Annotated in this window: 43 protein-coding genes (1 of these 43 only partly in view); 27 read left to right on the forward strand and 16 right to left on the reverse strand. The window is 71.2% G+C overall.

All coding sequences use genetic code 11. The annotated features are described in order from the left end of the window. Positions 1-898, reverse strand: partial view of an ROK family protein gene (locus tag ACZ3H8_RS27865; protein ID WP_467406456.1) — the 5' portion only. The gene continues 305 nt to the left of window position 1, outside the view; 898 of the gene's 1,203 nt are visible here — the first part of the coding sequence; its start codon is at positions 896-898; its stop codon lies off the left edge, out of view. Between the two features lie 170 nt (positions 899-1,068). Here ACZ3H8_RS27865 and ACZ3H8_RS27870 point away from each other — a divergent pair, with 170 nt between their 5' ends. Genes ACZ3H8_RS27870 through ACZ3H8_RS27895 form a run of 6 tightly spaced genes read left to right on the forward strand, consistent with a single transcriptional unit; the run spans position 1,069 to position 9,856 of the window. Further along, positions 1,069-2,625, forward strand: coding sequence for a sugar ABC transporter ATP-binding protein (locus ACZ3H8_RS27870; RefSeq protein WP_467406457.1), 1,557 nt, complete (start codon positions 1,069-1,071; stop codon positions 2,623-2,625). After that, on the forward strand, positions 2,622-3,626 hold the full coding sequence (locus ACZ3H8_RS27875) for an ABC transporter permease (RefSeq protein WP_467406460.1): 1,005 nt from the start codon (positions 2,622-2,624) through the stop codon (positions 3,624-3,626). Before ACZ3H8_RS27870 ends, ACZ3H8_RS27875 begins: the two co-directional genes overlap by 4 nt. Beyond that, entirely contained in the window at positions 3,623-4,627 is a 1,005-nt protein-coding gene (locus tag ACZ3H8_RS27880) for an ABC transporter permease (RefSeq protein ID WP_467406461.1), read from the forward strand. Before ACZ3H8_RS27875 ends, ACZ3H8_RS27880 begins: the two co-directional genes overlap by 4 nt. After that, on the forward strand, positions 4,624-5,841 hold the full coding sequence (locus tag ACZ3H8_RS27885; RefSeq protein ID WP_467406463.1) for a substrate-binding domain-containing protein: 1,218 nt from the start codon (positions 4,624-4,626) through the stop codon (positions 5,839-5,841). The genes ACZ3H8_RS27880 and ACZ3H8_RS27885 overlap by 4 nt, the downstream gene beginning before the upstream one ends. Next, positions 5,838-6,731 carry a sugar phosphate isomerase/epimerase family protein gene (locus tag ACZ3H8_RS27890; protein ID WP_467406465.1) on the forward strand — a complete coding sequence of 298 codons (894 nt, stop codon included), beginning with the start codon at positions 5,838-5,840 and terminating at the stop codon, positions 6,729-6,731. Before ACZ3H8_RS27885 ends, ACZ3H8_RS27890 begins: the two co-directional genes overlap by 4 nt. Next, positions 6,728-9,856, forward strand: a complete 3,129-nt coding sequence (locus ACZ3H8_RS27895; protein ID WP_467406466.1) for a ThuA domain-containing protein — start codon at positions 6,728-6,730, stop codon at positions 9,854-9,856. Before ACZ3H8_RS27890 ends, ACZ3H8_RS27895 begins: the two co-directional genes overlap by 4 nt. Before the next feature lie 82 nt (positions 9,857-9,938). On the opposite strand, the gene ACZ3H8_RS27900 is transcribed toward ACZ3H8_RS27895, so the two are convergent. After that, on the reverse strand, positions 9,939-11,060 hold the full coding sequence (locus ACZ3H8_RS27900; protein WP_467406469.1) for an aminoglycoside phosphotransferase family protein: 1,122 nt from the start codon (positions 11,058-11,060) through the stop codon (positions 9,939-9,941). Between the two features lie 233 nt (positions 11,061-11,293). On the opposite strand from ACZ3H8_RS27900, the gene ACZ3H8_RS27905 reads away from it, so the two are divergent. Further along, positions 11,294-12,787, forward strand: coding sequence for a DNA-binding protein NsdB (locus ACZ3H8_RS27905; protein WP_467406470.1), 1,494 nt, complete (start codon positions 11,294-11,296; stop codon positions 12,785-12,787). Positions 12,788-12,837: 50 nt separating this feature from the next. On the opposite strand, the gene ACZ3H8_RS27910 is transcribed toward ACZ3H8_RS27905, so the two are convergent. Further along, a complete protein-coding gene (locus ACZ3H8_RS27910) occupies positions 12,838-14,274 on the reverse strand; it encodes a PP2C family protein-serine/threonine phosphatase (protein WP_467406742.1) in 1,437 nt (478 codons plus the stop codon). A 238-nt stretch (positions 14,275-14,512) separates the two neighbouring features. Beyond that, the gene (locus ACZ3H8_RS27915) at positions 14,513-15,073 is read right to left on the reverse strand and encodes a DM13 domain-containing protein (protein WP_467406473.1); all 561 of its coding nucleotides are present in this window, start codon (positions 15,071-15,073) and stop codon (positions 14,513-14,515) included. Between the two features lie 189 nt (positions 15,074-15,262). Between ACZ3H8_RS27915 and ACZ3H8_RS27920 the strand changes: the two genes are divergently transcribed. Further along, positions 15,263-15,634, forward strand: coding sequence for a nuclear transport factor 2 family protein (locus ACZ3H8_RS27920; RefSeq protein ID WP_398985186.1), 372 nt, complete (start codon positions 15,263-15,265; stop codon positions 15,632-15,634). An 86-nt stretch (positions 15,635-15,720) separates the two neighbouring features. Continuing rightward, the gene (gene ligA / locus ACZ3H8_RS27925) at positions 15,721-17,823 is read left to right on the forward strand and encodes an NAD-dependent DNA ligase LigA (RefSeq protein WP_467406476.1); all 2,103 of its coding nucleotides are present in this window, start codon (positions 15,721-15,723) and stop codon (positions 17,821-17,823) included. Positions 17,824-17,914: 91 nt separating this feature from the next. On the opposite strand, the gene ACZ3H8_RS27930 is transcribed toward ligA, so the two are convergent. Next, complete coding sequence (locus ACZ3H8_RS27930; RefSeq protein WP_467406478.1) at positions 17,915-19,810, reverse strand: Xaa-Pro dipeptidyl-peptidase; 1,896 nt, start codon at positions 19,808-19,810, stop codon at positions 17,915-17,917. A 197-nt stretch (positions 19,811-20,007) separates the two neighbouring features. Between ACZ3H8_RS27930 and ACZ3H8_RS27935 the strand changes: the two genes are divergently transcribed. The 5 genes from ACZ3H8_RS27935 (at position 20,008) to ACZ3H8_RS27955 (ending at position 23,771) form a co-directional block, all read left to right on the forward strand. Next, positions 20,008-20,496: a GNAT family N-acetyltransferase gene (locus tag ACZ3H8_RS27935; protein ID WP_467406479.1), complete on the forward strand. Its 489-nt coding sequence runs from the start codon at positions 20,008-20,010 to the stop codon at positions 20,494-20,496. A 268-nt stretch (positions 20,497-20,764) separates the two neighbouring features. Continuing rightward, positions 20,765-21,532 (forward strand): ABC transporter substrate-binding protein, encoded by a 768-nt coding sequence (locus ACZ3H8_RS27940; protein WP_467406744.1) that lies wholly within the window; start codon positions 20,765-20,767, stop codon positions 21,530-21,532. After that, positions 21,499-22,329: an amino acid ABC transporter permease gene (locus tag ACZ3H8_RS27945; protein WP_467406482.1), complete on the forward strand. Its 831-nt coding sequence runs from the start codon at positions 21,499-21,501 to the stop codon at positions 22,327-22,329. The genes ACZ3H8_RS27940 and ACZ3H8_RS27945 overlap by 34 nt, the downstream gene beginning before the upstream one ends. 7 nt (positions 22,330-22,336) lie before the next feature. Next, positions 22,337-23,182, forward strand: a complete 846-nt coding sequence (locus tag ACZ3H8_RS27950) for an amino acid ABC transporter ATP-binding protein (protein ID WP_467406483.1) — start codon at positions 22,337-22,339, stop codon at positions 23,180-23,182. 82 nt (positions 23,183-23,264) lie between these two features. After that, positions 23,265-23,771 carry a hemerythrin domain-containing protein gene (locus ACZ3H8_RS27955; RefSeq protein WP_467406486.1) on the forward strand — a complete coding sequence of 169 codons (507 nt, stop codon included), beginning with the start codon at positions 23,265-23,267 and terminating at the stop codon, positions 23,769-23,771. A gap of 65 nt (positions 23,772-23,836) precedes the next feature. On the opposite strand, the gene ACZ3H8_RS27960 is transcribed toward ACZ3H8_RS27955, so the two are convergent. The 8 genes from ACZ3H8_RS27960 to ACZ3H8_RS27995 form a co-directional block, all read right to left on the reverse strand. Beyond that, positions 23,837-24,736 carry an NAD(+)/NADH kinase gene (locus ACZ3H8_RS27960; RefSeq protein WP_467406488.1) on the reverse strand — a complete coding sequence of 300 codons (900 nt, stop codon included), beginning with the start codon at positions 24,734-24,736 and terminating at the stop codon, positions 23,837-23,839. Then, on the reverse strand, positions 24,733-25,743 hold the full coding sequence (locus ACZ3H8_RS27965; protein ID WP_467406490.1) for an SPFH domain-containing protein: 1,011 nt from the start codon (positions 25,741-25,743) through the stop codon (positions 24,733-24,735). Before ACZ3H8_RS27965 ends, ACZ3H8_RS27960 begins: the two co-directional genes overlap by 4 nt. A 144-nt stretch (positions 25,744-25,887) precedes the next feature. Further along, a complete protein-coding gene (locus tag ACZ3H8_RS27970; protein WP_467406493.1) occupies positions 25,888-27,588 on the reverse strand; it encodes a PKD domain-containing protein in 1,701 nt (566 codons plus the stop codon). 241 nt (positions 27,589-27,829) lie between these two features. Beyond that, a complete protein-coding gene (locus ACZ3H8_RS27975; protein ID WP_467406494.1) occupies positions 27,830-28,408 on the reverse strand; it encodes a dihydrofolate reductase family protein in 579 nt (192 codons plus the stop codon). A gap of 83 nt (positions 28,409-28,491) precedes the next feature. Continuing rightward, the gene (locus tag ACZ3H8_RS27980; protein ID WP_467406497.1) at positions 28,492-29,196 is read right to left on the reverse strand and encodes a hypothetical protein; all 705 of its coding nucleotides are present in this window, start codon (positions 29,194-29,196) and stop codon (positions 28,492-28,494) included. Beyond that, positions 29,193-30,812, reverse strand: coding sequence for a serine/threonine-protein kinase (locus ACZ3H8_RS27985; protein WP_467406498.1), 1,620 nt, complete (start codon positions 30,810-30,812; stop codon positions 29,193-29,195). The genes ACZ3H8_RS27980 and ACZ3H8_RS27985 overlap by 4 nt, the downstream gene beginning before the upstream one ends. 124 nt (positions 30,813-30,936) lie before the next feature. Further along, positions 30,937-31,677: a carbonic anhydrase gene (locus tag ACZ3H8_RS27990; RefSeq protein WP_467406500.1), complete on the reverse strand. Its 741-nt coding sequence runs from the start codon at positions 31,675-31,677 to the stop codon at positions 30,937-30,939. Positions 31,678-31,767: 90 nt separating this feature from the next. Beyond that, entirely contained in the window at positions 31,768-32,664 is an 897-nt protein-coding gene (locus tag ACZ3H8_RS27995; RefSeq protein ID WP_467406503.1) for a lysylphosphatidylglycerol synthase transmembrane domain-containing protein, read from the reverse strand. Between the two features lie 295 nt (positions 32,665-32,959). Here ACZ3H8_RS27995 and ACZ3H8_RS28000 point away from each other — a divergent pair, with 295 nt between their 5' ends. Beyond that, entirely contained in the window at positions 32,960-33,676 is a 717-nt protein-coding gene (locus tag ACZ3H8_RS28000; protein ID WP_467406506.1) for a flavodoxin family protein, read from the forward strand. A 16-nt stretch (positions 33,677-33,692) separates the two neighbouring features. Here ACZ3H8_RS28000 and ACZ3H8_RS28005 read toward each other — a convergent pair whose 3' ends face one another. Next, on the reverse strand, positions 33,693-34,586 hold the full coding sequence (locus tag ACZ3H8_RS28005; protein ID WP_467406509.1) for a LysR family transcriptional regulator: 894 nt from the start codon (positions 34,584-34,586) through the stop codon (positions 33,693-33,695). 316 nt (positions 34,587-34,902) lie between these two features. Here ACZ3H8_RS28005 and ACZ3H8_RS28010 point away from each other — a divergent pair, with 316 nt between their 5' ends. Genes ACZ3H8_RS28010 through ACZ3H8_RS28055 form a run of 10 tightly spaced genes read left to right on the forward strand, consistent with a single transcriptional unit; the run spans position 34,903 to position 54,869 of the window. Beyond that, positions 34,903-41,634, forward strand: coding sequence for an SDR family NAD(P)-dependent oxidoreductase (locus ACZ3H8_RS28010; RefSeq protein WP_467406510.1), 6,732 nt, complete (start codon positions 34,903-34,905; stop codon positions 41,632-41,634). Beyond that, complete coding sequence (locus ACZ3H8_RS28015; RefSeq protein WP_467406513.1) at positions 41,627-46,195, forward strand: beta-ketoacyl synthase N-terminal-like domain-containing protein; 4,569 nt, start codon at positions 41,627-41,629, stop codon at positions 46,193-46,195. Before ACZ3H8_RS28010 ends, ACZ3H8_RS28015 begins: the two co-directional genes overlap by 8 nt. Further along, entirely contained in the window at positions 46,185-46,529 is a 345-nt protein-coding gene (locus tag ACZ3H8_RS28020; protein ID WP_467406514.1) for an acyl carrier protein, read from the forward strand. The genes ACZ3H8_RS28015 and ACZ3H8_RS28020 overlap by 11 nt, the downstream gene beginning before the upstream one ends. Before the next feature lie 8 nt (positions 46,530-46,537). Continuing rightward, on the forward strand, positions 46,538-47,353 hold the full coding sequence (locus ACZ3H8_RS28025) for an alpha/beta fold hydrolase (RefSeq protein WP_467406516.1): 816 nt from the start codon (positions 46,538-46,540) through the stop codon (positions 47,351-47,353). Next, positions 47,350-48,519, forward strand: coding sequence for a glycosyltransferase (locus ACZ3H8_RS28030; RefSeq protein WP_467406518.1), 1,170 nt, complete (start codon positions 47,350-47,352; stop codon positions 48,517-48,519). Before ACZ3H8_RS28025 ends, ACZ3H8_RS28030 begins: the two co-directional genes overlap by 4 nt. Then, the gene (locus tag ACZ3H8_RS28035) at positions 48,516-50,378 is read left to right on the forward strand and encodes a class I SAM-dependent methyltransferase (RefSeq protein WP_467406519.1); all 1,863 of its coding nucleotides are present in this window, start codon (positions 48,516-48,518) and stop codon (positions 50,376-50,378) included. The genes ACZ3H8_RS28030 and ACZ3H8_RS28035 overlap by 4 nt, the downstream gene beginning before the upstream one ends. Positions 50,379-50,382: 4 nt before the next feature. Further along, the gene (locus ACZ3H8_RS28040; protein WP_467406522.1) at positions 50,383-51,264 is read left to right on the forward strand and encodes a galactokinase; all 882 of its coding nucleotides are present in this window, start codon (positions 50,383-50,385) and stop codon (positions 51,262-51,264) included. A gap of 38 nt (positions 51,265-51,302) precedes the next feature. Next, entirely contained in the window at positions 51,303-52,538 is a 1,236-nt protein-coding gene (locus ACZ3H8_RS28045; RefSeq protein WP_467406523.1) for an alkaline phosphatase family protein, read from the forward strand. 22 nt (positions 52,539-52,560) lie between these two features. Continuing rightward, entirely contained in the window at positions 52,561-53,841 is a 1,281-nt protein-coding gene (locus tag ACZ3H8_RS28050; protein WP_467406526.1) for an MFS transporter, read from the forward strand. Beyond that, positions 53,838-54,869, forward strand: coding sequence for a TolB-like translocation protein (locus ACZ3H8_RS28055; protein ID WP_467406527.1), 1,032 nt, complete (start codon positions 53,838-53,840; stop codon positions 54,867-54,869). Before ACZ3H8_RS28050 ends, ACZ3H8_RS28055 begins: the two co-directional genes overlap by 4 nt. A 93-nt stretch (positions 54,870-54,962) precedes the next feature. Here ACZ3H8_RS28055 and ACZ3H8_RS28060 read toward each other — a convergent pair whose 3' ends face one another. Next, positions 54,963-55,343: a cupin domain-containing protein gene (locus ACZ3H8_RS28060; protein WP_467406530.1), complete on the reverse strand. Its 381-nt coding sequence runs from the start codon at positions 55,341-55,343 to the stop codon at positions 54,963-54,965. Between the two features lie 189 nt (positions 55,344-55,532). On the opposite strand from ACZ3H8_RS28060, the gene ACZ3H8_RS28065 reads away from it, so the two are divergent. Both ACZ3H8_RS28065 and ACZ3H8_RS28070 read left to right on the forward strand, forming a co-directional pair. Further along, positions 55,533-56,486, forward strand: a complete 954-nt coding sequence (locus tag ACZ3H8_RS28065) for a lysylphosphatidylglycerol synthase transmembrane domain-containing protein (protein ID WP_467406746.1) — start codon at positions 55,533-55,535, stop codon at positions 56,484-56,486. 117 nt (positions 56,487-56,603) lie between these two features. After that, on the forward strand, positions 56,604-56,930 hold the full coding sequence (locus ACZ3H8_RS28070; RefSeq protein ID WP_467406531.1) for a hypothetical protein: 327 nt from the start codon (positions 56,604-56,606) through the stop codon (positions 56,928-56,930). Between the two features lie 178 nt (positions 56,931-57,108). On the opposite strand, the gene ACZ3H8_RS28075 is transcribed toward ACZ3H8_RS28070, so the two are convergent. Continuing rightward, positions 57,109-57,378, reverse strand: coding sequence for a transposase family protein (locus ACZ3H8_RS28075; protein ID WP_467406532.1), 270 nt, complete (start codon positions 57,376-57,378; stop codon positions 57,109-57,111). Between the last annotated feature and the right edge of the window lie 293 nt (positions 57,379-57,671).

Raw genomic sequence — 57,671 nt, forward strand, 5'->3', positions numbered from 1 at the left:
CCCGGTTGCCCGACTTCACCAGGCGTACGACATCGCTGCCCGATGCCGCTTCCAGACCCAGCCCGGCAAGGCGTGCCGCGAGCGCCGCGCCGCCCGCGACCGCCTCCAGACAGCCGGAGTTGCCGCAGCGGCACGGCTCCTCCTGGTCCCCGACCCGGATATGGCCGATGTCGCCGGCGCAGCCCTGCGCGCCCCGGTGCAGCCGGCCGTCCGCGACGATGCCGCAGCCGATGCCCGTACCGACCTTGATGTACAGCAGATAGCGGGTGTCGGGGAAGGCGCGGCGCTGCTCGGCCAGCGCCATCACATTCACATCGTTGTCGACCAGGGCACGCACCGAGAAGCGCGAGGCGAAGAACTCCGGGATCGGGTACTGGTGCCAGCCCGGCATGATCGGGGGATCGACCGGGCGGCCGGTGGAGAACTCCACGGGGCCCGGCACGCCCACACCGATGGAGCGCAGTGTCCCCGGCTCCCGGCCGGTCTCCTCGAGCAGCGTGTGCAGCGTGCGCTCCACATGGCGCAGTACGGACTCCGGGCCGTCCGCGATCGACAGCGGGTCCTCTTTCGTCGCCAGCGTTGTACCGCCGATGTCCATCAGCGCCACCCGGCAGTGCGACGCGCCGAGGTCCACACCGGCGACGGCGTGCTCACGGGTGCGCAGTTGGAGCCGGCGCGGCGGACGGCCGCCGGTCGAAGCGCCGGTCTCGGCCGCCGTCTCGTCGACGAAGCCGTGCGCGATGAGGGCGTCCACTCGCTGGGAGGCGGTGGAGCGGGCGAGCCCGGTGATCCGCGCGACATCCGCACGCGTCGCCGCGGCCCCCGAACTGATCAGCGCGAGCACCTCGCCGGGGGAGTGGACGGCGGTGGAAACGCTGGGAGCCGACGGCGAAGACATGCCAGCAACCATAGGGACGACTTCCGCTGCCAACAAGGTCAATGTTGTTCGGCAATCGACATAAGTCCCCGTCAATTCGCTTGTGACGAACGCTGCTTGGACTCTTGACAGGCGAAAGAGGGGTCAGGACATTGCTCTGCAGACCGCTGCCCTGCCCAAGGAGCCTGGCGATGCTGACGATGCACGGCGTGTCCAAGAGCTTTCTCGGGGTGCGTGTGCTCCACGATGTGGGGCTCGACCTCGAAGCCGGTGAAGTGCACGCCCTCGTGGGCGAGAACGGCGCCGGGAAGTCCACTCTGATGAAGATCCTGGCCGGCGAGCACGTACCCGACGCCGGGACGATCACCATCGACGGCGCAGACCACGCCTTCACCCACCCCTCGCAGGCGCAGGCCGCCGGAATCGGCATCATCCACCAGGAGTTCGCGCTCCTCGCCCACCGTACCGTCGCCGAGAACGTCTTCCTCGGCCGCGAGCCCACCCGGCGCGGACTCGTCGAACGCAAGGCGATGGAAGCCCGCACCGCCGAACTCCTTGCCGAACTCGACGAGACCGGCATCACCCCGCGCACCCTCGTCCGCGACCTGTCCGTCGCCCGCCAGCAGACCGTCGAGATCGTCAAGGCCCTCGCTCCCCCGGCTACCGCTGGGGATGCCCGCACCTCCGTGCGCGTCCTTGTCATGGACGAGCCCACCGCGCCACTGGCCGACCACGAGGTCGGGCTGCTGTCCGCTCTCGTACGCCGACTCACCCGCCGCGGCCTCGGCATCCTCTACATCTCGCACCGGCTGCGCGAGGTCTTCGACCTGTCGCAGCGCATCACCGTCCTCAAGGACGGCTGCCGCGTCACCACACTCCGTACCAAGGACACCGACGCGGACAGCGTCGTACGCGCCATGGTCGGCCGGGAGCTGACCGCGTACTATCCGCCGCGCGCCCGCCCCGAGGAGATCGGCCCCGAGCGGCTCACCGTCACCGGCGGCTCGAACGCGCGCATCAGCGGCATCGACCTGACTCTGCGGGCGGGCGAAGTCGTCGGCGTCGCAGGCCTCCAAGGCTCAGGACGTACCTCGCTCGCCCGCGCCCTCTTCGGCGCGGCCCCCTTCACCGCGGGCACCATGACCGCCGGCGGCAGGCAGCTGCGGCCCGCCCGCCCACGCGAGGCGATCCGCGCCGGCATCGCCCTGGTCACCGAGGACCGCAAGACCGAGGGCCTCGCGCTGCGCCAGTCGGTACGCGACAACGCGCTGCTCGTCACTCGCGCCGTCCCCATCCGCGGCAGACCCCACGCCGGACGCGAAGTCACCGCGCTCCTGGAGCGCGTACGCCTCCAGGCCCGCGGTGAGGACCAGCAGGCCCAGTACCTGTCCGGCGGCAACCAGCAGAAGGTCGTCATCGCCAAATGGCTCGCCGCCCGCCCCCAGGTGCTGCTCTTCGACGAACCCACCCGCGGGGTCGACGTCGGCGCCAAGGCCGCCATCCACACGCTCGTACGCGAACTCGCCCGCGAAGGCCTCGCGGTACTGATCATCTCCTCCGAGCTGCCGGAGCTGATCGGCATGAGCGACCGCATCCTCGTCATGTCCGAAGGCCGCCTCGCGGGCGAACTCCCCGCGGGCGCGGCCGAGGAGGAGATCATGCGCCTGGCCACGGGCGGCCCGCCCCCCGACTCCGCCGGCGCTCCGCCCATGTCCGGTCACTCCCACACCGCGAGGGAGACCGGGTGAACTCGCTCAGTACGGCCGTCGCCGCGCCGAAGTCGGCCCCGCGTGTCCCCGCGCGGGCCCGGCTCACCGACCCCGTCGTGGGTGTGTGGCTCGCCGCGCTCGCCGTCACTCTCCTCGGCTGGATCGTCGTCGCCGCCCGCGGCGGGGACTTCCTCACCCTCACCAACATCGTCGCGATCCTGCAGAACTGCGTCGCACTCGGCCTGGTGGCTGCCGGTCAGTCCGCCGTCATTCTCACCGGCTCCCTCGACCTGTCCGTCGCCTACCTGATCAGCCTCGGCACGCTCGTCGCCGCCGAGACGATGCAGAGCGCCGGCGTCGTCACCGCCGTGCTCGCCGTCCTCGCGCTCAGCGCGGGCGTCGGGCTCGCCAACGGCCTCATCGTCACCGGACTGAAGGTCAACGCCTTCATCGCCACCCTCGGCGTCGCCTTCATCCTGCGCGGCTGGATCGAGGACAACTACACAGGACCGGCCGGCAAGGTCCCCGCCTCCTTCCAGCACCTCGGCTACGACCGCATCGGCCCCGTCCCCGTCTCACTCTTCCTGCTCGCCGCCGTGGCCGTCGCCATGTGGCTGATCACCCGCCGCACCCGGCTCGGCCACCATATGTACGCCACAGGCGGCGACGAGCACGCCGCGCGCCTCTCCGGCGTACGCACCCGCCGCACCGTTGTCGTCGCGCACATCCTGTGTTCGCTGTGCGTCGGCGCAGCCGCCCTCTTCCTCGCCGCAAGGCTCGGCGCCGGAGCGCCCTGGGCGGGCACCGAAGCGCGCTACGACCTCGAGTCGATCGCCGCCGTCGTCCTCGGCGGGACCGCGCTCGCGGGCGGCCGCGGGGGAGTGGCCGGCACCCTCGGCGGCGTCCTCGTCCTCGCCGTGCTCGACAGCGTCTTCAACCAGCTCTCCGTCGACCCGTTCTTCAAGAACGTCGTACGCGGCGTCGTCATCATCGCGGCCGTCGCACTGTACGCGCGGCGTTCGGCAAGGAGGCCCGCATGACGACGGCAACGGCCCCGCAGGCCAAGCGAGTTCTGCGCACGCTGGGCACCGGCGCGCCCGTGTACGTACTCCTCGCCGTGCTGCTCGCGGCGCTCGCCCTGACCGATCCGGGTTTCTACGAGCCCGACCGCTTCCTCGCCTTCGTCAAACGCGCCGCGCCCCTGGTCATCCTCGCCGCCGGCCAGTATCTGGTCATCGTCTGCGGCGAGTTCGACCTCTCCGTCGGTGCGATCGTCACCGCAGGCGTAGTGGTCGCGGCCGAGCTCTACGGGGCCTTCCCCGCCGCGCCCTGGCTGCTGGTCACCGCAGTGCTGCTGACAGCCGGAGCGCTCACCGGACTGCTCAACGGGCTGATCACAACCGTGCTGCGCGTGCCGTCCTTCATCACCACCCTGGGCATGATGCTCATCCTCGAAGGGGCCGTCTTCTTCTGGACCGGCGGCTCCCCGCACGGCGCGCTGCCCACCGCCTTCCGCCAGCTCGGCCGCGGCACCGCGTTCGGCTGGCTGCCCTGGGCGGTCCTCGCCTGCCTGGCCGCCGGAGCCGCTGCCGTGTATCTGATGCGCTCCGACTTCGGCCGCACCCTCGTCGCCACCGGCGACAGCGAACGCGCGGCGGCTCTGGCGGGCGTCCGCGTCGCCCGCGCCCGCACTGTCGCCTTCATCCTCTCCGGCGCCGCCGCCGCACTCGCCGCGGTCCTGGTCGGAGGGTTCTCCGGGGTCTCCGCACAGGCCGGCCGCGGCTACGAATTCGAGGCCATCACCGCCGTCGTACTCGGCGGAGTGGTCCTCGGCGGCGGCCGCGGCTCCGTCGTCGCCGCCATGGCAGGGGCCTTCTCCCTCCAGGCCCTGTTCACCCTGCTCAACCTCCAGGGCGTGTCCGGCGCCCTCGAATCCACCGTCCAAGGGCTCATCGTCATCGCCGCCGTGGGCCTCGGAGCCGCCGACTGGTCCCGGCTGCGCCGCCGCCGTACGCACCCCTCGGGAGGGGAACCCTCATGACCGCCATCCGTACGATCCACCGGCGCGCCATCGCATCGGCCGCCGCCCTGCTCACCACGGCGCTCATCGCCTCCTGCACCAGCGACGCGCCACCGGACAAACCCGCAGGGCAGGCGGGTGCCACCGCGACCGACCCAGGCACCGGCGCGCAGTCGAAGTTCTTCCAACAGGCCGAGTACGAACGTCAGTTGGCGCTCACCGAGCAGACCCCCGAGGGCCCGGCCGACAGGCCCTGGGAGCAGATGCTGAGCCCGCAGCTGACCGGCACGGCGAAGTACAAGAAGCAGGGCCGGGGCATTCACCTCTGCTTCTCCAACGCCGGTGTCTTCAACCCCTGGCGCCAGGTCGGCCTGAAGAACATGGAGGCCGAAGTGGGCCTGCACAAGGAGATCAGCAAGTTCACGGTCCTGGACGCCCAGGGCAAGGACGACAAGCAGATCTCCGACATCCAGGAGCTCACGGGCCGGGACTGCGACGCCCTGATCGTCTCCCCGAACACCACCGCCACCCTCACCCCCGCGGTCAAGCAGGCCTGCGCCAAGCTTCCCGTCATCGTCTTCGACCGCGGTGTGGAGACCGACTGCGCCGTCACCTTCATCAACCCCATCGGCGGATACGGATACGGAGCGGTCGCCGCCGACTTCCTGGTCGGGAAGGTCAAGCCCCAGGGCAAGATCCTCGCCCTGCGCATCTCGCCCGGCGTCGACGTGCTGGAAACCCGCTGGTCGGCCGCGAAGGTCGCCTTCGACAAGAGCGAACTCGACGTCGTGGACGTGAAGTTCACCGACGGCGACCCCGCCAAGACCAAGTCGATCGTCACCGACGCCCTCACCCGTCACGGGAACATCGACGGCGTGTGGATGGACTCCGGCGCCACCGCAGTGGCCGCCGTCGAGGCCTTCGAGGACGCGGGCAAGGACGTGCCGCCCATCACCGGCGAGGACCAGCAGGACTTCCTGCAGGCGTGGAAAGAGAAGAAGCTCACCGCGATCGCCCCGACATATCCGACCTTCCAGTGGCGTACGCCCGTGATCGCCGCGCTGAAGATCCTCAGCGGACAGCAGGTTCCCAAGGAGTGGAAGCTCCCGCAGCCCACCGTCACCCAGGACACCCTCGAGAGGTATGTCAAGCCCGGCATGCCGCCACTGCACTACGCGATGTGCGGCTGCGAGAAGCTGCCCGGATTCCCCGAAACCTGGGGCGGCAAGAAGTGACGCCCCGCGCGATCGGCGCGAACCCCTGGATCTGGCACTCGCCCGTGTCCCACGCGGCGCTCGCCGACGTCCTTCCCCGGTTGGCCACCTGGGGCTTCGACTGTGTCGAACTCCCGCTGGAGCAGACCGGGGACTGGGAACCGGCGGCCGTGGCCAAGCTGCTCGGCGCGACCGGTCTGACCCCCGCCGCCGTCATCGCCGTCATGCCCCCGGACCGCGATCTCGTACGCACCGACCCGGCCACGGTCCGCGTCACCCAGGACTATCTGCGGCGCTGCGTCGACGCGGCGAGCGCGGTCGGCGCGCCTGTCGTGGCGGGCCCGGTCTACACGGCCGTCGGGCGCACCTGGCGGATGGACCCCTGCGAACGGACCGCCGCCTATGAGGAGTTGCGGCAGAACCTCGCCCCCGTCGTCGACCATGCCCGAGCCGCCGGCGTACGCATCGGGGTCGAGCCCCTCAACCGCTATGAGACCAGCTTGCTCAACACCGTCGCCCAGTGCCTCGAAGCGCTCGACGGCCTCGATCCGCAGACCGTCGGCCTTGCCCTCGACACGTACCACCAGAACATCGAAGAACGCTCCCTGCCGGGCGCCGTGGAGCAGGCCGCGGGCCGCATCGTCCATGTCCAGGTGTGCGCGAACGACCGCGGCACCCCCGGCGCAGACCACCTCGACTGGCCCGGCTTCCTCACCGCGCTCACCGCACACGGCTACCGGGGCCCGCTCTGCATCGAGTCGTTCACCGCCCACAACGACGCCATCGCCGTCGCGGCCTCCGTGTGGCGTCCCCTCGCCGCGACGCAGGACGCCATCGCCACGGACGGCCTCGCGTTCCTCAAAGCCGCGCTCAACCCACCCGCAGAATCCGTAGAGAGGAACAGCTCATGAGCTGTCATGCTCGCGACATTGGCGTCCATGACATTTACAGAGCCGTCGTCGCCGTCCTCGGAGCCCTACTCCTCGCGGTGACCGCCCTGCCCGCCACCGCCGCAGCCGAACAGGCCCCCGCCTTCCGCGCCCTGCTCTTCACCCGGGCCGTCGGCTATGTCCACGCCTCCATCCCCGCGGGCATCCAGATGTTCAAGGAGGAGGCCGCCGAGAACAACTTCGAAGTCGTCCAGAGTGCCGACCCCACCGTCTTCGACGACGCGAAGCTGAAGGAATTCGACGTCATCGTCATGCTGCAGAACTCCGGCATGGTCTGGGACACCGACGCCCAGCGCGAGGCGATGCAGAAGTACGTACGCGGCGGAGGCGGCGTCGTCGCCATCCACAACACCCTCGACATGGGCGTCGAGGAACAGTTCCCCTGGTGGGACGACGCCATCAACGGCGGCGCCCACATGCCCGCCCACTCACCCGGCGTGCTCCAGGGCACTGCCAAGGTCGCCGACCGTGTCCACCCCTCCACCAGCGGACTTCCCGAGCGCTGGGAGCGCCCCGAGGAGTGGTACAACTTCGACAAGAACCCCCGCGGCGACGTCCATGTGCTGGTCACCGCCGACGAGACGACGTACAACCCCGGCGGCTCCGCCATGGGCGCCGACCACCCCATCTCCTGGTGCCGCAACACCGAAGGCGGCCGCATCTGGGCCACCGCCATGGGGCACGACATCCCCGCGTACAGCGAACCCGCCTTCCGCGACCATGTCATCGGCGGCGTCCAGTGGGCCGCGGGCAACAAGACCGGCGACTGCGGCGGCACCGTCTGGAGCGGCTACGAAAAGGTCACCCTCGACGACAACACCGCCGACCCGATGGAGCTCGACGTCGCCCACGACGGCCGCGTCTTCTACGCGCAGCGGGGCGGCGAAGTGAAGATCTTCGACCCCGCCTCGCACTCCACCGTCAGCGCCGGCAAGCTCGATGTCTACACCGGCGGCGAGGACGGCCTGGTCGGCATGGAACTCGACCCCGCCTTCAAGCAGAACGGCTGGATCTACCTCTACTACGCGCCCGCCGCCGCGAAGGACGACGTCAACCGCCTTTCCCGGTTCACCGTCAAGGGCAACACCCTGGACCTGAAGAGCGAGAAGAAGCTCATCGACGTCCCCGCCTACCGCGACCGCACCTTCCCCGAACCCGGACACACCGGCGGCGCCGTCGAGTTCGGACCCGACCGCACCCTCTACCTCGGCGTCGGCGACGACGTGCCTCCCAACCTCGACCCCAACTGGCAGGGCTACGCCCCTCTCGACTGGCGCCCGGGCAAGCAGATGCTGGACGCCGCACGCACCGCGGGCAGCACCAACGACCTGCGCGGCAAGATTCTGCGCGTCAAGCCGAGCGACCGCGGCGGCTACACCATCCCCAAGGGCAACCTCTTCCGCCCCGGCACCGACAAGACCCGCCCCGAGATCTACGCGATGGGCTTCCGCAACCCCTTCCGCTTCACCGTCGACCAGAAGACCGGCTACGTCCATGTCGCCGACTACGGGCCCGACCGCGGCCTGCCCACCACCGACCGCGGACCCGAGGGCCTGGTCGAGTACAACGTCATCAAGAAGCCCGGCAACTTCGGCTGGCCGTTCTGCCACGGCAACAACCAGGCGTACGCGCCCTACGACCCCGACACCAAGGTCGTCGGCCCGAAGTTCGACTGCGCGCGGCCCGTCAATCCCTCGCCCAACAACACCGGGCTGAAGGACCTCCCGCCGCTCCAGCAGCCCGAGGTCTGGTACGGCTACGGCGCCTCCAAGGAATTCCCCGAGATGCGCACCGGCGGCGCGGCCCCGATGAGCGGCCCGGTCTACCACTACGACGCCAAGAACCCCTCCACCACGAAGTTCCCGGCCTACTTCGAAGGCGCGAGCTTCTTCTACGAGTGGTCGCGCAACTACGTCAAGGAGATGCGCTTCGACAAGGAGAACAAGCTCCTCAAGATCAATGACTTCCTCTCGTCGCAGAAGTTCAACAAGCCGATGGACATGACCTTCGGGCCCGACGGATCGCTGTACGTACTCGAATGGGGCAGCTCCTTCGGCGGCGGCAACAACGACTCCGGCCTCTACCGGATCGACTACGCGCAGGGCAAGCGCATCCCCGTCGCCAAGGCCGCCGCGTCCGCCACCAACGGACCCACCCCGCTCAAGGTCGACTTCTCCAGCGCAGGGAGCAACGACCCCGACGGCGACCCGCTCACCTTCGCCTGGGACTTCGACGGCAACGGCACCTACGACTCGACCGAGGCCAACCCCACCCACACCTACACGGCAAAGGGAGACTTCACCGCCCAGCTGAAGGTCACCGACACCACCGGAAAGTCCGGCTACGCCAACATCCCCATCACCGCGGGCAACACCGCCCCCAAGGTGACCATCGACTTCCCCGTCAACGGCAAGCTCATCACCTTCGGCGACAAGATCCCGTACAAGGTCACCGTCACCGACCCGGAGGACGGCCCCGTCGACTGCACCAAGGTCACCGTCAACCCTGCCCTCGGCCACGACGACCACGAGCACCCGACCACCGATATCCCCGGCTGTGAAGGCACCGTGGACACCGGTGATCTGGGCGGGCACCCGGAGGGCGCCGACCTGACCTACGTACTCAACGCGAAGTACACCGACAAGGGCGGCGAAAGCGCCGGCGCCCTCACCGGCTTCGGACGCGCCGTCCTCCACCCCAGGCACAAGCAGGCCGAGTACTACGACGCCCAGTCGGGAACCCGCGTCGTCGCCCAGGAAGGCGCCGAGAACGGCAAGCGCATCGGCGACGTCAGCAACGACGACTGGGTGGCCTTCGAGCCGATGAGCGTCGAAGGCATCGCCAATGTCAGCTACAAGCTGTCGTCTCCGTACGGCGTCGGCGCGATCGAACTGCGCGCAGATGCCCCCGACGGCAAACTGCTGGCCACCACACCCGTCCCCAATACCGGAGGCTGGGACAACTACCAGGCCACGCCGCCCGTCCCGGTCGAAGTACTCGCCGGTACCCACAAGCTCTATCTCGTCTTCATGTCCCCGCAGAACAACTCCTTCGACGTGGACTCGGTGGAGTTCCACAGCCCATAACCCGCCGGAGCACAACAGTGCGCTGCGCGCCCAGTGTGTCGGCACTGGGCGCGCAGCGCGCTTCCCCCTCTGTCGCGGACGGTCAGCGAGTGCCGACCGCCGCACGCACTGCCCGCCGGGCCAGTGCGCAGTCGTCGTGCAGCCGCCTCAGCAGTAGCCGCTGTTCCTCACCGGCCGACAGACCGCCGGACGCAGCCTGGCTGCTGCCCGCAGGGGGCGCCTCCCGGATCGTCCGCTGCACAGCCGTCTCGTAGGTACGGATTTCCCTGGTCAGCACCAGCATCAGATTCACCAGGAACGCGTCCCGCGCCGCCGTTCCCGCCTGCTGCGCCAGCTGGCTGATCTGCCGGCGCGCCACCGGCGCATCCCCCAGCACCGCCCACAGCGTCGCCAGGTCATAGCCCGGCAGATACCAGCCCGCGTGCTCCCAGTCGACCAGCACAGGACCGGTCGGCGACAACAGGATGTTGGAGAGCAGTGCATCGCCGTGACAGAACTGCCCCATGCCCTGCCTGCCGCCCGCGTGCGCCAGACCGTGCAGCAGCTTCTGCAGATCCCCGAGGTCACGGTCGGTGAACAGACCCAGCTCGTGATAGCGGGAGATCCGCGAGGCATAGTCCAGTGGCGCGTCGAACATCCCGGCCGGCGGCCGCCAGGAGTTGAGCCGGGCGATCGCGCCGAGGGCGGCCCGGACATCGGCACGGGGCGGAGCCTCGACCGGGTGCCGTGCAAGGGCCGCCGCCCGGCCCGGCATCCGCTCGATCACCAGCGTGCAGTTTTCGGGATCCGCGGCGATCAGCCGCGGGACCCGCACTGGTGGGCGGTGCCGGACGAAGGCGCGATAGGCAGCTATTTCGTGGCGGAGCCGCTCGGCCCAGGCGGGCGAGTGGTCCAGTAAGCACTTGGCGACCGCTGTCGTACGTCCTGTTGTGCCGACGAGCAGTACGGAGCGTCCGCTGCGGCGCAGCACCTGTACCGGATTGAACTCCGGACAGATGCGGTGTACCGAAGCGACGGCCATCCGCAGCTGCGCGCCCTGAGGGCCGGACAAGTCGATTCTCCCGCTGAGGGGTTGGCCGACCGTCCCCGCCGGCCGTCGAGCCCGACCGGCGTGAGTGGGGTCGAGATACGGTCCGGCGCCGGCCGGGGCGGCGGAGCGCTGCGACCGGTGCGGGGCGGACACGGAGGACGATGCTGTGTACATGGGGGCGACAGATCCCTTCGTGTGCCGACAAGTTGCATACGCGGCCCCGCCCCGGCAGCCGGTCAACACCCTGGGGAATGCGTCCGGCTGCCGGGCCGAGGTGGCGCGTTCCTACGTCACACCCGGCCGCGGGTGGCACACCATCTGGCGCACCCTGGCGAACCCTGGCGAATAGTCGCCACGCATCTGACAGGGGGTTACTGTCAACTCAGCCGAGAACCTGGGGGCTTGACGTGACCGGAGAACCCAACACCCGCCTCTGCGACCTGTTCGGCCTGGCCGGCTGGTCCAAGGGAGAACTCGCGAGACTCGTGAACCGGCAGGCGGCGGCCATGGGCCACCCACAGCTGGCGACCGACACCTCGCGGGTGCGGCGTTGGATCGACATGGGGGAGACCCCGCGCGATCCCGTGCCCCGAGTGCTGGCAGCTCTGTTCACCGAGCGACTCGGTCGTGTCGTGACCATCGAGGACCTCGGGTTCGTACGGATCGGGCGAGCGGGGAAGCGGCGGGACGTCCAGGGAGCAGACAATCCTGACGGCCTTCCGTGGGCGCCCGAACGGACGGCAGCGGTCCTCACCGAATTCACGGGAATGGACCTCATGCTCAACCGACGCGGCTTGGTGGGCGCGGGCGCCGCGCTCGCCGCAGGCTCCGCACTCAGCAGCGCCATGCACGACTGGCTGCACACCGACCCCGCACTCGCCCACGACGCCCCCCGTATCGAAAATCCCCTGCACGCCGACCCCGCTGGGTTCGACCGCTATGAGGCCGCCCCCATCGGGTCGCAGGAGATCGAGGCACTGGAGCGTTCCGTCGAAGTGTTCCGCGCCTGGGACGCCGCCCGCGGCGGCGGGCTCCAGCGCAAGGCCGTTGTGGGGCAGCTCAACGAAGTGGGCGGCATGCTCGCCTACCGCCACCCCGACCATCTCCAGCGCCGCCTCTGGGGCGTCGCCGCCAACCTCGCCGTACTCGCAGGCTGGATGTCCCACGACGTCGGCCTCGAACCCACCGCCCAGAAGTACTTCGTCATCGCCGCCCACGCGGCACGCGAGGGCGGCGACCGCCCGCGCGCCGGCGAAGCCCTCTCCCGCGCCGCCCGGCAGATGGTCCACCTGAGCCGTCCCGACGACGCCCTGGACCTGATGAAGCTCGCCAAGTCCGGCTCGGGTGAACAGACCCTGCCGCGCACCCAGGCGATGCTGTACACCATCGAGGCCTGGGCCCAGGCATCCATGGGGCGCGGCCAGGCCATGCGCCGCACCCTCGGCGAGGCCGAGGACCTCTTCGTCTCCGACAAGGGCGATGTGCCCCCGCCGAGCTGGATGCAGATGTTCGACGAGGCGGATCTGCACGGCATGGAGGCACTGGCGTACCGCACCCTCGCCGAACACGACCCGGGGGCAGCCGCCACCGCGCAGAACCACGCCAAACAGGCGCTGGAGCTGCGCGAGGGCGGCCGGCAGCGCTCGAAGATCTTCGACTACATCTCACTGGCATCGGCGTGCTTCATCGCCGACGACCCCGAACAGGCCGACCGCTACGCCAGGCTGGCGCTCGTCTCGATGGGGGAGACCTCCTCGCACCGGACGTGGGACAGGCTCCGCGAGATGTACCGGCTGACCGGGCACTACGCGGAATACGCAAAGATCCAGGATCTGCGCGAGGAAATCCAGCTGGCCCTGCCCAACAGCCCCTCGAGGAGGTCGAGGAGCACCGAGATCTAGCCTGCGTTCCAGGGTTCCCGGGATTCAGCACCGCCCAGGCTTACGAGGGTCTACGAACGGATCCTCGCGACCATCACACAGGCGTCGTCCTCGCGGTCGTCCTCACCGCATTCCTCGACGACCGTCCGCACGCACTCCTGCGCGCTGCGGGCCTCGGCGAATCGCGGCGCCAGCCCGAGCAGGCGGTCCGTGTTGCCCACCTCGGCGGCGCTCGTGCGCGTCAGCCCGTCGGTGTGCAGGACAAGCAGATCGCCGGGGAGCAGCTGCAACTCGGCCTGCTCATAGGCGGCGCCGGATGTCGCACCGAGAAGCACCCCGTCGGGCTGCGTCAGCGCACGCCCCGTCCCGTTGCGGAACAGCAGCGGGGCGGGGTGTCCCGCCTGCGCCCAGGTCAGGGTCCGGCTCGCCGGGTTGTAGCGGCAGCACACCGCACTGCCGAGCGCGGGCTGCACGGAGGTCTCCAGCAGCTCGTTGAGATGCGCCATGAGCTGTCCCGGCCTGATCCCGGCCACGGCCATCCCGCGCAGCGCACCCAGCAGCATCGCCATCGCCGATGTCGCCGTCACTCCATGGCCCGTGAGGTCTCCGACGCTCAACAGCGAGTCGCCATCGGGGAGTTGGAGCGCGTCATACCAATCGCCGCCGATCAGTGCGCTGTTGGTGGACGGCAGATAGTGCGCGGCGACATCCAGCACGGCGGGTCCGTCGAGCGGGAATTGTAGGGAGCCCCGCCACGGCGGAAGGACGGCTTCCTGCAACTCGACCGCGACCCGGCGCTCCGTCTGTGCGAAGTGCTGCCTGCGCTCCAGCGAGTCACGGCTCTCACGCACCGCCCGCTGGGTGCGGCGCAGTTCGCTGACGTCCCGCAGGACCGCCCACATGGAGGCGGTGGACCCGTCGGAGTCGAGCACCGGCTCGCCCATCATGTGGACCGTACGGAACCGGCCGTCGGCCCGCATCATGCGGAACTCGCCGTCGATGGGACGTCCGTCGACCAGACAGTCCGTGACCAGCGCGGTGAGCAGCGCCTGGTCCTCCTCGAACACGATGGAGGGCAGTTCGTCCAGCGACATGGGGCCGCTCTGCGCGGAGCGCCCGAGGATCTGGTAGAGCTCGTCGGACCAGCTCACCTCGTCGGTGAGGAGATTCCACTCCGCGCTGCCGACCCGGCTGAGCAACGATCCGGTGCTCTGGGCGCTGTCCGCCTCGTACGCGGCGAGCTCGTCCTCGAAGACGCCGGCGGTCTCATCCGGCAGACCTTCCTTGAGCTGGTCCAAGTGCGCGCCGAGATCGTCGAGATGATGGACAGCCAGGTCACAGAGCGCTCGCTGCCATCGCCCCTGCGGGTCGTACTCGTCCGGCATTGCGTCCCGGCGCACGGCGTCCACGTCGCCGCGCAGCCGACGCGTGCGGGTGATCAGCGCGTCGACGGTGTCGCGCTCGGGCGGCTGCGGGGCGGGACGGTCCGCGAACACATGGGACGGCATGTCGTACTCCGATACAGGCGCGGCCACAGCCAAGTCTCTACAAGGGACCAGTAATGACTGTTGCACAGGCTGCGACGGCCCGTAAGGGCTTTGGCAACACTCGATACGGTGGTGCCGCTGGCATATGCCACAGGCCGTCATGGGGGCCGCGGCGGCTCGGCGGACGGCTGGGGTCCGCCGAGCGCCTCCTTTCTGACGGGGCGTTTGCGTGCCGCGACAATCGTTGCGGCGGGCGGGGTCAGGCGCGGGCGAGCGACGCGGCGCCGAAGGAGACGTCGAAACGGTCGCACCAGATGCTGACGCTGGTGTACCGATTCAGATCGAGGCCGGTGGGCAGCGCGTAGTTCTGGTCGCCCTTGTTCCCCTTGAGCTTGCCGAGGCTTACGTACTTTCCGTCGTCGAAGACGCGCCAGCCCGCCGTGCCCTCCTTCACCGCGGCATCGGTGATCCATACGCGCAGATCGGGGCCGTTGCTCGTATCGAGGTTCTCCAGCCGGAGGGTGCGCGTCCCGTCCGCCAGCTGCAGGACCTTCACCGAGCCGCTCGTCCGGTGCTCATGGCTGATCAGCTCGCCGGAAGCCAGGGTCCGGGGCCCTGACGGCGTGGGCGTCTCCGCCCCGGCTGCGGGCTCGGCGGCATCCGGGATCGCGGTCGCAGCGGGGAGTGCGTCCCGCACCGTCTCGTCCACCCACAGCTTCCACGGCTGGAACCAGTAGAGCCCCACGCCGGCCACCGCCGGCCCGACGACCAGTGCCACCACACCCCACGGCCTGCCCAGCCACTTCCACACGCGCCCCACCGTCGTCTCCTGACGTCCACCGGCCGTCGACCGGGCGTGTCCCGGGTCCGACCTGGTCTCAATTCAACGGCAGGGCGAGCCGTTCGGCACCGCCGACCCTGATGACGAAAGTCTTACGTCGCGCGGACCCTCGTCCCGCGGTCACCGGCCTGACGGGCGGCAGGCCGCCGAGAGGCATAGGCTCCCGCCATGAACGCCGAGGAGGAGCAGTCGGTCGATGCCGCCGTCGAGGGGGAACTGCGGCTCCTGGATCCCGCGGTCCGCGCCTTGCCCCACCTGGTCTCCGAGCTGCTGGATCCCGAGTTCTTCGAATTCGGGGCATCGGGCGCGCGCTACGACCGTACGACGATCCTGTCCGCCATCGCCCCCTCGCCCACTGAGCGGGTGAACGCCACCGGCGTCAGCGAGCTGTCCGGGAAGCTGCTCGCTCCCGGCCTCGTCCAGGTGACATACGTGTCGGACCAGAGCGGTCGCCTGGCCCGGCGGAGCTCCCTGTGGCGCAGAACGGCGGAAGGCTGGCGGATGTACTTCCACCAGGGGACGCTGATCAGCGCGGAGTAGCGCCCGGAGAGCCGCGGGCCCGCCGCCCCGGCGGGCGGGTGCGCGGGCCGGGGCCGTTGTCAGTGGTGGGCGGCAGTATGAGAGCCATGACGACTTCGACTGCCGCTCATGCCGCCGCCGCTGCCCTCGCCGACTCCGCCGCGTATGCCGAGGCGGTCGATACCGCGACGCAGGCCGCCGCCGCGTACTACGCGACGGGCGAGAGCACCCTCGACGACGATGCGTACGACCGCCTGGTGCGCGGCATCGCCGCGTACGAACAGGCGCATCCCGGCGAGATGTCGGCCGCGTCGCCGACCGGCAAGGTCGCCGGTGGGACAGCCGTCGGGGACGTGCCGCACACCGTGCCGATGCTGTCGCTCGACAACGTCTTCTCCGCCGAACAGCTGCAGTCGTGGGCCGCCTCGGTGGAGCGCCGGATCGGCCGGCCCGTCGAGCAGTGGAGCGTCGAGCCGAAGCTGGACGGCCTCGCCATAGCCGCCCGCTACGAGCACGGCCGGCTCGCCCGGCTGGTCACCCGTGGGGACGGGAGCGCGGGCGAGGACGTCTCGCACGCCATCGGCACGGTCACCGGCCTGCCGGGCCGCCTCACCGAGCCGGTCACGCTGGAGGTGCGCGGCGAAGTCCTCATGACCAACGAGCAGTTCGAGCAGGCCAACACGGTGCGCACGGCGCACGGCAGTGCTCCGTTCGCCAATCCGCGCAACGGAGCGGCGGGTACGCTGCGCGCCAAGGACCGTGAGTACACCGTCGAGATGACCTTCTTCGGCTACGGCGCGCTGCCGCTGCCCGCCACCGGCGAGGCGCTCGCCGAGCAGCTGGGGGAGTGGCCGCACAGCAGGCTCATGGCGTACGTCGCGGGCTTGGGCGTGCACACCGCCGAGACCACCGCCGTCGCGCCCCGCACCCTGACGGAGGTCGACGACATCCAGGCGCGCGTCGAGGAGATAGGGGCGCTGCGCCCGGAGCTGCCGTTCGGCATCGACGGCATTGTCATCAAGGCGGACCTCGCCGCCGACCAGGCCGCGGCCGGGTCCGGATCGCGGGCCCCGCGCTGGGCGATCGCGTACAAACTGCCCGCCGTGGAGAAGGTCACCACGCTGCTCGGTGTGGAGTGGAACGTGGGGCGCACCGGCGCCATCGCACCCCGCGCCGTCCTGGAGCCGGTCGAGATCGACGGATCGACGGTCAGCTACGCAACCCTCCACAACCCCGCCGACATCACCCGCCGCGACCTGCGCATCGGCGACCGGGTGATGGTCTACAAGGCGGGTGACATCATCCCGCGCATCGAGGCGCCGGTGGCCCATCTGCGCACCGGCGACGAGCAGCCGATCGTCTTCCCCGAGGTGTGCCCGCAGTGCGGCTCCGACATCGACACCTCCGAGCAGCGCTGGCGGTGTGTGCGGGGACGCGACTGCCGGCTGGTGGCCTCCCTCTCGTACGCCGCCGGGCGCGACCAGCTCGACATCGAGGGCCTCGGGGTGACCCGCGTCGTCCAGCTCGTCGAGGCGGGCCTGGTCACCGACTTCGCCGACCTGTTCACGCTCAGCCGGAGCCGGCTCCTCGAGCTGGAGCGGATGGGGGAGACCAGCACCGACAACCTCCTGGCCGCCATCGAGGGGGCGAAGACGCGGCCACTGTCCCGGGTGTTCTGCGCGCTCGGCGTACGGGGCACGGGTCGCTCCATGTCGCGTCGTATAGCCCGTCACTTCGCGACGATGGAGCACATACGCGCCGCCGATGCCGAAGCCCTGCAGCAGGTCGACGGCATCGGCGTGGAGAAGGCCTCACTGGTGGTCGCCGAGCTCGCCGAACTGGCTCCGCTCATCGACCGGCTCATCGCGGCGGGCGTCAATATGACGGAGCCCGGCGCGACCCCGCCGGCCGAAGGAGGAGACGGCGACGACGGACCCGCCGCGGACGCCGGCCCGCTGGACGGGATGACCGTCGTCGTCACCGGCGCCATGACGGGAGCGCTGGAGAAGCTCTCCCGCAACCAGATGAACGAACTCGTCGAGCGGGCCGGCGGCAAGTCCTCCTCCAGCATCTCCAAGCGCACCTCGCTCCTGGTGGCCGGTGAGAACGCCGGATCCAAGCGGGAGAAGGCCGAGCAGCTGGGCACCAGGATCGTCACCCCGGACGAGTTCGCCGTTCTGGTCGCCGACTTCCTCGACCAGAACGGCTGACCGGGCGGGCGGTACGCGTCGGGCTCCGCCGCGCGCTTCCTCAGCCGCGGCGTTCGACCGTGGCTGAGGCCCGCCGGGCAGGAGCAGTTCGCTACCGCCCGACCGGCAACGTGACGCTGCTGACCCCGCTCCGCACCGTCAGCCGCGTCCCCGCGGGATAGCGAAGCGTGTGGTCGTAGTCCGTCGAGATCAGCACCACACCCAGCCGGTGTCCCTTCTTGAACACATAGTCCTGCGGCTGCATCCCCCACTCCAGCCGGTACTCACGCCCTTCCACGACCCGTTCCTGCCGCGCGATCGAGTTGCGGTTGCGGGCATCGAGCCAGCCGCGCGAGACAATCTTGAAGTCCGCGGTCTCGGTGCGGTGCGTCGTCCGGTAGGTGCAGCCCGTGTCCGACGGGATGCCCTCGCCGTAGCAGATCAGCTTCGAGGTGTCCGCCACCGTGCCCGCCGTCGCTCGTGTGTCCGTGCCGTAGTCGACCAGCAGCGCCGTCACATATGGCGACGTCCCGTCCAGTGAGGCCCGTAGCGACACCTCCGGCACGCCGTTGACCCGCAGATCCCGGGACAGCGGGCCGGTCGTGTACGCGAGCCGGTTCGGGTTTGCCGCGTCCGGGCCGGCCACCAGCGCTTCCGCCTTGACCGTGCGTCCAGCGTCCGACAGCGACTGTTTCACCGGCGGACCGGGCAGCGGCGCGAGGCCGTCCGCGTTCAGCCGCAGCGTCAGATCCCGTGTGCCGCGCGTCGGCCAGTCGGACTGCTGACGCCAGCTGAAGTCCGCCTGCTCGACATCGACCGGAGGCGCGTCGAGGGCGCCGTTGTCCAGGTCGTACAGCCAGTAGTCGAACCACTGGTGCAGCTGCCTGAGCCACTCCTCCATCCGAAGCGGCATCGGATTGATGTGACCTGCCTGGTGCAGCCACAGCTTGCGCGGCACGTCGTACTCCTTCAGGGCGTCCCACAACTGCCCGAAGTGCTGGGTCTTCACATTCCAGTCGTTGCCGCCGTGCACGGCGAAGACCCCGGCCCTGATCTTCTCTACGTCCTTGAGGTAGTCGCGCTCCGCCCAGAACCGGCTCCAGTCACCGGTCATCCGGTCCTGTTCCGCCGTCAGCCGGTCCAGCACGCCCTTGCAGATCTCCCGGTCGGTGCGGCTGTAGACGTACTTGGCGAGGATGTCGGTGTCCTCGCCCTGGTAGCCGCCCGGCGCCACGACCCCGCCGTTCGCCCGGTAGTAGTCGTACCAGGACGAAATTCCCGAGATCGGCACGATCGCCTTCAGGCCCTCAACTCCCGTCGTGGCCACGGCAGTCGGCAGCGTCCCGTTGTACGAGATCCCCATCATCGCGGTATTGCCCGTCGACCAGGCCGCGCCGACCGGCCTGCCGTCCAGGTCCCAGCCCCTGGCCCGGCCGTTCAGCCAGTCCACCGCCGCCTTCGCGCCGAGCGTCTCGTTGCGGCCGCCGGAGGTGGGGCACCCGGTCGAGCCGCCCGTGCCGACGCTGTCGACCTGCGCCACCGCATAGCCGCGCGGCAGGAAATAGTTGTCCGTATAGCCGGGGAACGGAACGGAGGGACCGACGAGGCCGGGCACCCGCTCCTTGCTGGAGAGCCGCCTGCCGGCCGGCAGGCCGTCCTCGTCCAGATCCACCTCGTGGAACGGCACATCGTTGCCGCCGCCCCAGTACGGACTGGCCTCGATGATCGTGGCGACCTTCAGCCCGGCGTCGGTCTCCTTCGGCCGCAGGATCCGCATCCGTACGGTGTCGAGCCGCCCGTCACCATCGCTGTCCGTCTCCGTCTCGACGTCCACCTGCTGCGAGATCGCGTCGGCGCGGGAGAAGGCGGGCTGGGTCTCATTGCCGACGATCTTCAGCGCGGGGTCGTCCGCCTGCGCGACGGGGGCGGGCAGCGCCGCCAATAAGGAAGCGGCGACGGCGGCGACGCCCAGCCGCCGTGCCGTACGTACAACGGTGGGTCTCGCCATCGTGTCTCCAGAGCCGGGAAGTGACGATCACGCGGGAGCGCGCGCACATTCCACCGCGTACGAGCCGCCCCGCGCCAGACCGCAACTCCCGCCACGCACGGCCCATGTGAGAAGGGAGGCCGCTCCAGCGGAGGGGACGGCCGACCACCGCCTTCTGCCTTTTCGTGGACGGGCGACCGGCAGGTAATACTCTCCATATGACTTCGCGGATGACGGGCGCAGGCGGCGGCGCGCGGGGGGAGGCTGTACGGATCAGACGAGCCACCGCCCGTGACGCGAAGCGGCTCACCGCACTCGTACGCAAGTCCCGCACCTACGAGGGCCAGTACGGCTCGGCGATCGCCGGATACCGGGTGGGCCCCGACTACATCGAGACCCACCACGTCTTCCTGGCCGTCGGCGAAAACGAGAGGGTGCTCGGCTTCTACGCCCTGATCCTCTCCCCGCCGGAGCTGGACCTGATGTTCGTCGCCGACGCCGCCCAGGGCCTCGGCATCGGCCGCCAGCTTTTCGAACACATGATCGATGAGGCGCGCGACGCCGGGCTCACCGCCGTGCGCATCGTCTCGCACCCGCCGGCTGAGGGCTTCTATCGCAGCGTGGGCGCGCAGCGGATCGGCACGGTGAGCGCGAATCCGCCCGCTGTGATGTGGGACCGCCCCGAACTGGTCATCCCGATCCCGTAGCGCGGGAGCGGGCCGGTTCCGGTCGGTGCGGCGACGAGAACACGGGGCCCGTACCGCACCCGCCGCCGGTCAGGCAGTGCACGCATCGTGGACAGCTCCGTCACCCCGCTGCCCGAGTGGCTTACGATCTCCGACGGACGGTCGCGTCGAGCCGACCGCCCCGAGCGCGCAATCATGGAGGTCAACCGTGTTCAGGACGGCCAGCGGACATCGCAGTCACCGCACCAGCATCCGGGCCCGCGCCACTGCCGGTGCCGTGGCGGCGGGGATGTTCCTTGCCGTGGGCTGTTCCTCCGGGGACGACGGACCGGGCGAGGCGGCGGGCGGCGTGCCCGTAGTGGCCAAGGGCAAGCTGACCACCTGCACGCACCTGCCCTACCCGCCGTTCCAGTTCGAGCAGAAGGGCAAGGTCGTCGGCTTCGACGTGGCCCTGATCGATCTGGTGGCGAAGAACCTCAAGGTCGAGCAGGAGATCCTGGACACGCCGTTCGAGAACTTCAAGACCGGCGCCTTCCTGAACTCCGGCAGTTGCGATCTCGCCGCCGCCGGCATGACGATCACGGACGAGCGCAAGAAGAACGTGGACTTCTCCGTCCCGTACTTCGACGCCACGCAGGCGCTGCTGGCGACGAAGAAGAGCGGCGTGACGTCCCTGGCGGACATCAAGGCCAAGAAGAAGAAGCTCGGCGCGCAGGCGGAGACCACCGGCGAGAGCTACGCCAAGGCGCAGGGCTTCAACCCGGTCGCGTTCGAGAGCTCGGACGCGGTGCTCAACGGGCTGCGTACGGGCCAGGTCGACGCCGTCGTCATCGACTACCCGGTTGTCCAGGGCTGGCTCAAGGACAAGGCGAACGCCGCCGAGTTCACGCTCGGGCAGAACATCGAGACCGGTGAGCAGTACGGCTTCTCGGTGAAGAAGGGCAACAAGAAGCTCCTCGCCGCGATCAACAAGGTGATCAACGACGCGCGCGCGGACGGCACGTACAAGAAGCTGTACGAGCAGTGGATCGGCCCGCTGCCCCAGGGCAAGTCGTGACCTCTCGGCTTACCAGGCGCCAGCGGCGCCGCGTCTCGCAGGGCATCCAGTACGCCGTATTCGTCGCGGCGCTGATCGTGATCGGCTTCCTGGCCGACTGGGGACGGCTGCAGAACCAGTTCGCGCAGAAGGACCTCGCCAAGGAGCTCTTCCCGGCGATCATCACCACCGCCCTGCGCAACACGGTGATCTATACGCTCTCCGGGTTCATCTTCGGCCTGGTGCTCGGCCTGATCATCGCCTTGATGCGGCTGTCGTCCGTCGCCCCCTACCGGTGGGTCGCGAGCGTCTACATCGAGTTCTTCCGTGGCCTGCCCGCCCTGCTGATCTTCATCTTCGTGGGTGTGGCGGTGCCGCTGGCGTTCCCCGGCACGCAGATTCCCGGCGGTACGTACGGCAAGGTCGCCCTCGGTCTCGGTCTGGTCGCCGCCGCCTATATGGCGGAGACGATCAGGGCGGGCATCCAGGCGGTGCCCAAGGGGCAGATGGAGGCGGCCCGTTCACTGGGCTTCTCGCACGCCCGGGCCATGGTGTCGGTGATCATCCCGCAGGCGTTCCGCATCGTGATCCCGCCGCTCACCAACGAGCTCGTCCTGCTCTTCAAGGACTCCTCGCTGGTGCTGTTCCTCGGCGTCACCCTCGAGGAGCGGGAGCTGACCAAGTTCGGCAGGGACCTTGCCAGTCAGACCGCCAACTCCACCCCGATCCTGGTCGCCGGGCTCTGCTATCTCCTCGTGACCGTGCCGCTGAGCTTCGTGGTGCGCCGCCTCGAGGCCCGCGCCGACAAGGCCAGGTGAGGACGAGATGTCACAGAAGACGAAGACGGTGGACAGCATGGGCACGGACGGCCCGGAGATCGAGATCCGGGGACTGCACAAGTCGTTCGGGGACAACGAGGTGCTGCGCGGCATCGACCTGGACATTGCCCGGGGCGAGGTGGTGTGCGTCATCGGTCCTTCGGGTTCGGGCAAGTCGACGCTGCTGCGCTGTGTGAACCTGCTGGAGGAGCCGACATCGGGCCAGGTCTTCGTCGGCGGCACGGAAGTCACCGACCTCGACGTGGACATCGATGCGGTACGCCGCCGTATCGGCATGGTCTTCCAGCAGTTCAACCTGTTCCCGCACCTGAACGTGACCGAGAACCTCACGCTGCCCCAGCGGCGGGTTCTGGGCCGGAACAAGGCGAGCGCCGCGGCAGTCGCCCGGGAGAACCTGGAACGCGTCGGCCTCGCCGACAAGGCGGACGCCTATCCGGCGCAGCTGTCCGGGGGGCAGCAGCAGCGGGTCGCGATCGCGCGGGCGCTGGTGATGGGCCCCGAGGTGATGCTCTTCGACGAGCCGACCTCCGCGCTCGACCCCGAGCTGGTGGGCGAGGTGCTTTCCGTGATGCGGCTGCTGGCCGCCGAGGGCATGACGATGATGGTCGTCACCCACGAGATGAGCTTCGCCCGGGAGGTCGCCGACCGCGTCGTGTTCATGGACGGCGGCGTCATCGTCGAGCAGGGCCCGTCCGCGCAGGTCGTGGGTGATCCGCAGCACGAGCGGACCAGGAACTTCCTGATGCGCATCCTGGACCCGGCCGCGGCCGAGGCCCCGGTCGAGGACGCCGGGCCAGATGTCCGTAAGCCGGTTGACGGTCCGTCCGAATGATGATGGGATCCCACGTCAGCGTCGCGGTGCACCCGGCAAAGAGACCGCCGTGGGCATGGAGGCGCCGCATCATGGGACAGCCATGGACACACCCATCGAGCCGGACGGCCGCATCGCGGCCCTCGGCAACCAGCTGATCGACATCCACCTTTCGCTCCGCGAGGAGCTCGCCAGGCTTCGCGAGGACGCCGAAGCCTGGCTCGACGGCCGGGCGGAGCGGCCGCGCGAACTGCGGGCGCACTGCCTGGCCTTCTGCTCGGCGGTGAGCCGGCATCACACCGGCGAGGACGCCGGGGCCTTCCCCGCTCTCGGCGATCTTCACCCCGAACTGCGGCCGGTGCTCGAGGAGTTGGGGCGCGACCATCACGTAGTGGCCGGGATCCTGCGCGGACTGGAAGAGCTGCTCGGGCGGCCCGGTCCGGACACGGAGCCCGTGGACGCACAGCGCGTACGGACGGAGCTGGACAGCCTGGCCGCCCTGCTGGAGTCGCATTTCGTCTACGAGGAGAAGCGGCTCTTCGCGGCCCTCAACGCGCTGCCGGACCGGGCCGGGACCGCCGGGACCCTGCTGGGCCGAGAGGCGACCTGAGCCGAGGGCCCCAGTTTCCCGGCGGGAGTCGCGGGATCCCTCGCCGCGCCGCGTCGCCTGCGCGGTCAGAGCAGGAGGCGCAGCGTGGTGTCCGCGATGCCCAGCCGGACCGTCTGGCCCCAGGTGAGTTCCAGCGCGTCGCTCTCGATCCCGTCGCCGAAGGCGACCAGCCGGTCGGACTCGACGACGAGCCGCAGCTGATCCGTGCGTTGCAAGGTGCCCTCGACCAGTGAGGTGCCGGTGGCGGGGGAGGGCCAGGCCTCGCGTACGAACCAGACGAGCCGCGGATCGGCGGGGCCCGGGAGCGTCAGCGTGCTGCCGCGCTCCTGCCACAGGGAGCGCAGCCAGCCGGTGGAACCGGTCCCCGTGCCGACCAGGACGCCGGAGGAGGCCTGCGCCTCGGGCGGCGCTGCCTCGTCGTGATGCCCGAGGCGGTAGCGGGCGGTCTGGTGCCCCGGCGCGCCGAGGTAGATCTCGTTGAGGGCCAGGAGGCGCTGGGTGTCGTCTGCGACGGCCTCCACCATCGTGAGTTCTTCCGTCGTGCCCCGGCGGGAGGCTGCCGCGGGGAGCAATGTGGCCGCGTCGGCCACGTGGTGGCGTACCAGGACGCCCGGATTGCGGCCGGGGTCGGTATCGATCCCGATCACCGGCTGGCCGGACAGGTACTTGGCCGCGTTGGCCACCAGCCCGTCCTGACCCACCACGACCACCACGTCCTCGGGGGCGAACAGAAAACGGTCGAGGTCCGCTCGTTCCACCCGGGCTTGGCGCCACTGCAGCGGAACCGCCGCCGCCACCTGCGCGAGCACCCGTCGCGCACGGTGGTGGCGCTCGGCAACCTCCTCGATGCCGCGCCCGCGCGAGGAGAGGAAGAAGCCCGCCTGGCCATGTGTGCCGTGCCGGGCGAGCAACTCCTCGTACTCGGTGGTGCGATGCACAAGCACCGCGCGCGGCGCGAGGCTCACGCCTGCTCCCCGTGGGGGCGGCCGAGCTTGGCCAGCAGGCCGGTGAGGACGTCGGGGGAGACGGTGAGGCTGTCGATGCGGGGCAGATTCTCGGCCAGCAGGGTGCCGGTCAGGGCGTGCAGGGTGGCGGCGTCCACGTCGGCGTGCACCCGCAGCCAGGCGGCCTGGGCCTGGGCGCGTGCCTCGCCGACCTCGCGTGCCGCTTCGGCCTCGGCCCTGGCCAGCCGGACCGTACGCGCGGCCTCCGCCTCCGCCCGTACGCCGTCGGCCGCGGCGCTCTCCTCGGCCTCGCGGCGCGCGTTGGTGCCGCGCTGGTCGACCAACTGCTCCTCCCGGCGGGCCAGTTCGATCTTGCTGGCGAGTTCGTTCTCGGCGATGGCGCGCTCGCGCTCCACGGCCACGGCGCGCCGCTCGTACGTCGCCCGGTCCGCCTCCTGCTGTATCTGCTCCCGCGCCGGGGTGCGCAGCGCCCGCTCGACCTCGGGCTCGGGCCGCAGGGCGACGACGCGCACGGCGACGACGGCGATTCCGGTGGCGTCCAGCCGGGGCTCGGCGGCCAGTCCCTGGCCGATCCGGTCCCGTACCGATGCGACGCCGTCCACCAGTGCAGCCGCCAGCGGTGTGCGGGCCAGCACGTCGAGAGCGTGCTGCTGGGCGGTCTCGGTGAGGAGGGTGGAGAGCTGCTCCAGCGGGGCGCCGCGCCAGACGCCGGTGTCAGGGTCGATGGAGAAGTCGAGACGGGCGGCGGCGGTGGCCGGATCGCTGATCCGGTACGTGACCGTCGCCTGCACCGTGACGTCCTGGAAGTCGGATGTACGGGCGTGGAAAGCCATGGCCAGTTCCCGGTCGTCGACCGGCACTTCGCACAGCGCGGCGGTCAGGGCGCGGAACCAGAAGCTCAGTCCGGGGCCGTCGTGGACGAGCTGTCCGCGCTTGTGATGGCGCACATGGGCGGTGGGCGTGGAGCGAAGATGACGCCATCCGAAGCGCCTGATGATGTCGGCCATGACAGCCTCCCCTTTTCGTCGTGCCGACGATATAGAAGCGGTAGCTTATCGTCAATACGACGAAAGGGGCCGTGCCTGCCGAGCCGAGAGGGCGGCTGGAAAGGGCGGCTAGAAGGTGCGAGCCGCCCCCTCGGGCGGAAGCCGTCAGCTCACGGTGACGGTGTGCGCGGCCTCGGTCAGTACCTGACGGCCGTCCTCGGCGGTCACCACCAGCCGCGGCAGATACGGACCTTCCCGGCCGTAGGCGTGAGTGACACTCGACTCGCTCGTCTCCTGCTGCCTGCCGTCACCGAAGTGCCAGCGGTAGCGGTATCCGGCGGCGGGCTGCCTACCGTCCACTGTCACGGTCAGCCGCACCTCACTGCCGACAGGCGCGTCCTTCGGGACGCTCAGCAGCGCCCGGGGCCCGCCGGGCGGCAGCTTGAACCACTCGCGGACGCTGGGGTTGAGAAGGAACGAGTCGGCGTACTGCCGGGCGCCGTCGATGTCCGGATGGGCGACGGCCGCCGACAGACACTGCGCCGGAGTCGGGCTCAGCTCCGGGCAGGCCCGTGTGCGCAGCGCGAGCGCCGGGTCGGCGACCGGGGTGTTCCAGACGGTGGAGTGCGGGGCGAGGACGGCGCTGTCCACAGTGAACAGGCCATCGGCAGCGACCGCGTACGGGCCGTCCGTGGAGGCTTCGTTGGCCGCGGCAGCCGCCTTGCGATAGGCGTCGTTCGCCAGTTGGGTGTACTGCTCGTAGCGTTCCGCCGCCTGGCCGAGCGTGCCCTTGCAGGTGGTGAGCCGTGCGCCGGTCAGACCCCGGCTGGAGCAGGTGCTCGCCGGGAGTGGGGCACTGCTGCGGCTGAGCGCGAAGTAGAAGTCGGCCACGATCACCTTCGGCCGCCCCGGCAGGGAATGAGCTTTCTCGATCGCCGCCTGCATGCCACGGCCGCCGTATCCGACCTTCGCACCGCTGAAGTACGGCACGTCCTTCGCCGGGTTCTCCGCTGCCGCGCCGATCCCCGAGCATTCGCGCTGCACGGCCTCGGGCAGGTTCTTCGAGCCGGGTGTGATGCCGACCGCGATACCGAAGAACGGGTCCATGTCATTGATGCACCCGTTGACCACCACCAGGTCGAGACCATAGCCGCCCGCCCGGGCCTGCGCGCCCGCCTGCTCCAACTGGCAGAAGACGTCCGGCATTTGCTGCGTGACCTCGCCGAACTCCATCTCTCCGTCGCCGTCCGGGTCCTGCTTCTCGCTGCTCCGCAGACAGGCCGAGTCGTCATTGCCCGCGGGGAGTTCGGGCGCGTCGAGCACCGCGCCGGAGATCGAGTAGTCCATGTGCTGATGCCCACGCCCGGTGGCGCGGCCGAGCAGCTCGCCCGTCAGATACGGGAACTTCTGGTCGTGGTCCAGGCCCTGCCCCCAGACCACGGAGTCGCCGACGGACGCCACACGCACCGGGTCGCAGCCCCGGCGGACGGTGTCCCGCCAGACCTTGCCGTAGCGGCCCGCCTTCCCGTCGGCGGCCGACGAGACGATGCGGGCGTCGAACTGCAAGGCGGTGTCCGTCGCCGGAACCCGGTCGAAGGGGATGCTGAACTCCGCCGTGCCCACGCTCGCGTCCATGGCGACGCGCCCGACGGCCAGCTGCTCCCCACCGGCGCGCACGCGCCACTCCACGGTGGCCCCGGCCTTCGCCGCCGCCGGGTCGTACACCTGGACTCGGCCCCGTACCGGCCCGCTGCACACCGGATTCGGCGTCAGATCGACATCGAGGACGAGGGGGTACGCGGATCCAGGCAGGCCGGCCGTCTGCGCCGCGGCGGGGAGTCCGCCGAGCAGTTGGCCGAGGAGCACCCCGGCCGCTCCCACTGCGGCCGGCCGCCTCGCCGTGACCGATAAGCGGGATACCCCCGTCCCGCAACGCGCGGAGCCCCCACCGCCGCACGCCCGCTGCCGTGCCACCCGTCGTAGCCAAGCGTCGATCACATCAACACCCCTGATTCCACTGCTGTTTGGATCCTTTACGCAGTGATCATGGCTGGCGGGCGGGGGGCCGAACCGCGAGCCGGGGGCTGGGCGGAGTGAGACTGGTCACTTACCCACAGTTATCGAGCGCCGTCCGGTAGCGCAGCAGCACGATGCCCGAGTTGAACGGCCGGGTCTCCACCAGTCGCAGCCTCGGGACCTCGGTCGCGTCCGCGAAGAGCCGCCGGCCGTGCCCGAGGACGACCGGGTAGACGAACAGCCGGTACTCGTCGACGAGCCCGGCCGCGATGAGAGCGTGCACGAGACTGATACTGCCCGTCGTGACGATGTCCTTGCCCGGCGTGGATTTGAGGGCCTGAACCTCATCGTGGAGGGGTCCTCGCAGCACGGTCGTGTGCTGCCAGTCGGGGTCGCGCAGCGTGCTGGAGACGACGTACTTCGACACGGCATTGAGATAGTCGGTGACGCCGGTCGTGTCGTCGGTCTGTTTCGGCCAGTAGCCGTGCATCTCCTCGAATGTCACCCGGCCCACGAGGAAAGCGTCGGCTGCCGCCATATGCGCACCCAGTACCGCCTCGAGGTCGGACTGATCGGCTTCCGCATCGTCGCCGGCCGGACTGAACCAGCCCTCTGTCGCATCGATGACGCCGTCGAGCGTGATGTTCTCGGTGACGATCAGGTCTCTCATGTCGGGCCCTCCGCAGTCGGCACTGGTCTGTCAGTGAGGACCGTTTTGGCCGACGGGACTTATCGGTCTCGTGCCGCGGAGAATCAGGCGCACCGGTACATGAAGTGCGTGGTGGCGGTGTGCCGGGTCGGCGAGATGATCCGCAGTTCCGCGCCGGCCCGGTACTCGCCCCGGCCGTGGAACGTCCACAGCAGATGCAGCCGTGCCTGCTTCTGGCCGCGCGTCATCTTCTCCCGCAGCAATTCCGAGGCGGTGCCGTCGCTGCGTACCCAGCGATACGTGACGGTGCCGGACCGTCCGTTCGTCTCCACGACGCCCACGACGTCGGCCGTGCCGTCACACCCGGGTCCCTCCGCCGCGGTGCGGACCGTCACGTCGCCCACGGCCAGGGCGGGCCCGTAACGCTGCCAGGCGAGGAAGGCCAGCACGGCCAGCAGTACGGTCCCGGCCAGTGCGTACCGGCGCAGCCCTGAGCGGCGTCGATCGGAGGGCTGCGGCCCGGCAGGCCGGCCGGGCAGTGTGCCGTGCCAGAGTTCGGCGGTGGTGTTGCTGGGGTTGTGCCGGTGGACGGCCGCGGTCACTCCGGGGCCGAAGCGGAGGACCTCGCCCTCCACCCGGTCGGGGGCGACGCTCGCCGGTTGCCTGCCCTGGACCAGAGTGGCGACCTCCGTCACGGGCTCCGGGGCGGGCCGTTCGAACCAGTGACTGCCCAGCGCGGTCGCGCTGTACCCGTCGCTCTCGGCCTCGTCGCGAGCAGGGCCGTCGTACGGAATCCGCGGATCTTTCATTGGATGGTGCACCGCCGGATCAGGATCTGCTGCGAGGAACTGCCGTTCGCGGCGGCCGGGTTCGTCGTGGCCCGTACACCCCAGTAGCAGCCCTTTCCCTGGAAGGTGTGATCCAGGGTGATCGTGTACTGCGTGGAGCCGCTGCGCTCGAAGGCCTGCGAGCCGTCCTGCGCGCCCAGTTCGCCCTTGGCGTCGCTGGTGAACCACGCGATGACGATGGTCACCGGGCCGGTCCCGTCCGTCGCGACGTCGATGGACGCGGAGGCACCCGTCGTACTCGTCTGCCGCAGGCTCGACACCGAGACCGACTTCACGCGTACGGGGGGAGTGGCGGGAGCGGACGGGCTGGTTTCGGTGGACGGCGCGGACGTCGGCGTCGGGGAAGCCGCTGTCGACGACGGAGGGGGTGACGGCGGCCCGGTGGTCGCGCCGGCGGAGGGAGAAGCGGAAGAAGGCGAAGGGGAGCTGTCGGGGGAGGCGCTGCCGGTCGGCGACGGGCCCCCGGAAGTGGGCCCGTCGGTGGGCGAGGCGGCGGCCGCGCCCGGTGCCGCGCTGGTGGTGGCGAGAGCCTGAGCAGTCGTCTGCCGGGAGTCGTCCCCCTTCGCTCCCGCGGCAATGGCGACCATCACGGCCACCACCAGCGCGGCGACGCCCGTCAGCACTCCCCGCAGGCCCGGTTTCCAGCTGCCGCCCCAGCTGCCGCCCACTGCCGTCGTGGCCAACTCGGTGGTCCCCGCGGCCTGGCCCGCCGCCGAGGGAAAGAGCAACGGCAGGAGGGCGGCGAGCGCGGCGAGTCTGCGCTGGCCCCGCTCCTCCCAGTCCGGGCCGTAGGCGGCCCCGGCGATCTCTTCCAGCTCCGCGACGAACGCCGCCGCGTTCTCGGGCCGCTCCTGCGGCTCCTTCGCCATCCCCCGCCTGATCAGCGGGCGCACGGGCTCCGGGGTCTCTTCCTCGGGAACCGGTGCGCCGATGTGCTGCAGCGCCAGCTCGGCGAAGTTCTCGCCGGAGAACGGTTTGCGGCCGGTGAGGCATTCGTAGAACGTCGCGGTCGCGGCATAGACGTCGGCCGCAGGGGAGGCGGGCTCCCCGTTCCACTGCTCCGGGGCCATGTACGCGGGAGTGCCGGCCACGCCCGGCGTGCTGCCGCGGCCTGCGGCGATGCCGAAGTCGACGAGCTTGGAGGAGCCGTCCGCCGCGACCAGGACGTTCTCCGGCTTGTAGTCGCGGTGGACGACACCCGTGCGGTGGGCTGCGGCCAGCCCCAGCAGCGAGCCCTTGAGCACCACCAGGGCCGCCTCGGGGCCGGTGGCGCCTTCTCGCAGCAACAGCGTGCGCAGGGCGATGCCGTCGACCAGCTCCATCACGATGGCGGCGCCCTGCGGCGCCTCTACGTATTCGTACAGCCCCACCACATACGGCGAATCCAGGCCACCGAGCAGACGCGCCTCTGCCCGGAACTCCTGGACGAAGGCGGAGTCCGTCCGCAGCCTCTCGCTGAGGTATTTGACGGCCACGGGCACGCCGGTGGCGTCATGGACGGCCAGGACGACCCGCCCGCTGCCACCGGAACCCAACTCCCGGGACTCCGTGTACCCGGGCACCGACCATGCGTTCATCCTGCCCCCCTAGGCACCGCGGCAGAATAGCCCACCTGCTCTCCCCATGACAGACACACTTCCGTCACGACTGGTTCCCACGAGGGCGAAGGCGAGGGCGAGCGGCCCTGGCGAGGGGCGACGGTCAGTGGACCGCGTGGACGAGTTGTGAATGCAGCTCGTAGCGGGCTCCGACGATGGCCAGGTCCCCGGCCGCCACCTTGTCGGCGAGATCGGGCTCGGCGGCGAGGCGTGAGCGGACCAGGCCGACGTTGCGTGTGACGGCGGAGTCGACGCGGGCGTCGCCGTGCTGGCTGTGGTCTATGGCCGGGCGTATCTGCTCGGCCAGGTACTGGATGTGTGCGGGAAGTTGTCCTCCGGTCTCGTCCGCGTGGACGGCCGCCGACACCGCGCCGCACGACTGGTGCCCGAGGACCAGGATCAACGGTATGTCCAGTTCCAGTACGCCAAAGGCGATGGAGCCCAGGACGGCTTCGTCCAGTACCTCGCCGGCCGACCGCACCGTCATCAGGTCGCCGAGTCCCTGGTCGAAGACCAGCTCCGGCGGTACGCGCGAGTCGATGCACCCCAGGATGACCGCGAACGGGTGCTGACCCGACACGAGCGCCTGGCGCACGGACGGGGACTCGTGGGGGTGCTGCTGCTGGAATCTGCGCCACCGCCGGTTGCCGGCGGACAATGCGCGCAGCGCCTCGTCCGGGGTGACTTGCCGTGTACGCGGGGCCGGTATTCGGGGTGCGGCCGTGGCGGGTGCGGTGCCGAGTGTGAGGCCCGCGCCGACCGTGGCGGTTCCCGCGAGGGCGGCACGGAGCAGAGCACGGCGTCCTGTGCCGGCAGGCACGGGCTGGTGTCGGTTCAGAATCATGCGGTGAACCCAACCACCGTCGGACGGCTCGCGATTCGTGTTTGTGATCTGTTGGCGCGTTTATGAACTGATCATGGTGGTGGGCGGGTCTCAGATCACCTTCGAGCGGACCAGGACACCGAGCACCAGGGCTCCGGGAACCAGTGGCAGCCACACCGTGATGATCCGGTACCCGAGGACGACGGACGTGGCCACCGCGATCGAAACCCCGGTGGTGACAAGGGCGATGACGAGCCCCGCGTCCACCGAGCCGATACCGCCAGGTGTCGGTACGACGGCGGCCAGGGTGCTCCCGGCAAGGTAGGCGATCCCGATGTGGACCATCGGCACGGACACGTCCAGTGCCATCGCCACGGCGACCAGTCCCGCAGCCTGAATGGTGGGATAGGCCAGCGCGCCGCCCCACAGGGCCAGCACTCTCGTGGGCCTGCTGTGCACCGAGCGTGCGTCGCTCAGCGCGGTGTCGACAAACGCGCGGATGGCGCTGCGCAGCGGCCGTACCGTCCCAAGCGTCACCGCCACCGCGCAGACCAGGCATCCCGCCACGAGCAGCAGCGGGCCTGCCGCGTCCGGCATGAGGCCCTCCAGTCGCAGCGCGTTCGGAGAGGCGGCGAGCAGCACGAGCAGCAGAGCGATGCGGCCGGTGCCCGCCGCCAGCATGTGCAGGGCCAGAGCGGCGGAGGACCGCGACAGCGAGAGCCCGCAGCGCTGGAGAAAACGCAGATTGACCGTGCCCGCGCCGAGGCCCGCCGGGAGGAGGTGGTTGGCTGCTCCGGCGGCGAATTGCGTCACGAAGAGCCGTACCGCGGGGAGCGGTTCGAGGGTCGCTCCCTGCCGTGTGAAGGAGACGGCGACCCAGCCGAGCACGGTGAGTACGGCGGCCACCAGCAGCCAGCGCTGGTTGGCCGAGAGGAGTTCGCTGCCGCCGGCCGTGATGAGAGGCCAGTGCTGGGCCGCCCAGAGGCCGACGGCAGCGATCGGCACCATGCAGGCGATCTGTCGCAGTGGCAGTCCCCGAAGGGGGTTTGCACGGGGGGTGGCCATGGCCTCGGTTCGTCTCCGCTCCGCACACACCGCCAGGACAACGTCGCGTCACCAGGCTGCCCACGGTGTGCGACGCGCAGGTGCCGTACGGCCGACCGGCGGGGGGCGCGCCGATTGCCGGAAGACGACGCCGTCAGCTGGCGTACCGCTGTGAGCGCACGGCGCGCGCCTGCGTGCGCCCGTACCCCGAGGGCAGCAGGCTGGTGCTCGTGTCCCAGCCCCTACGAGGAGACGGCCGATGCCCGCGACGACGTACCGCTACGACGGGCTGCGCGCCCTGTTCATCAACTGCACGCTCAAGCGCTCCCCGGAGACCAGCAACACCGAGGGCCTGATCGAAAAGAGCCGCGCCGTCCTGGACCAGAACGGCGTCGCGACCGAGGTGATCCGCGCTGTGGACCACGACATCGCGACCGGTGTCTGGCCCGATATGACCGAGCATGGCTGGGAGAGTGACTCCTGGCCCCAGCTGTACGAAAAGGTCATGGCCGCTGACATGCTCATTCTCTGCGGGCCCATCTGGCTCGGAGACAACAGCTCCGTGATGAAGCAGGTCGTCGAGCGCCTCTACGCCTGCTCCAGCATCCTCAACGACCGTGGCCAGTACGCGTATTACGGACGAGTCGGCGGCTGTCTGATCACCGGCAACGAGGACGGGGTCAAACACTGCGCCATGAACGTCCTCTACAGCCTCCAGCACCTCGGGTACACGATTCCGCCGCAGGCCGACGCCGGCTGGATCGGCGAAGCCGGTCCGGGCCCGTCCTACCTGGACCCGGGTTCGGGTGGCCCGGAGAACGACTTCACCAATCGCAACACGACCTTCATGACGTGGAACCTCATGCATCTCGGCGCAATGCTGAAGCAGGCGGGTGGCATCCCGGCCCACGGCAACCAGCGCTCCGAATGGGACGCCGGCTGCCGCGACGACTATCCCAACCCCGAACACCGCTGACGCCGCCGGCCCGGCTTCAGCCGGCGGGTTCCCGTACGGGTGCGTTGTGCCGGGCGTGCGACAGGAAGGCACGGGCGGTGCGGCTGAGCGGGCCGCGCGGGTGCACGATGCCGACGGCACGCAGCAGCGGCGGGGTGAAGGAGCGGACTTCGACGCGGTGGCCGAAGGCCCGTAACACCATGTCCCGGTACCAGATCAGCGAGCCACGCCCGTCCACGACGCTCGTCACCCAGGCCAGCCGCTCGTCCGCTTCCACCACCGCCACAGGACGCACCCCGAGCCGGCCGAACATCGCCTCGAGCTCAGTGCGCCGGCCCGTGCCGGGAGTGGGCAGCACCATCCGCAGGCCGCCCAGCATCCGGAACGGCATCGGGTCGGGCAGCCCGGAGCCCCGTGGCGAGATCAGGACGACCTCGCGGTCCTGGAGATGGTGCGTGGACAACTCCTTGTCGACCGGCAGATCGACCAGGCCCAGTTCCGCCACGCCGTCGGTCAGGGAGCGTACGAGTGCCTCGCGGCTGTCGTGCGGGAGCAGGCGTACTTCGATGCCGGGGTGGCGTTCGGCGAAGGAAGGCACCAGGTCGGCGGCGAGGTCGAGGGAGAGGGTCGGGGTGGCGGCCACGATCAGTTTGGCGTGCGCTCTGCCGCCGTGTGCCGGGCCGATGTCCTCGATCGCCGCCACGGCGTCGAGGACCGTGCGAGCCAGGCGTACGACACGGGCGCCCTCGGGTGTGAGGGTCGCCCCCCGGCCCCTGCGGTCCAGGAGCTCCACGCCCACTTCGCGTTCCAGGGCCTGGATGGAGCGGGAGAGGGCGGGCTGGGCGACGTAGACGGAGCTCGCCGCGGCTGTGATGGAGCGGCAGTCCGCGACGGCGACGAGGTAGCGCAGCTGTTGCAGTGTGGGGGTCATGGGCGGACGTTAACCGCCGGGCAGTGCAGGGTGTAAGAGGCATGTTGCTATCAAGTGCCCAGCTCTGCAAGGAAGTTGATATCAAGTCAGATTGCTCTCCATGCCGCTGCGGCATGGGTGGCGGATGTGCGTTGACAGTGCGGCCCCCTCGCCGCAGGATGCAACGCGGCATGACACGTTACCCGCCGGTTACTTCTCGCCGGGTGTCCGTACACGTCCTCTGCCTGCCGCGATCCGACCGTCGCACGGCCTGAACCACCGCTCCCTCGCTCCCTCGCCCGGCCCTGGTGGGAACCCCGGAACCCAAGGAGAGCCCGTGATCTCTCAGCCCGCCCGGCAAGCAGGCCGGGACCTCGTCGTCGTGGTCAGCCCGTTCGAGGAGCCCAACGCCCCGATGATCGCGGCCGCCGGACGGGCCGGTGCGCTGGGCCTGCTCGACCTCGGCAGGGATCGCGACCGGGCGCGCACCGCGATGGCCGGGCTGCGGGGCCGCTACGGCGTCCGCCTACCGGCCGGATGCCCGCTCACCCCGGACGAACTGCCCGCCGCCGTGGACACCGTGCTGCTCACCGAGCCCTGGTGGCGCACCGGCACGGAGGTCTGGGCGGACGGTGGCAGGCGCCAGGTATGGGCCGAGGTCACCAGCCCCGCCGAGGCCGCGGCCGCCGTCGCCGCCGGCGCGGCCGGCCTCGTCGCCAAGGGACACGAGGCCGGCGGCCGGGTCGGCGAACTGACCACTTCCGTACTGCTGCAACGGCTGCTGGCCGACCCCGAGTTGACCGTGCCGGTCCTGGCGGCAGGAGGCATTGGCCTGCACACGGCGGCCGCGGCCGTCGCGGGCGGAGCCGCCGGCGTCGTACTCGACACGCAGCTCGCGCTCACCACCGAAGGCGCAGCCCAACTTCCCGCCGCCGTCGAGGCCGCGATCCGGGCCATGGACGGCAGCGAAACCACCCTCGTCGCGGGCCACCGTGTGTACACCCGTCCCGACCTGGCACCGCCGAAAGGGAACATCGCCGAACTCCTCGGCGCCCGCGGCCTGCACACGCAGCCACTACCCATCGGACAGGACGGGCCGATCGCCGCCCGGCTCGCCTCCCGCCACTGCACCACCGGCTCCGTCGTACAGGCCGTCAGGGCGGCCATCACCGACCACCTCGAAGCGGCCGTACGAGCCCGCCCCCTCCAGCCGCGCCCCGGCGAACGCCACCTGCCTGTGGTCCAAGGGCCCATGACCCGCGTCAGCGACCGGCCCGAATTCGCCTCCGCCGTGGCCGAAGCGGGCGGGCTGCCCTTTTTGGCCCTGGCCGTGATGGACGGCCAGGACGTGCGCGAGCTGCTCAGCGAAACCGCCGAGCGCCTGGCCGGCCGGGACTGGGGCGTCGGACTGCTCGGCTTCGCCCCCGACGAACTACGCCGCGAACAGCTCGCCGCCGTGGCCGGGACACAGCCCCCGTACGCGATCATCGCCGGCGGCCGGCCCGCCCAGGCCGCCCCACTCGAAGCCGCCGGGACCCGGACGTATCTGCACGTGCCCTCCCCGGGACTGCTGGAGCAGTTTCTCGCCGAGGGAGCGCGCAGGTTCGTCTTCGAAGGGCTCGAATGCGGCGGCCACATCGGCCCGCGTGCCGCCTTCCCGCTCTGGGAGGAGCAGATCGAGCGGCTGCTCGCGTGCCCGTACGCCGCCGAACTCGACGTGCTCTTCGCCGGTGGCATCCACGACGAGCGATCCGCGGCGATGGCGATGGCAGCCGCCGGCCCGCTCGCCGAGCGCGGGGCCCGGACCGGCGTCCTCATGGGCACCGCCTATCTGTTCACCGAGGAGGCCGTCGCCGCCGGAGCCGTGCTGCCCGGCTTCCAGCGGACGGCGATCGAGTGCGAGTCCACCGCGCTGCTGCGCACCGCCCCCGGTCACGCCACACGCTGCGCAGCGACGCCGTACGCCGATGCCTTCACCGCCACCGCCCGGCGGCTTGGTCAGGACGGCGCGAGCCCTCATGAAGTCTGGGAGGAACTGGAAAAACTCAACCTCGGGCGGCTGCGGATCGCCAGCAAGGGCCTGCGCCACACCGGCGCGGGCCCCGTCCCGGTGGACGAGAAGGAGCAGCGCCGCGAGGGCCTCTACATGCTCGGCCAGATCGCGACCGCCCGCACCGCCACCACCACGGTCGGGGCCCTGCACGCCCAGGTGACCGACGGAGCGACGGCTCTGCTCGCCGAGCGGGCGGAGCAGCTCCGCAGTCTGCCGGCCAAGGACGACCGGCACGACGAAGCCCCGCTCGACATCGCCGTCGTCGGCATGGCCTGCCGCTACCCCGGCGCGGACGACCTCGCCGGGTACTGGTCGAACATCGTCGCCGGGACCGACTCCGTCACCGAAGTGCCCGTCGGCCGCTGGGACACCGCCGCCTACCACGATCCCGACCCGGCGCGGGCCGGGGAGCGGACCCCGTCCCGGTGGGGCGGCTTCCTGCCGCCCGCGCCGTTCGACGCGCTCGCCCACGGCATCGCCCCGGCCTCGCTCGGCAGCATCGAACCCGTGCAGCTGCTCGCACTCGACATCGCCGCCCGCGCCATCGTCGACGCCGGTTACGCGGGGGAGCGGCACTTCGACCGCTCGCGCACCTCGGTCGTCTTCGGCGCAGAGGCGGGCACCGATCTCGCCGGCGCCTACGGCTTCCGCGCGCTGCACCCCGGCTACCTCGGTGAGCTGCCGCCCGAGCTGGACGCCCAGCTGCCCCGGCTGACCGAGGACTCCTTCCCGGGCGTCCTCGCGAACGTCATCGCCGGGCGGGTCGCCAACCGCCTTGACCTCGGCGGCGCCAACTGCACCATCGACGCCGCCTGTGCGTCCTCGCTCGCCGCCCTCGACCTGGCCTGCAGGCAACTGCGTGACCGGGACAGCGACATGGTGCTGTGCGGCGGCGCCGATGTGCACAACGGCATCAACGACTACCTCATGTTCGCCTCCGTACGCGCCCTGTCGCCCACCGGCCGGTGCCGCCCCTTCGACGCCTTCGCCGACGGCATCGCCCTCGGCGAAGGCGTCGCCTGCCTCGTACTCAAGCGACTGGCGGACGCCGAGCGCGACGGCGACCGCATCTACGCCGTCGTCAAGGCCGTCGGCGCCTCCAGCGACGGACGTTCCCTCGGCCTCACCGCACCTCGCCCCGAAGGGCAGCGTCGCGCACTGGAACGCGCCTACCGGCGAGCCGGAGTCACGCCCGCCGAGATCGGCCTCGTGGAGGCACACGGCACGGGCACCGTCGTCGGCGACAGCACCGAACTGGCCGTCCTCACCGAGGTGTTCGCAGAAGGCGACACGGGCTCCTGCTCGCTCGGCTCGGTCAAGTCGCAGCTCGGCCATACGAAATGCGCGGCGGGCCTGGCCGGGCTCGTCAAGGCGGCTCGGGCCGTGCACTCCGGCGTACGGCCGCCGACCCTGCACCTGACCAGCCCCAACCCCGCCTGGCAGCCGGATACCAGCCCCTTCTGCTTCGACACCGAGGCCAGGCCGTGGGCCGCGCCCGCCGGGCAACGGCTCGCCGCGGTCAGTGCCTTCGGCTTCGGCGGCACCAACTACCACGCGGTCCTCGCCGGCTACGGGGATGCGGGCGAGCCCGCACACGGGCTGGATGCCTGGCCGGCCGAACTGTTCTGCTTCCGGGGCACCGACCGCGTGGCAGCACTCCGTGCGATCGACCGCCTCGCCGCCAGGCTGGAACAGAACGACGCGGCGGGACGCCCATGGCCGCTGCGCGACCTCGCCGCCGAGACCTCTGCCGGTGAGGGCGAGATCCAGGTCGCGGTCGTCGCCGAAAGCCTCGACGACCTGGCGGCAAAGCTGGACCTGGCCAGGGACTTCGCCACCGGCGAGGGCATACATGTGCGCAACGACGCGTGCGAGTCGGGCCGGACCGCCTTCCTCTTCCCTGGGCAGGGCAGCCAGCGTCCTGGCATGCTCGGCGATCTGTTCATCGCCTTCCCCCGGCTGCGGACGACGCTGTACGCAGCGGACCCGCGCCGCGTGAGCAGGATGTTCCCGTCAGCAGCCTTCACGCCCGAGGAGCGGGCAGCCCGGCGCGCCGCCGTCACCGACACCCGGGTCGCCCAGCCCGCCCTCGGCCTCACCGGCGCCGCCGCGCACCTCCTGCTCACGACGCTCGGCATACGTCCCGACTGCACGGCCGGCCACTCCTACGGCGAACTGGTCGCCCTCTGGGCCGCCGGTGTCTATGACACCGCGACCCTCCTCCGGCTCAGCGACCGCAGGGCCGACGCGATCCTCGCCGCCGCCGGTGACGACCCCGGAGCGATGGCCGCGGTGCCCGCCCCGCCGGGGCAGCTGCCGGAACTGCCACCCGGCTGCGTTGTCGCGAACCACAACTCGCCGTCCCAGTGCGTCATCTCAGGGCCCACGCAGGCGGTCGACGCCGCGATCGGTGCGCTGCGCGACGCGGGCATCGCCGCCGAACGCATCCCGGTCGCCTGCGCCTTCCACAGCGGCGTCGTCGCGGGCGCCGCCGACACGCTGGCCGCGGAACTGGCCGGTTCGGCCGTGGCCGAGCCCGCGGTCCCGGTCTGGTCGAACACCACCGCGCGCCCCTACCCCGCCGACGCGGTGGGCGTACGGGAGTTGCTGGCCCGCCAGCTCGCCGAACCCGTGCGTTTCGCCGAGCAGATCGAAGCCATGTACGCCTCCGGGGTACGGACCTTCGTGGAGGCCGGGCCTGGCCGGGTGCTCACCGGGCTCGTCGGCCGCATCCTGGGCGACCGGCCGCACACCGCCGTCCCGCTCGACGTCCCGGGCGAACACGGGCTGAGCCGCCTGGTGACCACGCTGGCCGAACTCGCCGCGGCGGGCGTCCCGTTCGACGCGGAGCCTCTGTTCAAGGGCCGTACCTCGGCGCTGCCCGCCGAGACGCCCCGGCGCCCCGGCTGGCTGGTGGACGGCCATCTCGTGCGGACGGCGGACGGCGAACCTGTGGCGGGCGGACTGCGCCCGGCCCGGCGAGTGGCGGCGGCCCCTGCCCCGGCGGCCGCGGACCGGCGGGAGGACGCCGTACTGGAGTACCTGCGCGGAGCCCGGGAGCTGGTCGCCGCGCAACGGGACGTCCTGCTGGGCTACTTGGGAGCCGACCGCGTGCCGCTACCGGCGGCCGCACCCGTGCGGGAGCAAGAACCCCTCGCGCCCCAACCGGCCGCCGACGAGTCCCAAGCCGGCCCCCTGACGCGCGAGCAGCTCATGGACGCCGTATTGGAGATCGTCCATGTCCGCACCGGTTACCCGAGAGAGATGCTCGATCCCGCGCTCGACCTGGAAGCCGACCTCTCGGTGGACTCCATCAAGCGGGTGGAGATCATCGGTGCGCTGGCCGACCGCATCGGGCTGCCGCGCGGTCAGGACGGCCCGGCGGAATCGGCCGTCGAGGAACTCTCCCGGCTGAAGACCATCAGCGGCATCGTCGACTGGATTGTCGCGCGAGGAGCTGTCACCGAGCCTGAAGCGCCCCCGGCCGCCGAGGCGCCCAAGCACCAGGACGCGCCTCGCCCGACGCTGCCCGCGCGACTCCTGGTCGAGGTCGCTCCCGTGGGGCCGCCCACCACCCGCGACCCGGCCGATGTGCTACCCGGCCTGCGGTTCGCCGTCGTCGACGACGGTCTCGGGGTTGCCCTCGCCCTCGCCGCCGCGCTGGAGTCGCACGGCGCCGAGGTACGCACCCTCCACCCGGACCGCCTGGCGGACGCCGCCGGGGCCGACGGCGTCGTGGACCTCAGCGCGCTGCGCCCCGCCCCGGACCCCGTGCTTGCGGAGACCTTCGGTGCCTTGCGCGCGACATTGACGGCGGGCACACGCCGACTGCTGCTCGTCACCGGACGCGGCGGAGCGTTCGGCCGTTCCGTGCCGTCACACGAATCGCCGGTCCCCGCCGACCCGATCCCCGGCGCGGGACTGTACGGCTTCGCCCGTACCGCGGCGATCGAACACCCCGGCACCGCCGTGCGCGCCGTGGACATCGACCCCAAGGACCGCCCCGAGCGGATCGCCGCCCATCTGATCGCCGAACTGTGCGCCCCCGAGGAACCAGTGGTCATCGGCTACACCAACGGCACCCGCAACACTCTGCGCACCGTCGCCGTCCCCCTCCCCGTCACCGAAGCGGCGCCACCGCTTCCGATCGGCCGCGAAGCGGTGGTGCTGCTCACCGGCGGGGCTCGTGGCATCACGGCTCGTACGGCCATCGCCATCGCCGAAGCCACCGGCTGCCACATCGAACTCATCGGCCGCACCCCGCCCCCCGACGGCGCCGAGGACCTGGCCGTCGCCCACGCCCACGACAGGGTCGCCCTGCGTGCGGCCCTCGTACGGCAAGGCCTGCGCACCCCCGCAGAGATCGAGACGGCCGCGACCCGCATCCTCGCCGCGCGCGAGATCCGTACCACCCTCGCCGTCCTCACCTCCACCGCCGCCTCCGTGCGCTATCACGCGGCGGACGTCACCGACGCCGATGCCGTACGCGCGGTCATCCGCGACGTACGTACGCGCCAGGGTCGGCTCGACGGCATCGTGCACGGCGCCGGAATCCTCGAGGACAGGCTGCTGCGCGACAAGGACCCGGCGTCCTTCGCGCGGGTGTTCACCACCAAGGTCGACGGCGCCCGCCACCTCGCCGACGCCGCCGCGGACCACGGCGACGGCCCCACCCCCGCCTTCCTGGTCATGTTCGGCAGCATCGCAGGCGTCCTCGGCAACCGCGGCCAGGCCGACTATGCGGCAGCCAACGACGCCCTGGACACCCTCGCGGCCACCCCGGCCTGGTCGCGCCGCTTCCCCGGCCGGGTCCTCGCCGTCGACTGGGGCCCGTGGGCGGCCGAGGCAGGCGGCATGGTCACCCCGGAGCTGGAGCGGATGTACGCGAGCCGCGGCATCCCGCTCCTCGATCCGGCCGCGGGCACGGCCGCGTTCCTCGCCGAGCTGGCGCACGGCACCACCGGCCAGGTCGTACTCCTCGCGGAAGAGGCTTCGGGGGAGAGCTCCCATGCCTGACCGCGGCCCCCGCCCGGCCGACGCCGCCATTATCGGCATGGGCGCCGTCTTCCCCGGAGCCGCCGACCTGGCCGCGTACCGTCGCAACCTCTTCGCGGGCACGGACGTCATCAGCGAAGTACCACCCGGACGCTGGGACCCGCAGGTCTACTACGACGCGAACGGCACCGAAGGACCTGCGCGTAGCGATCACTTCTACTGTCGGCGCGGCGGTTTCATCGACGAGCTCGCCGCCTTCGATCCGACCAGGTTCGGCATCATGCCCGCGGCCGTGGCCGGTGCGGAGCCCGACCAACTGCTCGCCCTGCGGGTCATCGCCGAGGCCGTGGCCGATGCCGGGGGCGAGGAGCGGCTGCCCGCCGACCGCTCCCGGATCGGCGTCATCCTCGGCCGTGGCGGGTTCATGGGCGTGGCCACCGCCCGCCTCGACCAGCGCGTACGCACCGCCCACCAGCTGTCCGCGACCCTGCGCGAACTCGTCCCCGAACTGGGGGAGGAGCGGATCAAGGAGGTCCGCGAAGCCTTCCAGGCGGGGCTGGGTCCCGAACGGCCGGAGGCGTCGATCGGCCTCGTACCCAGCTTCACCGCCGCCAGGGCCGCCAACCGCCTCGACTTCCGCGGCCCCGCCTACACCCTCGACGCCGCCTGTGCCTCCTCGCTGCTCGCCGTCGAGCAGGCGGCCGGTCTCCTGGCGTCCGGCAGCTGCGACCTGATGGTCGCCGGAGCCGTCCACCACTGCCATATCGCCACGCTCTGGAGCGTCTTCACCCAGCTGCGGGCGCTCAGCCCGAGCCAGCAGATCCGCCCCTTCGACCGCCGCGCCGACGGAACGCTGCTGTCCGAAGGCACGGGCGTCGTCCTCCTCAAGCGCCTCGCCGACGCCGAACGCGACGGCGACCGCGTCTATGCCGTCGTACGAGGCGTCGGCGTGGCCGGCGACGGCCGGGCCGCGAGCCTGATGAGCCCCCTGGTGGACGGCCAGGTACGCGCCCTGCACCAGGCCTGGGCGCAGGCCGGCCTGGACCCGGCAGCGCCCGGCGCGCTCGGTCTGCTGGAGGCGCACGGCACCGGAACGCCGGTCGGTGACGAGGCCGAACTCACCACCCTGGCCCGCGTCTTCGGTCCGCGCACGGCGGGCGCCGAGCCGGTCGCGATGGGCTCCGTGAAGTCGATGCTCGGTCACACCATGCAGGCTTCCGGGATGGCCGGGCTGATCAAGGCCGTACTGGCGGTGCACGATGGGACGCTGCCGCCGACGCTCCATCTCGAAGAGCCGCACGAGGGCTTCGCCAGGACGCGTATGCGCCCGGTGACGGTGGCGGAACCCTGGGACCGCGGGAGCGCGCCGCGACGCGCGGGCGTGAACGCCTTCGGCTTCGGCGGGATCAACGCGCATGTGGTGCTGGAGGAGGCGCCGGGGGCCTTTGCCTCGGGCCACCTGCTGGGGCCGGGCCGACCGGCAGCGGCAGCGCGCGCCTCGGGGCCGACCGGCCATCCCGAGGTGACGCTGCTGGCTGCCAGGACTCCCGGCGAACTCGGCCGTCTGGTAGAGGAGTTGCGTGTTCCGGAGCAGGCCGCGCAGTCGCCCACCTCCGACGGTCCCTGCCGCCTCGCCGTGCTCGGCCTTACCCCGAAGCGCCGTGCTCTGGCCGCCGCGGTCGTTGCCCGAGGACGGCCGTGGCGCGGGCGCGGCGGCGTGTGGTTCACACCGCGCCCGCTGCTCGCGCACGATGCCCGACCGGCCTTTCTCTTCCCCGGCCTTGAGCCGGACTTCGCGCCGCAGGTCGATGATGTCGCCGACCGCTTCGGGCTGCCGCGGCCCGCCCTGACCGGCGGCGGCACGCTGGTGGAGCGGGCGGTGGACGCCATCACGGTCGGCCGCTTCTTCGCCCGCGTACTGCCCGAACTGGGAATCCGCCCACGGCTGTTGGCGGGGCACAGCCTGGGCGAGTGGACCGCGATGGTGGTCGCCGGGATGTACCCGCAGCACGCCGTCGACACCTTTCTCGACTCGCTGCGGCCGGGTGATCTCGACGTCCCCGATCTGGTCTACGCGGCACTCGGCTGCGGGGCGGAGCAGGCCACCGACGCGCTGCACGGCCTTGACCGTGTTGCGGTGAGCCACGACAACTGCCCCCACCAGTCGGTGCTGTGCGGCGAACCCCGCCCCGTGGCCGAAGCGCTGACCCGGCTGGCCGACCAGGGCGTACTCACCCAGGAGCTGCCCTTCCGGTCGGGCTTCCACACACCCATGTGGGCGCCCTACCTCGACCAGGTGCGCGCCGCCTTCGCCCGACTGCCGCTCCGGCCGCCGGACGTGCCCGTCTGGTCGGCGACCACGGTCGCCGCATATCCGGGTACGGAGCAGGACGTACGGGACGTGGTGCTGCGCCATCTGCTGGAGCCGGTGCACTTCCGGGAGTTGACGACACGGTTGTACGCCGAGGGCGTGCGGGCCTTCGTACAGATGGGTCCCGGCAGCCTCCCGGGCTTCGTGTCGGACAGTCTGCACGGCCGGGACCACCTCGCGGTCTCGGCGGGCGCGGCCCGGGGCGGCAGCGGGCTGGACCAACTGCGCCGACTGGCGGCGGCGCTGTGGACGGAGGGGCTGAACCCCCGCTGGGACCGATTGACGGAGCGCGCGTCTGCGGTGCTGGGGCAGGGCGTTGTGCGGCTCGGTCCGGGGTCGAACGGCACGCCGCCCGCTGAGCCGACGTCGTCCGCTGCATCGGCCCCGCCCGCCGCCCCCGAGCCGAGCCTCGTGCGGCTCGATCTCGGGTCTCCGCTGGTGAGTCTGGGTGGCGCGGCGTCCCCCCTCCACCTGGCTCGCCCGTCCGGGAAGGCCCGGACAGCCGCCACGGACCAACCACCCGTACTGCTCTCGGCCCTCGACGCCGTACTGGACGAGACGGAAGACGCGGCGCGCGCCGTTGCCGAAGCCTGGCGCGCGGCACCCGCCCCGCAGTCGCCGGGGCGACCTGTACCCAACGCCCCGGACGAAACGCCACCCGCCCACCGCACCCGGCGGCGGCTCTCCCTCGAGACCATGCCGTACGTCCGCGACCACTGTGTCTATCTCCAGCCCGACAGCTGGCCCGATGCCTCGGACCGCTTCCCCGTCGTCCCCATGACCACGCTGCTGGAGCTCGCCGCGGACGCCGCGCGCCGTGCGGTGCCCGGAGGCGTGGTGACCGGTTTCGGCGACGTACGCGCGTTGCGCTGGCTGGCCGTCGACCCGCCCGTCGACGCGGAGTTCAGCGTGACCCCCGCCCCCACCGGCGGCCAGGTACGCGTGGAGATCGGCGGGTGCGCGAGTGTCACCGTCGTCCTCGCCGACCGCCACCCCGTGCGCCCCGCGCCCGATCTCTCGGCGCTGACCCGGGAACTGCCACCTCCCGTCAGCGCCGAGGCCCTCTACCGCGACCGGTGGATGTTCCACGGTCCTCAGTTCGCCGGCGTCCATGAGGTGACCGCCGTCGCCGACGACGGCATTCGCGGGGTGCTGCGCGCCCTGCCCGCGCCGGGCGCCCTGCTGGATGCCGCCGGGCAACTCCTCGGCCACTGGATGCAGTTGCGCCTGCCCGTCGACCGGCTGGTCTTCCCCGCGTCCCTGGACCGGGTCAGCCTGTACGGGCCCGCCCCACGTGACGGCGCGCTGCTGCACGCCACCGCCCGCATTCGCGCCGTACGGCCGGGCTCCGTACACGGCGACGTGGAACTCGTCGCCGACGACGGCACCGTGTGGGCCCGCCTGGAAGGCTGGACGTACCGGCGTTTCGCTGCCGACGAGCGGGTGTGGCCGATGAAGTTCACTCCGGAGGTCTGCGGCATCGGCGAGCCGCAGCCCGGCGGCTGGTGCCTGGCCCGGCGCCGCTGGACCGACTCCGCCTCGCAGGAGCTCGTGATGCGGCGCTATCTGGGGGCCGCCGAGCGGGCGGCGTACGAGCAGCGCCCGCCGCGGGCCCGCACGGCCTGGCTGCTCGGGCGGATCGCCGCGAAGGACGCCGTACGCCAACTGCTGTGGGACGGGGGCGCGGGGCCGCTCTTCCCCGCGGAGGTCCCCGTCGGCAACGACGACGTGGGCCGCCCGAATGCGCAGGGCCCGCTCGCCGCCGGACTCCGGCTCTCGCTCGCCCACAAGGACCGGCTGGCCGTGGCGTACGCCCACCCCAGCCACGCGGTCGGCATCGACGTCGAGGCCGTCACCGAGGACCCCGCGGCGCTGAGCCGGATCGCGCTCACCGCAGACGAGCGGCGGCTGGCCGACCAACTCGCCGCGCGTGAGGGGTTCGACCGGGCCCAGGCACTGACCGCACTCTGGTCCGCCAAGGAAGCCGCCGCCAAGGCCGAGGGCGCCGGCCTGGGCGGCCACCTGAAGCAGTGGACCGTCAGCGAGGGCCCCACCGGGCTCCGCGTGCTCTCTCCACAGGGCCGCACCCACACCGTACGGATCAGCACGGTCCACGATCTGCCCGGCCCTGACGCTCGGCCCACCGCCCATGTTGTCGCCTGGACCCAACCCCCCACCCCGAACCCCATGGAGGCCAGCCATGGCATCTGACCCCACCGCCGAACAGATACTCGCCGAGATCACCGCCATGCTCGTCGAGACAGTCGGCGACGAGTTCCTGCTCGCCGACGAGGTGACCCTGGCGACGACGTTCAACGAGGACCTGGCGCTGGAGAGCATCGAGTTCGTCGCACTCGCGGAACTGCTCCAGCAGCGGTACGGGTCAGCCGTGGACCTGATCGCCTTCCTGGCCGAGAAGGACATGGAGGAGATCCTGGCCATGACGGTCGGCGATCTCGTGTCCCATATCGCAGGCACACCCGCTCCGGCCGCCGTCGGCACACCCGCTCCGTCCGCCGTCGTCGCCAACGCCCCGGCCGGCTGAGCCCGGCCATGGCCGAGATTCTCGCCAACTCCCTCCGCTTCCACGTCCACCGGCTGCCCGCCGCCGACGCGGACAGTGGCGCGGGCGCGACCGCCGTCTTCCTGCACGGCCTGGTCGTCGACAACCTCTCCAGCTTCTACTGCACCCTCGCCGTCCCTGCCGCCCGGGCCGGGCATGACGTCGTCCTCTACGACCAGCGCGGCCACGGCCGCACCGAGCGCCCGGCCACCGGCTACGACATCGACACGTCAGTACGTGATCTGACCGCCCTGCTCGCCGCCCTGGGTCTCGACGAACGCCCGGTGCATCTCGTCGGCAACAGCTACGGCGGCACGCTCGCCCTGCGCACCGCGCTCGCGCGCCCCGACCTCGTCGCCGGGCTCATCCTGATCGAGCCCCCGCTGAGCGGCCCCTGGATCGAGAACATGCTCGACACGCTCTCCGTCGCCGCCCTGGGTCTCGAAGACAGCCAGGTGCCGCAGGAACTCGCCTCGCTCGGCGCGCGTAAGGCCGCCCGGCTGACCGCCACCGCCGATGAACTCCTCAACCGCACCACCCTGATCGACGACATCGCGGCGGCATGGCCGTTCACGGCCGAGGACTTCGCCCGGGTGCGCTGTCCGGTGCTGGCCGTCTGCGGGGAGCACTCCGAACTCGCCCCCGGGGCCCGGCAATTGGCCCGCTACGCCCCCCGGTGCACCGTCCGCGTCCTGCCGGGTCTCGGCCACGACGTGCTCCAGGGCGGCACCGGCGAGCTGCGCCGTGCAGTCCTCGACCGACTGGCCGAGGCCCCGCGACGGCAGCCCGAGGCGGTGACGGTATGAAGGTGCTGTTCGTCGTCCCGCCGCTCGCCGGGCACGTCAACCCCACGGTCGCCGTCGCCGCCGAACTGACCGCGCGCGGACACCAGGTCGCCTGGACGGGCCCCGCCGAAGTGCTCTCCGGTCTGCTCCCCGCACGTGCCACTCTCCTCCCGTCCGGCGACCGCACCGGACCCGGAGGCTATGGCACGCTGCACGGCCGCTGGCGCGATCTGTGCGGCGTCGCCGCTCTGCGCTTCCTGTGGGAGGAGGCGCTCATCCCGCTCGCCCTCGGGATGATGCCCGGAGTCGAGGCAGCGGTCGACGCGTACGGCCCCGATGTGCTGGTCGCCGACCAACAGGCCATCGCCGGAGCCGTGATCGCCCAGCGGCGCGGACTGCCGTGGGTGACATCCGCGACGACAACGGCCGAGTTCACCAGGCCCTTCGCCGGTTTCCCCAAGGTGGGGGAGTGGGTGGCGGACAGGATCGCCGGATTCCTCGCCGCATGCGGCGCATCCGCCGGCTGGGACCCGCGCTTCTCGGACCGCCTGGTTCTAATCTTCTCCACCCCCGAGCTCCTCGGCGCGGACGAGGCCGGTCCCGATCACCACGCCTTCGTCGGACCCGCGCTCGGCTCCCGCCCGGCCGACGCCTCGTCCTTCCCGTGGCGGCGACTGGATCCCGTGCGCCGCCGGGTGCTGGTCTCGCTCGGCACGCTCAATCGCGAGGCGGGCGGCCGCTTCTACACCACGGTCCTGCGGGCCGCCGAGCGTCTGGCCGACCATGTGCAACTCATTGTGGCCGCACCCGCCGACCTGGTCGGCGAGGTACGGGAGGACCATGTCCTGCTTCAGGAGTACGTTCCCCAACTCCCCTTGCTGCCGCACCTCGACGCCGTGGTCTGCCACGGCGGGCACAACACCGTCTGCGAGGCACTGGCCCACGGCCTGCCCCTCGTCGTGGCGCCGGTCCGTGACGACCAGCCCATCGTCGCCCAGCAGGTCGCGGCGGCCGGGGCAGGCATCCGGGTGCGCTTCGGCCGTCCTCGCGCGGACGAGATCCACGCCGCCATGAGCGCTGTCCTCGACGACCCGCACCACCGCCGGGCCGCTCGCCGCATCCAGACGTCCTTCGCCGCGGCCGGCGGTGCCGCGGCCGCGGCCGACAGGTTGGAGAAACTGCTATGACACAGTCCCGTACTCGCGTCCCGTGGGCCGCGATCGCCGCACTGGCCGGGCTCACCGCAGGCACGGTGCGCGCCCGCCGCCGACTGGCGGCCGTACCCGTACTGGACATGGACGCCGCTGCGGACAGTGTGCCCGCCGACGGCTGGCAACTGATCACCGCCCGCGGCGTCGAGGTCGACAAAGCCACCCTGGCCGCCGCGGTCGCCTACGCGGAACGAACCGGTCTGCAACTCCTCGACCTGGTCCCGGGCCAACTCGACACAGAACACACACTGGGCCTGCTCCGTGATCTCGACCTCAAGGACTCACGCTTCGCCCGCACGGGCAAGGTGCGCGGCGCAGGACACGCCCTGCTGGTGGCCGACCATGTCCGGGACCGGTCGGGGGCCGAGGTGGAGACCGACCTCGACACCGTGGAACTGCACACCCTGCTCGGCCGTTTGAAGGAGTACGCCACCGCCGCGACCGGTATCGCCATCGCCCCCGGAGTATCCGCCCCGGCGCCCGGCCTCGCAGGGAGGGCCGCGGAGCTGCGCGCCCAGGGACTGCCCCCGCGCCTGGTGGCCGCCGTTCAACTGGCAGGCCTGGCGCTGCTCGTGCGCGCGGCCGCCACGGACCGCCGCTGGGGTGCAGCGGCACTCGCCCTCTACTGGCTGCAGCCCGCCCTGGTCCTCGGCGGCCGGGGCAGCTCGCTGCGCCCGGCAGACCTGACGCGCGTCACCGCCGCACGGCCGCTGCACTGTGTCGGCACCGCCCTGCGTACCGCCACGGGCGACGACCCCGGCCTGGCAGGAACGCTGTCCGAGCTGGAAGCGCTGCGGCCCGGCTACGCCGCCGACCTCAAGGAGGGCACCGACAGGTTCCTCGAGCCCCGCCGCCCCGACTGCCCCTGGTGCGGCTCCACCGAGCTGACCGTACGCACCCACATGCCCGACCTGTTCCAGGGCAAGCCGGGCCACTTCACCCTCGAACAGTGCGGGGGCTGCGGGCACACCTTCCAGAACCCCCGCCTCTCCCTCGCCGGCCTCGACTTCTACTACCGCGACTTCTACGACGGCCTCGGCGTCGGCGGCGCCGCTCATGTCTTCGGCACGATGGGCCCCTCGTACCGCGGCCGCGCCGCCATGCTCAAGCCGTTCGGCAAGCCCGCCGCCTGGCTCGACGTGGGCACCGGGCACGGCCACTTCTGCGACAGCGCCCGCGACATCTGGCCCGACACCCGCTTCGACGGCCTGGACATGGCCGCAACTGTGCGCGAGGCGGAGGCCCGCGGCTGGATCGGCACCGCCCACTGCGGTCAGTTCCCCGAGCTCGCCGCCGGACTCGTCGACCGCTACGACACCGTCAGCATGTACCACTATCTGGAACACACCCGGGACCCGCTCGCCGAGCTCGACGCGGCCGCCGAGGTGCTGCCTCCCGGCGGGCATCTGCTCATCGAACTGCCCGACCCCGAATCCCGGCTCGCCCGTCTGCTGGGCGCGCACTGGCTGCCCTGGTTCCAGCCCCAGCACCAGCACTTCATCCCGGTCGCCAATCTCCGCCAGGCGCTGGCCGAACGCGGGTTCACGGTCCTGGCCGAGGAGCACGGCGCGGCCCACCAGTCCTGTGACTTCGTCGGCGCCGTCCTCCTCACCGCGAACCGGATCGCCCCCAATCCGTACGCCCCCTGGGGACCGGGCGACGCCACGGTGGCCCGGCGGGCGTTCCGCACAGCCGTACAGACCGTGGCGCTGCCGTGCTACGCGGCTGCCGCGGCCCTGGACACGGCGCGCGCGGCGGTGGCCCGCGCCACCGATGGCGGCAACGCCTACCGCCTACTCGCCCGCAAGTCGCCGCCGTCACCGGGGGCGAGGTGACGGAATGAGCACCCTGGACATCGCCCGCCGCCATACGGCCGACCCGCTCTTTCGGCTGGTCGCCTACGCTCTCGAATCGGCACACGACCGGCCCCCGGCCACGGTGTGGAGCGCTCCGCACGCCTTCCACATCGGCTCGCCGCACCTCGTCGCCGCCGCCGGCTGGCCGGTGGCCGCGGCCGCCGCACCCCGCGACGACGGTCTCGTACGACTGAGTTCGCTCGCCCACCCGGCACAGAGCTGCGAACTCCCGCTCACCGGCCCGCCACCGCCCCACCCCGACTGGGCGGCCCGCACCTACGCCCTGCTGCGCACCATGGCCGACGTCGGATACTGCCGCGGCGGCATCGACCTGCACATCCACTCCACACTGACCGCAGCGGCCGGTCTTTCGAGTGCCGAACCGCTGGAGTGTGCCGTGGCGCTCGCGGTCGCCGATCTGCACGTCGGACGTACAAGGCCGCGCCCGCCGCGCGACAGGCTGGCCGGCCTTGCGAGGGCCGCCGCGCCCGACGGCGACGAAGCGCTGCGCGAGGCCGTGCTGTTCGCCCGCCCCGGCCGGGCCCTGCTGCTCGGCGGTCACGGCCGGCGCCGCGTCCGCTTCGACCCGGCCGAGCACGGCGCGCGGCTGACGCTGCTGGTGACCCGCGCAGAAGGCCACGGCGCACCCGACATCCAGCGCGCTGTGGAGAGCGCGCGGCGTGCGGGTGCGACGGCCGCCTGGTGGCCCGGACTGCGGCCGGAGCGCAGCGCACTGGTGCTGCTGCCGCAGGACCGGGTGACCCATGTCCGTACCACGGTGGCCGAGGAGTTCCGCACCAGCGGACGGCGCGTGCCGCGCTTCGTGAACATCACCGTGGCGGGCGCGGCCCGCCGCGAGGAGTGAGAGCAACGAGGAGTGAGAGGGAGAAGGAGGAACCCGCCATGAAACCAAGGGCCTTACCGGACCGGACGGCGGACCGGACACCGGACCGGTCACCGATCCGAGAGCCGCACGCGGGGAGCGGTCCGAGCCGCGGGACGTGGCGGGCGACGGCCGCCGGAATCTTCAGCACACTCTGCCTGATCGCTGCCCTCGGCGCGGCCGAGTCCCGCGCAGCCGAGCCGCAGGAGCCCGCCTCCCTCCCCACTTACGACCACGTGGTCGTCGTCGTCTTCGAGAACAAGCAGTACGGCGAGATCATCGGCAGTGCCAACGCGCCGTACGTCAACCAGCTTGCGAACGCCGGCGCGAGCCTGACCGCGATGAAGGCGCTTACCCACCCCAGCCAGCCGAACTACTTCAACCTCTTCTCCGGCGCCACCCAGGGCATCACGGGAGACGGCTGCTACGCACCCCAGTCGATGAGCGCCGCCAACCTCGGACAGGAACTGATCGCCGCGGGCAAAACCTTCGCCACCTACAACGAAGATCTGCCGAGCGAGGGATCCACCGCCTGCACCAACGGCCAGTACGCGCAGAAGCACAACCCCTGGTTCGCCTTCAAGAACGTGCCTCTCACCACCGGAAAGACCTGGGGGCAGTTCCCGAAGGGCGACTTCACCGCACTGCCGCACCTGTCGTTCGTCGTTCCGAACCAGTGCAACGACATGCACTCGTGCCCGGTCGCCACGGGCGACACCTGGCTCAAGAACAATCTCGACGCCTACGCCCAGTGGACCAGGGCCAACAACAGCCTGCTGGTGCTCACTTGGGACGAGGACAACTTCCTCGGCTCCAACCGGATCGCCACGGTCTTCTCCGGAGCCAAGGTCAAGCAGGGCAGGTACAGCGGCGCCTACAACCACTACAGCCTGCTGCGCACCTTCGAGGACCTCTTCGGCACCACCCACGCCGGCAACGCGGCGAGCGCCACCCCCATCACCGAGGTCTTCGGGGAAGGAACTCCGCCCGGTGGGGATCTGAGCGTGGCCAACCCCGGCGCGCAGACCTGCAAGGTCAACCAGGCCTGCACGATCCAGATCACCGCTTCGGGCGGTATGGCGCCGCTCAAGTACGCCGCTTCCGGGCTGCCGTTCGGACTCTCGATCGACGCCTCGACCGGCCGGATCAGTGGCAAGCCATGGCAGGTCGGCACCCGACAGATCACCGCCACGGCCACCGACTCCGCCGGAGCATCGGCCAACACCACCTTCCCCCTGACCGTCAACTGGTTCTGACCGCAACCGGAAGGGAGACCCTGTGTATCTGTCGGCCAGCCGCGCCGCCGACACCACGGCGGGCGTACGCGGCACCCGCCCGCGCCCGCCGAACGGCACCAGGGTCCGCCGCGCGCTCGCCGGCAACGTCATCGCCCTGGGCGCGGTCAGCCTGCTCACCGACGTCTCCGCCGAGATGGTCACCGCCGTCCTGCCGCTCTACCTCGTCGTCGGCCTCGGGATGTCCCCGCTCGCCTTCGGCGCCCTCGACGGCCTCTACCAGGGCGCGACCGTCCTGGCCCGGCTGGCCGGCGGCCACCTCGCCGACCGCGCCCAGCGCCGCAAACTCGTCGCGGGCGCCGGCTATGCCCTGTCCGCCGGATGCAAACTCGCCCTGCTCGCCGCCACGACACCCTGGGCGGTCGGCGCCGTTCTCGGCGCCGACCGCACCGGCAAGGGGCTGCGCACCGCCCCGCGCGACGCGCTCATCTCACTGTCCTGCCCGCCCGAGGAGCAGGGCCGGGCCTTCGGCGTCCACCGGGCGATGGACACCGCGGGCGCCCTGATCGGACCGCTCGCCGCCTTCGCGGTGCTGTGGGCCGCACGCGACGGCTACGACGCCGTGTTCGTGGTCAGCTTCTGCACCGCTGCGCTCGGCGTGCTGCTGCTCGTGCTGTTCGTACGGGACAACTCCGTGGGAAAGGCCGAACGCGCGGCAGCGAGCAGCCGAACACGCCATCGCCGCAAGGCACTTCGCACTCTCGCCCGCACCCGCGGCCTGCCGCGGCTGTGTCTGATCGCCGCGCTGCTCGGCGTGGTCACGGTGAGCGACTCGTTCCTCTATCTGCTGCTCCAGCACCGCCTCGACCTGCCTGCCCCCTACTTCCCGCTGCTGCCCGTCGGCGCCGCCGCCGGATTCTTGCTGCTTGCCGTGCCGCTGGGACGGATCGCCGACCGGATCGGCCGTCGGCAGGTCTTCCTCGTGGGGCACGGGGCGCTGCTCAGCGCCTACCTGCTGCTTCTCGCGCCATGGGGCGGCGGGCCGGTGGCTGCCGGGTGCGTACTCGTGCTGCTCGGTGCGTTCTACGCGGCCACCGACGGCGTACTGATGGCCGCCGCGGGGCCGCTGCTGCCGCCGCATCTGAAGGCGAGCGGCCTTGCGCTGGTGCAGTCGGCGCAAGCCCTTGCCCGCTTCGGCGGCTCATTGCTCTTCGGCGCGGGCTGGATGTATTTCGGCCCCCACGGAGCTCTGACCGTGGCCGCCGCCGGTCTGGCCGCCGCCCTTGCCGCAGTCGCCACCCTCCACCGGGGCAGGCGAGCATGACACCTGCCGGCTCAACACTCCGGGCCAGGCTGCTCGTTCTCGTGCTCGCCACCGCGCTGCTGGCAGCGATCGCCGCAGTCGTCACTCTGCGTGCCGCCGACCGCGCTACCGAACGCGAGCGGGCCACGCCCGGCGAACCGTTCGCCCGAGCCGGTTCGGTGACGCTGCGTCAGCAGGGCACACTCCTCTTCCGCAACCTCGCCTGGGGACCGCAACGCGATCACGTCTCAGCCGTCCCACTGACGACTTTGGCCGGGCCCCGCACCTCCGCGCCCCGCGACTGCCTGCGCTTCCACGCGGCCGCCGGCACAGGCATCTGCCTCCGGTCCACGGGCGGGGTGGTCCCGGGCCACGAGGCCGTGCTGCTGGATGCGCGGCTGCGGCCCGTCCGTACATTTCGGGTGCCCGGAATTCCCACCCGTGCCCGGGTGTCGCCGAGCGGACGACTGGTGGCGTGGACGGTGTTCGTCAGCGGAGACTCGTACGCGGGCGGCGCCTTCTCCACCCGTACCGCCATCTACGACACCCGCACCGGCACCCTCCGGCCCAACCTCGAGAAGTTCACCGTCCTCAAGGACGGACGCCGCCACCGGGCCGCCGACGACAACTTCTGGGGCGTCACCTTCGCCGCCGACGACAACCGCTTCTACGCGACCCTCGCCACCGGCGGCCGTACCCATCTCGTCGAAGGCGACCTGACCCGGCGCACACTGCGGACCCTGCACAGCAACATCGAGTGCCCCTCGCTGTCCCCGGACGGCACCCGCGTCGCCTTCAAGAAGCGCGTCCCCGGCGCCTCGGCCGCCACCCCTTGGCGGCTGCACATCCTGGACCTGCGCACGGGCCGGGACACCGCGGTTTCTGAGCGCAGAAGCGTCGACGACCAGGCGCTGTGGCTGGACGGCCGCACGCTCCTGTACGCGCTGCCCGGTGACTTCGGATCCGATCTCTGGTCGGTCCCGGCGGACGGGGGAGGCACACCACGGATGCTCGTGAAGTCTGCCGTGTCCCCGGCCGTGATCATCTGAGCCCGTGGCGGTGAGCTGCTGGAGGGCGCTCCAGCACATGGTGAGCTGCGGGAGGGCCGCCGGGAGAGCTCCGTACGGGATTGCGTACGGGATTCAGAGGCTGATGTGGTACGCCTTGCGCAGCGTCTCGTGCACCGTCCAGGTCGTACGGTCGCCCTCTCGCAGCACGCACGCCGTCCCGGGCCCGACGTCGAGGGTGTCACCGCCCTCGACGTCGATCGTCGCGCGTCCGCTGACCACGACGAACAGCTCGTTGGCCTCGGTGTCGGTGACCACGCCAGGAGTGATCTGCCAGATCCCGCGCAGCTGCTTGCCGTCGGCGGACTCCCACAGCACCTTCCCGGTCACGACGGGTTCGCCGGAGATGATCTGGGCCGGGTCGAGGGGCTCCGGCTCCAGTTCGGCGTCGGGAATGTGCACGGCGAAGGACGCGGGAGCCGGATCCGGAGCGGCGGCGTGATCAAGGTTCGTCATGGCGGGTCACCTTAGCCGGGAGCCTGCGCACATCGCCCTCCGGGCCGGGCGCCGTTTCAGTCATGTGCGCCTTGCCCTTTCGTCGGCTGCTGGACACCGGTGCGTTGCACACAGCGGGCAGTGTCCTTACGTGCCCGGCGCCTCGCCGTCGCGCGGCCTGTGAATGTGGAAGGACGGCTGGCTGTGGCTTTGTCCGGGACGCCGGTCTTGCGGAGGGTGCCGCTGCGTCAGATCGCGTGCCTGATCCCGCTGGTGCTGATCACCCTCTGGGTGGTGACGCACTGGTCGGTGATCGCCGAGGGGGCGGGGAGGCTGCGCGGTGCGGATCCCGTCTGGCTGCTGATCGCGGTGGCGGTGACGGGATTGTGCTGGGTGGCGGCTTCCTGCGTACGGCAGGGAGCGATCCTCGAGCGGCTGCCCGCCGGGCGGCTGCTTGCCTCGCAGTTCGCCGCGGGCGCCGCCAACCATGTGCTGCCCGCCGGCCTCGGCGCGCATGCGGTGACGCTGCGTTTCCTGCGTAACTGCGGCATTCCACTGTCCCGGGGTACGGCCTCGCTCGCCCTGTACTCCCTGGTCGAGCCGATCGCCCGCTTCGTTCTGCTGTTCGCCCTGCTGGCTGCCGTCCCCGGAGCCCTCCCACTGGACGAAATTACCCCGGACGGACGCACCCTGCTGGTCCTGCTCCTGGTGGTGGCCGCGGCCCTCGCCGTGCTGGCACTGGCTCTGTTCGCCATACGCCCGCTGCGCCGCACCGTCCGCGGCTTCCTGCACACAGCACTGACCGACGCGCGCGCCCTGCACACCCGGCCCTCCCGGGTGCTGGCACTGTGGGGCGGTGCGCTGGCGTTTCCCGCCCTGCAGGGCTGTGTTCTGGCGTCGGTGGCGGTGGCTCTCGAGGTGCCGCTGCCCTGGCTCCATGTCGCCATCGCGTACCTGGCGGCGAGCATCGCGGCAGGGATGGTGCCCACCCCGGGAGGTATCGGCTCCGTCGACGCGGCCCTGGTCCTGACGCTCGTCGCGTCAGGCGTGCCGCTCACCGTGGCCACGGCCACGGTACTCGGCTTCCGGATCATCACGGTGTGGCTGCCGCTGCTTCCCGGGGCTCTGGTGCTGGGGGCGCTGGTTCGGTGGAAGGTGCTCTGAATCGGGCGCGCTCCCCGAGCGGATGCACGCGGCTGCCCTGATGCTGAAGGAATGCGGCATCGAGTGAGCGGTGAGATATCTGTGGGCAGCCGCCGGCCGGGAACGGCCGGGGTGCACATGGACGGGAGCACAGCGGCCTCAGTCGTGTACGAGACGCTTGCCGCGATCTTCACCCCTGCGCTGCCTGGCACCGGCGCCATCATGTCCCCTCCGGACGGGCGCCCGGTGGTGTCGACCAGGTCCTTCGACGTGCGGACCAGCCGCCCGCTGAGCACTCCCGTCCCTCTGCTCGAAGTCGTCCGCGCGCGCGTCTACGGCCACCCGGACGACATCCAGCGCCTCATCCGCGGCCTTCAGATGTACTTCGACGTGGCTGACGAGGGTCACCGCGACGTCGGCTCCGGCGAGGAAGAGCACGAGCTGCGGATTGGCCCGAACGGCTGACGGCTGCGGCGTGCCCACGTGCATAGGGAAGAACCGGGCGGACCGACCGAAGGGGGTCCGCCGGCTCCGTTCAGTGAGAAGATTCCATCCTGATTTCGCAGGGTCACGGGGCTGGCGTGGGGCGGGAGTGACGTACTCGTGCCGGCCGTGGGCATGATCGGCGGCAGGTGATCGTCTGTCACCTCTGGACCTCGATGTTCGTCAGGACGAGCAGGGCCCGCGGGAGAGTGGTCGCGTGGCGGGCGTTCATGCGGACCTTGGTCAGGACGCGCCAGGACTTCAGGTTCGCGAAGCCGTGTTCGTTCGCGGCGCGTTCACGACTGATCAGACGGTTCACCTCTTTCTCGGCGTCGGTCAGTTGGTGGGTGCGGGTGGCTTTGCGGCCGGTGATGACCACCGGGTTGTCGTCGGGGTCGTCGTCCAGGCCGACGAAACCGAGGTCGGCCACGGCGCCGAGCCCGGCCTCAGGGCGAGGAACAGCAGGCCATGGGCCTTGTGTTTCCCGCAGAAGTTCTTGCGGTTGTCCACCCCGGTGCGGCGGCTGGTGCGGATGAGGGTGCCGTCAAGCAGGACGAGGACCCCGCCCTTCCGGGGGTCTTCTTCAACGCGCGGTCCAGGCGCGGGGCGCGGGCGGAGAGCAGGTTGATCACTTCGAGCGCCCAGCGGCGCACGGTGGAGGCGGAGACGTCGTTGCCGCCGGCCATGTCCGCCAGCCGCTTGATGTTTCCGGCAGGGTGAGGT

The sequence above is a fragment of the Streptomyces sp. NPDC002868 genome (assembly GCF_055563295.1).

Excerpts from the sequence above, each read along its gene's own strand:
- ACZ3H8_RS28030 (WP_467406518.1), top strand. The coding sequence starts at position 47,350 with ATGAAGGTGCTGTTCGTCGTCCCGCCGCTCGCCGGGCACGTCAACCCC.
- ACZ3H8_RS28000 (WP_467406506.1), top strand. The coding sequence starts at position 32,960 with ATGCCCGCGACGACGTACCGCTACGACGGGCTGCGCGCCCTGTTCATC.
- ACZ3H8_RS27975 (WP_467406494.1), bottom strand. The coding sequence starts at position 28,408 with ATGAGAGACCTGATCGTCACCGAGAACATCACGCTCGACGGCGTCATC.
- ACZ3H8_RS27900 (WP_467406469.1), bottom strand. The coding sequence starts at position 11,060 with ATGTACACAGCATCGTCCTCCGTGTCCGCCCCGCACCGGTCGCAGCGC.
- ACZ3H8_RS28020 (WP_467406514.1), top strand. The coding sequence starts at position 46,185 with ATGGCATCTGACCCCACCGCCGAACAGATACTCGCCGAGATCACCGCC.
- ACZ3H8_RS28025 (WP_467406516.1), top strand. The coding sequence starts at position 46,538 with ATGGCCGAGATTCTCGCCAACTCCCTCCGCTTCCACGTCCACCGGCTG.
- ACZ3H8_RS27895 (WP_467406466.1), top strand. The coding sequence starts at position 6,728 with ATGAGCTGTCATGCTCGCGACATTGGCGTCCATGACATTTACAGAGCC.
- ACZ3H8_RS27940 (WP_467406744.1), top strand. The coding sequence starts at position 20,765 with ATGTTCCTTGCCGTGGGCTGTTCCTCCGGGGACGACGGACCGGGCGAG.
- ACZ3H8_RS27935 (WP_467406479.1), top strand. The coding sequence starts at position 20,008 with ATGACTTCGCGGATGACGGGCGCAGGCGGCGGCGCGCGGGGGGAGGCT.
- ACZ3H8_RS27990 (WP_467406500.1), bottom strand. The coding sequence starts at position 31,677 with ATGATTCTGAACCGACACCAGCCCGTGCCTGCCGGCACAGGACGCCGT.
- ACZ3H8_RS27955 (WP_467406486.1), top strand. The coding sequence starts at position 23,265 with ATGGACACACCCATCGAGCCGGACGGCCGCATCGCGGCCCTCGGCAAC.
- ACZ3H8_RS27870 (WP_467406457.1), top strand. The coding sequence starts at position 1,069 with ATGCTGACGATGCACGGCGTGTCCAAGAGCTTTCTCGGGGTGCGTGTG.
- ACZ3H8_RS27880 (WP_467406461.1), top strand. The coding sequence starts at position 3,623 with ATGACGACGGCAACGGCCCCGCAGGCCAAGCGAGTTCTGCGCACGCTG.
- ACZ3H8_RS27930 (WP_467406478.1), bottom strand. The coding sequence starts at position 19,810 with ATGGCGAGACCCACCGTTGTACGTACGGCACGGCGGCTGGGCGTCGCC.
- ACZ3H8_RS28045 (WP_467406523.1), top strand. The coding sequence starts at position 51,303 with ATGAAACCAAGGGCCTTACCGGACCGGACGGCGGACCGGACACCGGAC.
- ACZ3H8_RS27980 (WP_467406497.1), bottom strand. The coding sequence starts at position 29,196 with ATGAAAGATCCGCGGATTCCGTACGACGGCCCTGCTCGCGACGAGGCC.
- ACZ3H8_RS28040 (WP_467406522.1), top strand. The coding sequence starts at position 50,383 with ATGAGCACCCTGGACATCGCCCGCCGCCATACGGCCGACCCGCTCTTT.
- ACZ3H8_RS28005 (WP_467406509.1), bottom strand. The coding sequence starts at position 34,586 with ATGACCCCCACACTGCAACAGCTGCGCTACCTCGTCGCCGTCGCGGAC.
- ACZ3H8_RS28015 (WP_467406513.1), top strand. The coding sequence starts at position 41,627 with ATGCCTGACCGCGGCCCCCGCCCGGCCGACGCCGCCATTATCGGCATG.
- ligA (WP_467406476.1), top strand. The coding sequence starts at position 15,721 with ATGACGACTTCGACTGCCGCTCATGCCGCCGCCGCTGCCCTCGCCGAC.
- ACZ3H8_RS27985 (WP_467406498.1), bottom strand. The coding sequence starts at position 30,812 with ATGAACGCATGGTCGGTGCCCGGGTACACGGAGTCCCGGGAGTTGGGT.
- ACZ3H8_RS27885 (WP_467406463.1), top strand. The coding sequence starts at position 4,624 with ATGACCGCCATCCGTACGATCCACCGGCGCGCCATCGCATCGGCCGCC.
- ACZ3H8_RS27910 (WP_467406742.1), bottom strand. The coding sequence starts at position 14,274 with ATGCCGTCCCATGTGTTCGCGGACCGTCCCGCCCCGCAGCCGCCCGAG.
- ACZ3H8_RS28035 (WP_467406519.1), top strand. The coding sequence starts at position 48,516 with ATGACACAGTCCCGTACTCGCGTCCCGTGGGCCGCGATCGCCGCACTG.
- ACZ3H8_RS27965 (WP_467406490.1), bottom strand. The coding sequence starts at position 25,743 with ATGGCCGACATCATCAGGCGCTTCGGATGGCGTCATCTTCGCTCCACG.
- ACZ3H8_RS28055 (WP_467406527.1), top strand. The coding sequence starts at position 53,838 with ATGACACCTGCCGGCTCAACACTCCGGGCCAGGCTGCTCGTTCTCGTG.
- ACZ3H8_RS27950 (WP_467406483.1), top strand. The coding sequence starts at position 22,337 with ATGTCACAGAAGACGAAGACGGTGGACAGCATGGGCACGGACGGCCCG.
- ACZ3H8_RS27920 (WP_398985186.1), top strand. The coding sequence starts at position 15,263 with ATGAACGCCGAGGAGGAGCAGTCGGTCGATGCCGCCGTCGAGGGGGAA.
- ACZ3H8_RS27995 (WP_467406503.1), bottom strand. The coding sequence starts at position 32,664 with ATGGTGCCGATCGCTGCCGTCGGCCTCTGGGCGGCCCAGCACTGGCCT.
- ACZ3H8_RS28060 (WP_467406530.1), bottom strand. The coding sequence starts at position 55,343 with ATGACGAACCTTGATCACGCCGCCGCTCCGGATCCGGCTCCCGCGTCC.
- ACZ3H8_RS28070 (WP_467406531.1), top strand. The coding sequence starts at position 56,604 with ATGGACGGGAGCACAGCGGCCTCAGTCGTGTACGAGACGCTTGCCGCG.